Below are 55,514 nucleotides of genomic sequence, written 5' to 3'. Positions count from 1 at the left end.
ACAAGCCTTTCGGGACAATTAAGCAGAGGTGACAAGCGAGCCAGGGTAACTGAAATAGTATTGACAAGTGAAGTCGTTTAACTACCCAAAAAATGACAAGTGATTTTAGGAATAGACATCCTGTATTTCAGATGGATCTTAACCCATAGCTTTACGCCTCCTAACCCATAGCTTTACACCTTCTAAAGCTATGGGTTAGGAGGCATATTCCGCCTTATTGTCTATTCCTAAAATCACTTTGTCTTGGTCTTAATAAAATCGATTTTGATCATGCGATTACAGTTATGTTTTATACTTTTGCATCCGTAATCAAGATTGGCAATTAATTATGTCCTGTATATTAAGTATCGAAACATCGACTTCCGTTTGTTCTGTAGCGTTGTCTATGGACGGTGAAGTCCTTTTTGAGAAGGCCTCCTTCGACGGTCCTTCGCATGCAGCCTTGTTAGGCGTATTTATCGAAGAAGCTCTTTCCGTATTGAAAGGGAAGGGGAAAAAGTTGGATGCCGTAGCGGTCAGCAGCGGCCCCGGTTCCTATACCGGCTTGCGTATCGGAGTGTCAGTCGCTAAAGGTCTCTGCTTTGGTTTCGGTATTCCTCTGATCGGTATTCATACGTTGGATATCATGGCTGCTACTGCCATTAAAGAAAATAAGTCTGCTGCCGGTTGCCTTTATTGCGCCATGCTGGATGCCCGCCGGATGGAAGTCTACGCCGCAATTTATGACTCTTCTTTGAAACTTGTCCGTGAGACAACAGCCGATATAGTGGAAGTCGATACATATTCTCCTTATCTGGAAAAAGGCAAAATCTGTTTCTTCGGTAACGGTGCTGCCAAATGCAAGTCCGTCATCACTTCCCCGAATGCCATTTTTATAGAGGACATCCATCCGCTTGCCGTCAACATGATCCCGCTTGCCGAACAAGCATTTGCCGCCGGTCAATTCGAAGATACAGCCTACTTCGAACCGTTCTACCTGAAAGAGTTTCAGGCGACGATTGCGAAGAATAAGGTGTTGGGGAATTAAGGCAGATAGATGATGTGCCTCTTTTATGATGAGTTTTGCAAATGAAGACGGTCTCACTTGCAAAACTCATCATGTTTTTTGGAGCTCCGAAGAAAAATAACGGGAGAAGAAACCATCAACGTTCATAAGATCTGTTGAAGCATCTATAGGAATACCTTTCTTCGGTAAAGGTTTTATACTTGTTTTCGCATTTCAATTGTTCCAGTTTCTATAATAAGGATGGGAAAGAATGTATTATGCGGTTTGCCGGTGATGGGGGGCTAAAATATTTACTCAGCTAAATAAAGAGCAAAAGTAGCAGAAAGGTTAAACCAAAAAAGGGTTCGCCTTGTTTAATCTTCAAATAAACATTGAAGAATAGACATGAGACGAAAGAATACGAATGTACTGCTGGTCTTTGGGGTGGTGATCGCGATTATCCTGTTAATGATCTGGTTGTTTTTAGGGACAACGTTGGAGCAGGAGGCGAATCCGGAGACAGATCCGATGACCATCGAGCAGAATATCTGATAAAACCGGATATAAAAAAGCCTCCGTATCAAGGCGATACAGAGGCTTTTTTATGTAGAATAAATCGATTATCCTAAGAATCCCAACAGGATACCGGCTGCTACGGCAGAACCGATTACACCTGCTACGTTCGGACCCATGGCGTGCATCAACAGGTAGTTGGTCGGATCATATTCCAGACCTACATTCTGAGAGATACGGGCAGAGTCGGGTACGGCAGACACACCGGAGTTACCGATAAGCGGGTTGATCTTATTACCTTCTTTCAGGAACAGGTTGAAGAACTTGACGAACAGGATACCTGCGCAAGTTGCGATCACGAATGACAAAGCACCCAAACCGAAAATCTTGATGGAGTTCAGTGTCAGGAACTGGGTTGCCTGGGTAGAAGCACCTACCGTGATACCTAACAGGATCGTGATCGTATCGATCAGCGGACCACGGGCTGTTTCAGCCAAACGGCGCGTTACGCCACTTTCTTTCAACAGGTTACCGAAGAACAGCATACCCAACAGGGGCAGACCGGAAGGAACCAGGAAGCAAGTCAGCAACAGACCTACGATCGGGAACACGATCTTTTCCGTAGAAGAAACGGCTCTCGGCGGTTTCATACGGATCAGACGTTCTTTCTGAGTGGTCAGCAAACGCATGAACGGCGGCTGGATAATAGGAACCAACGCCATGTAAGAGTATGCTGACACCGCAATAGCACCCATCAGGTTCGGAGCCAGTTTGGAAGAAAGGAAGATAGCCGTCGGGCCGTCTGCACCACCGATAATACCGATAGCACCGGCCTGGTTCGGTTCGAATCCCATCTGAAGAGCGATTGTGTAAGCACCGAAGATACCGAACTGCGCAGCCGCACCGATCAACATCAGTTTCGGATTGGAGATCAGGGCGGAGAAGTCGGTCATGGCCCCGATACCGAGGAAGATCAACGGCGGATACCATCCGGAGGTTACACCCTGGTAGAGGATGTTCAGCACGGAACCTTGTTCGTAAATACCTACCTGCAATCCGGCATCTTTGAAAGGAATGTTACCGATCAGGATACCGAACCCGATAGGGATAAGGAGCATAGGCTCGAATTCATATTTGATAGCCAGGAAGATAAACAACAGACCGATAAGGATCATGATAAGATGACCCGGTGTCGCGTTGTAGACTCCTGTATAAGTGAGGAACAACTCAAGATTCTTTCCCAGGAACTGGAGAAAACTTTCATGAGTCGCACCTGCTGCCTGTAATAATACTGATCCTAACATAATATTATCCTATTACGACGAGGTCGGCACCTTCCAGTACAGAATCCCCTTTGTTTACTTTTATTTCAATGATCTTACCGTCGCGGTCGGCGTTGATGTTATTTTCCATCTTCATGGCTTCGAGGACGAGCAGATTCTGGCCTCTCTTGACAGCATCACCGACTTTACAGTTGACCTGCAGGATTACACCTGGCAGCGGAGATTTGACAGCTCCCTTGGTAGTCGAGGCTGCCGGACGGGAAATAACCGGTTCGCCGCTTGCCGTTGTAGGAGCCTGAGCCGGACGTTTCAGTGTAACCATCTGTTTTTTTGCCGGTTTCTCCATTTTTACCTGGTAGGGAGTACCGTTTACTTCTACTTCAGCGATATCATCTACTACCGAGTTGATATGTACTTTATATACGTTACCGTTAATAGTATATTTAAAACTTTTCATTCTTGTTTGTTTTTAGAGATAATTACTTTTTGGGAACTTCACGCAGACCATAAATCTTGGAGCTCCACGGAGAATAAGATCTTTGAACTTTACGGATCGTGAGAACCGTATGTTCGATGTCGTGGTTATCGTCGCTCATTTCATACAGAGCCGCACCGATAGCCGCAAAGATTTCTCCGGATTCCTGACCTGCATTGTCTGCAACGACAGCAGCACCGGCTGCTTTCCGTGCATTGCGTTTGCTGGCAGCGATCGAGAATTTACCGATTTGTTTAAAGATAATGAATAACAGGAATAAGCCTGAGAACACAACTGCCATAGCAGTCAGTGTCATACCTATACCCCAAGAGTCATTTTCTTTAAAGTTTTCAATCTTCTCGTTAGAGTCCAATGTCACGTTGTTGGTGCTGGGGGTAACCTTTGCCAAGGTTGACCATTCGCCTTGCCCGTCTAACGTTCTGCCATAGCTGATATCCGCTTTTTGTGAAGCCGGAATAACAATCTCATCGATCAGGGTTTTACCGTCTGCATCATACAATGCGATGTAATTCTCTTTTGATGGGTCAAGAGTGAAATTAACATGGAATGTACCGCGATTAGGTTCTCCGTCCGCCCAGAACAAGGTATGCTGGCGAGGAGGGATGATTGTCAGGACGTCTCCCTTCGGAATCGGATATTTTTTCGGATCGTTCTTGTCGTTAGTCAAGAAACAACCGGCGATATTTACCGAACCGGCCGAGCCGTTAAACAACTCGATCCAGGCATGGCGTTTACCGTAATCATCAACGAAGTTATCTTCATTGACGACCAGCACTTCATTTATTCGCATGGAGGTTGCACGCTGTGCTTTTGCCCCGAATGAAACGAGCAAGGCAAACAGCAGCAATACCCCTATTTTCTTATTAATCATATTCATTTCCTGTTTTAAGAATTATAGAGGCAGATTGTCATGTTTCTTAGCAGGATTGCTTAGCTTTTTAGTCTGCAACTGTTGTAAAGCACGAATGATACGGAAACGAGTGTTACGCGGTTCGATAACATCGTCGATATAACCATATTGGGCGGCATTGTACGGGTTTGCAAATGCTTTCTTGTATTCGGCTTCTTTTTCTGCTGCGCAGGCTTTCGGGTCTTCAGAGGCGGCCACTTCTTTTGCGAAGATGACTTCTACTGCGCCGCTCGGGCCCATAACTGCGATTTCGGCTGTCGGCCATGCGTAGTTCATGTCGCCGCGCAGGTGTTTTGAACTCATCACACAGTATGCACCACCGTAAGACTTACGCAATGTTACAGTCACTTTAGGCACAGTTGCTTCGCCGTAAGCGTAAAGCAATTTGGCTCCGTGGAGGATTACACCGTTGTATTCCTGGCCAGTACCCGGCAAGAATCCCGGTACGTCTACCAATGTCACCAGAGGAATGTTGAAAGCGTCGCAGAAACGGACGAAACGGCCTGCCTTACGGGAAGCGTTGCTGTCCAGACAGCCTGCCATAACTTTCGGCTGGTTAGCTACGATACCGACAGTCTGGCCGTTGAAACGGGCGAAACCTACGATAATGTTCTTAGCATAGTCGGCATGTACTTCCAGGAATTCACCGTTGTCGATGATTGTTCCGATCACGTCGTACATGTCATAAGCCTGGTTAGGATTGTCAGGGATGATGTCGTTCAGGTTGTCGTCCAGGCGGTCGATCGGATCTTTACATTCGATCAGCGGAGTTTCTTCCAGGTTGTTCTGCGGCAGGAAGCCGATCAATTTGCGGATCAACTGCAAACCGTCTTCTTCCGTATCTACTGCGAAATGAGCCACACCCGATTTTGTCGTGTGTACGCTTGCGCCACCTAACTGTTCCTGTGTAACGTCTTCACCCGTAACTGTCTTTACTACTTTCGGACCGGTCAGGAACATATAGCTTGTTCCGCGGGTCATGATGTTAAAGTCTGTCAGGGCGGGAGAATAAACCGCACCACCGGCACACGGGCCGAAGATACCGGAAATCTGAGGAATAACGCCGGAAGCCAGGATATTACGCTGGAAGATTTCTGCATAACCGGCCAAAGCGTTAACGCCTTCCTGGATACGTGCGCCACCCGAATCGTTCAGACCGATAACAGGAGCGCCCATCTTCATTGCCTGATCCATCACTTTACAGATCTTCATGGCCAATGCTTCAGACAAAGCGCCGCCGAATACGGTGAAATCCTGGGCATAAATATATACCAGGCGTCCGTCGATCGTACCGTAACCTGTTACGATACCGTCGCCCAGAAACTTCGTTTTTTCAATGCCGAAGTTTGTACAACGGTGCTGTACGAACATATCGAATTCTTCAAAACTTCCTTCATCCAGCAACATGGCAATACGTTCGCGTGCCGTGTATTTACCTTTTTTGTGCTGAGATTCAATTCTTTTTTCTCCACCACCTAAACGAGCTGTTTCGCGAAGGGCGATAAGCTCCTTTACTTTTTCAAGTTGGTTACTCATTGTATTTTTGATTTGTTGTTAGAAATGAACTAATGTGTTTTTACTTTCCCGGCATGCAAAGTTCTGTCAGAACGCTGCAAGTAGATTTCGGGTGAAGGAATGCGATATTCAAGCCTTCGGCTCCTCCGCGGGGAGCTTTGTCGATCAGCTTGACACCTTTTGATTCTGCTTCGTCCAATGCTGCCTGTACGTCGGGAACTGCAAATGCGATGTGGTGGATACCTTCACCTTTCTTTTCGATAAATTTAGCGATTGTGCTGTCTTCGCTTGTCGGTTCCAGCAACTCGATCTTAGTCTGACCTACTTTGAAGAATGCTGTTTTTACCTTCTGGTCTGCAACTTCTTCGATGTTGTAGCATTTCAATCCTAAAACTTCTTCATAATACGGCAGACAAGCTTCGATACTCTTCACTGCGATACCCAAATGTTCGATATGTGTAAGTTCCATGTCAATAATAATTTAGTAATTTAATATTGTTTTTTGTTCTATGTGGGCAAAGGTACACTCTTTTTATGAATAGAGAAATAATTCGTTAATATTTATCAGCATGATCCGGATATGTTTAAAAAGCATATTTTTTACATCGTACACTTAAAAATCAACAATAAGGCGAACGTTCAACTGTCGTCCGGTCAGGTAGTTAGGGATTGCGTATTGGTGATTATCTATGTTTGTAATCCAATAATAGGAACTTGTATTCTTTATATCGAACAGGTTGAACAGGTCGAGTCCGAGCCAAATGTTCTTGAGATTGCGGAAGAATCCGCGGTCCATAATGGCATCCGTCCCTCCTGCAAGCTGGTAGGAAAAACCGAGGTCCACGCGTTTGTAGGCCGGTGTGCGGAAATAACCTTCTTCATAGCCTGTACGCGGAGCCGTCACGGGAAGTCCGCCGGACAAGACGCCTTTCAGGTTCAGCTTGACACGTTTGTAACCGGGGAAATAATCCTGGAAAAAGAGCGAAACGTTATACCCCTGGCTGTTTGGCATCGGTACATATTCGCTACCCCGGATGCTTTGCTCCGCTTTCATCAGGGAGAAGCTGATCCAGGAGTCCGTACCCGGAACAAATTCGCCGAAGAATTTGACGTCGACGCCCATTGCATGGCCCTGCGCGCAGTTCTCGCCGTAATAACGGATCTTGACATTATCCACCGTGTAGGGGTTCAGGTCATCCAGTTTCTTGTAATACATGTCGGCACTGATTTTGAAGTTCCGGCCGGATGCCCGGAAGGTATAATCGCCGCCGGCAATGACATGGATGGAGCGTTGGGATTTCAGCTTATTATTCAGTTGGATGATGCTGTTGCCGTGTTCGTCCTGTACGGTCGTACGCAATTCCTTGTAGAAAGGCGATTGGTAATACAGTCCGGAAGCCAGGCGGAAGGTCAGATTCTGGTAGAAATTCGGAATGAAACCGAGTGAAGCACGCGGACTGAATATAAACTCTTTATTATAGCTCCAGTAGCTGCCGCGTACACCTCCGACCAGCGTGAACAAGCCTTGTTTGGTACGGAACTTGAATACATCCTGCAAATAACCGGAGATACGCGTGCTTTCCAGTTCATTATCAGAGAACAGGTTTGCGATCACGTTGACATTCCCGCCCCCTTGTGGAAGCGAATAGCCGGCAGAGTCGCGCTTTTCCCATTCGCTGATCTTATCGTTGATCTTCTCCATCTGGACGGTGGCTCCCCATTTCAAGGTGTTGTTTTTCAGGCGGGCGACTCCGTAATGTCCGACATTCATGATGTTTGAGTGCAAGCGGTTACGGGCGTGTTCGTTATAGCGGGCTATGGATAAATTCTGTATTTCCCCGCCGCCTTCTTCGGCTGCATCTCCCAGCCAGTAATCGCCGGCGATATCATATCCTTCTTCCTCCTTGCTGGTGAAAGCGGATGCCTGGAGGCCGAGTTCCGTATGGTCGTTCAGGTCATGCTTTAAAGTGAGGGCTCCGAATAGCGTTTCGAACTTGTCCCGTTCCTGCCCGCTCATGAACACTTTGAACTTCTTGGCATTTGCAGCCGTCCCGAAAGAGGTCTCGCGAGTGTGGGGAATGAATTTGTAATTGTTTATAGCCAGGTTTCCGAGGAAGTTGATCTCCCATTTCGGGGCAAACCGGTATGTCATATACGTCTGCAAGTCTATGAAATTCGGATCATATTCGGCATCCGTATCGGTTGTTTTCAAGAGAGAACGCCCTGTTTTGTAGCGGAAGCCGGTCACCTGCGTGAATTTGCCTGAAGAACTCCCGACGTATGCATTGGCTCCCAACAGGCTGGCGGAAGCCGAACCTTCGAATCCTTTCGGTTTTTTGTAGGTGATATCCAGCACGGAACTCATCTTGTCCCCGTAGCGCGCCTCAAATCCTCCGGCAGAAAAGTTGACGGCTTCCGTCATATCCGGGTTGATGAAACTCAGCCCTTCCTGTTGCCCGGAACGGATGAGCAGCGGGCGGAACACTTCCATGCCGTTGACATACACGATGTTCTCGTCATAGCTTCCGCCACGTACGGAGTATTGCGAACTTAATTCGTTATTGGAAGTAACGCCCGCAAAGGTGACGACCAGGCTTTCGATGCTTCCTCCCGCAGGGTCGGGTAGCAGCTTGACACGGTCGGCATCGAGGGTTTCGAGGGTGGTCGTTTGCCTGCGGATAGCGGTTGCCGTTACTTCGCCCAGTTCGATAGAGGTATAGTTCATCTGTACGTTGAGCCGCATGTCTTTGGTAACCTGCGGAATGATCCGTTCGGCCTTGTTGTAACCCAGGCATGAATAGATAAGCGTTACCGAGTCGCCGGTAGCAACCGACAGTGAGTAGTGGCCTTTTTCATTACTCATCGTCCCGTTCAACGTGTTCTTGACCCGGATATTGACCAGGTCCAGCGGATTGCCGTCCGCATCACGGATGTAACCGCTGATTTTAGCACGTCCCTGTCCGAAAGCAGGTATCGAAAATAATATCAATAGTAGCGTAGCTATCGCACGAATCTTCATAATCTATAATAGTTATAGCTTTACTAACGCGAGAAACAAGGATTTATTTTCTCTATGATTTGTTTACTTGGTAAAAATAAGAAAAACTAAACCTAAAATTGGTTCAAATCTGCTAAAATATGAGTCTGATAGACGCAAATATAATTTTGACGCGGATGACTCGAATAACGCGGATAAGAAAATATGTATCAGGTGTTTAATCCGCGTTATTCGCGCAATCCGCGTCAAGAAATCCTGTTTATTTATTTTAATCTGCGTCTATCAGACTCAAACCTCGTATGTGAAGTTGTCCCTATAGATGCCTGTCGCTTCCCGAAAAGGTCGGCATCGGTTGCCGGATAGATGCCTACCTTTTTGCTGCTACCCTATAGGTTTTCCCCGGACAGGCTAAAGGCTGTATTTTTTAGCCTATAACCTATATTTTATGGGACAGGAACCAATCAGATCCCTTATATGACAAAAACAGAAAACAGGGTTCACGGCGGTAAAAGGCTAGTGGCCAGCGATTTGCTGTGAAGGCTGTGAAACCGGATTACGATCAGCCAATCCTATCGATCAATCCCGCCTTTTTTTATCTTGCATTCACAGGGTTCACAGCAACATGCTGATCTATAGAGTCTCCCGGACAGTGTGAACCCTAATTAAATAAAACAACCAGGGGGTATTTAGAGGATAATCTAAGAAAAACCGAACCTATATTTTAGGCACGGATTTCACGGATTACACGGTTTAAATATGTTTTGAAAAAAACTTCTTGCCGTGTAATCCGTGTAATCCGTGCCTAAAATTGGTTCAAATCTGGTAAGATGCGAAACCAACCGATAAAGTAAGTGTCCAAGTGTTATCTCTATTCTTATAAAGATTTAAAAATCAAAGAAAATAAAATACATCATGATGCTGCTCTTCGCTTATCGGGCTGAATATCATGCTTGGAATAACAACGATCCAAAAGTAGAGCAATTTGTTTTTATGGTTTTAATTGTAACCGATCGTTAACGGTCGTAAATATATACAACCTTTTTAAGCAAGGGCACGTGATTTTTGTTCTTTATCTGTTAAATAATTATCTTTGTTTTCTCTTTTGCAATCTATAAAAATAAAATATAAATGGAAAGTTTCGCAACACTAATAACAAATAGAAGAAGCACCCGTAAGTTCACGGACCAGTTACTGAATCCCGATCAGGTGGAAATGATCTTGAAAGCCGCCCTGATGGCGCCTGCATCCAAGCGCAAAAATCCCTGGCAGTTCGTTGTCGTGGAGGATAAGGAGATGCTGGCGAAATTGTCGGCATGCAAACCGGCGGGAGCTGCGTTCCTGAAAGATTGCGCGCTGGCTGTCGTTGTGCTGGCGAACGTGATGGAAAGCGATGTTTGGGTGGAAGATGCTTCGATCGCCTCGATCTATATGCAATTGCAGGCCGAAGACCTGGGATTGGGAAGTTGCTGGTGTCAGATCCGTAACCGCCAGACGGAAGACGATGCGGATGCCGCCCAGTATGTGCGTGGTTTGCTTGACGTGCCTTACCAGATGGAAGTCCTGTCCATTATCGGCTTCGGGTATAAGGACCAGGAACGTAAGCCGTTCGACGAGTCGCACCTGCAATGGGAAAAGATCCACCTCGGAACTTTCCGCATGCCAACCGAAAACCAACAAGAGGAAGCATGAAAACCATCTTTTTAGGCTCCGGCAACCTGGCGACGCGCCTGTCTCTCGAAATGCACCGGAAAGGGATGCGGATCGGGCAGGTGTATAGCCATACGCCGGAAAATGCGCAGCGGCTTGCCGCCCGGTTGGGCTGTCCCTGGACAACCGACCCCGAAGCTGTCGGGACGGATGCCGACCTCTATGTCTTTTCCCTGAAAGATGCGGTCTTGGCGGATGTGATTGCCCGTATCCGGCCTAACAACGGCTTGTGGGTGCATACGGCAGGCAGCATGCCGATGGATGTTTTCAGCGGATATGCTTCCGACTACGGAGTCCTGTACCCGATGCAGACATTCAGCAAAACGCGCGAGGTGGATTTCAGCGTCATTCCTTTTTTCCTTGAAGCCAATACGCCCGAAAATGCCGGCAAGTTGCAACAAGTGGCGGAGATGCTTTCGGGGAATGTCCGTTTCCTGTCGTCCGCCAAACGCAAAAGTTTGCACTTGGCGGCTGTCTTTGCCTGCAATTTTACCAACCATATTTATGCGTTGGCTGTTAAATTATTGCAGGAACAGGATATACCGGCCGATGTCCTGCTGCCGCTTATCGACGAGACGGCGGCCAAGATACATGCGATGCCGCCGAGGGTGGCGCAGACCGGCCCGGCCATCCGGTACGATGAGAATGTGATCAATAAACATCTGGCTATGCTGGACGATCCCGATATGCGGTCGATCTACCGGCTGATCAGCCAAAGCATACATAAGGAGGCACAACATGAGTAGTATCAATTATGATCTGAGTAAGATAAAGGCTTTTGTCTTTGATGTAGACGGCGTTTTGTCCTGTGATGTAATCCCGTTGCATCCGAATGGCGACCCTATGCGTACCGTTAATATAAAAGACGGCTATGCCTTGCAGCTCGCCGTCAAGAAAGGCTATCACGTAGCCATCATTACCGGGGGCTATACGGAAGCGGTGCAGATCCGCTTTTCGCGTCTCGGCATTACCCATATATATATGAAGAGCGCCGTAAAAGTCCACGATTACCGGGATTTTCTGGAAAAGACCGGTCTGCAGCCCGAAGAGGTCATGTATGCCGGGGACGATATCCCCGACTACGAAGTGATGACAATGGTCGGCCTGCCGGTAGCACCCGCTGATGCGGCTCCTGAGATCAAGCGTATCGCCAAATACATCTCCCACAAGAACGGGGGAGCCGGCGTTGCCCGCGATGTAATCGAACAAACCATGAAAGCTCAGGGCCACTGGATGGGCGACGAGGCTTTCGGCTGGTAGAACTAAACTGATAAAATAAGACAATGAAAAGCATACTCCCTAACTTGAGTCAATATAAAATCGTATTAGGCTCCAATTCTCCCCGGCGGCGCGAGTTGTTGGCGGGGCTGGATATCGATTTTGAAGTACAGACGATCCCCGGCATAGACGAATCCTTTCCCGAAACGCTTCGTCCGGACGAAGTGCCGGTCTATATCGCCAAGAAAAAAGCGGAAGCCTACATCCCTTCCATGCCTGCCGACGAGCTGCTGATCACAGCCGATACGATCGTGTGGACTTTCGGTGAAATCTTAGGAAAACCGAAAGACCGCGAAGATGCCATCGCCATGCTTCGGAAACTGTCCGGACGTGTACATGAGGTGATTACCGGCGTTTGCATTACGACAAAGGAGAAGACGGTTTCTTTCTCCGCTTCGTCGGCTGTTTGCTTTGCCGGGTTGGACGAAGAGGAGATCATCTATTATGTCGATAAGTACCGCCCGTTCGACAAAGCCGGCAGCTATGGCATACAGGAATGGATCGGCTATGTGGCGGTCGAAGCCATCAACGGCAGTTTCTACAACGTGATGGGGTTGCCGGTCAGACTGCTTTACCAGGAGTTGAAGAAGTTCTGAAGATTGGACAAATTTTCATGTTTTAAGGTGATTTATTGAAGCTAAGGCAGATAGGAAGTCCATATTTTTGTGGTATTAACTTTTAAGTATCATGAAAAAGATCTACTATTTGCTTGTATGCCTGTTTTTCCTGCAATCCGTTTTTGCGGCAGGAGAGAAACAGTCCTTCGATGTCCGTTTGCAGAACGGGTTGAACATGAATGTGGAAGTCTGTACGGATGGGATATTCCGGATTCGGGTCACCCCCCGTCCGACCTTTTCCGAGTCGTTGATGCAACGCTACGGAATTATTAAAACGGATTGGGACCCGGTTCCGGTCTCCCCGAAAGACGACAAACAGCAGTTTGAAGTATCGACCGGCGGCTATCGGCTGAAAATCGATAAAAAGACCGGGGCTATGTCTGTCTCCGACCGGAAAGGCCGGGTGATTATCGAGAAAGCGGTTTTCCTCACCTCTGCCGATCCGCTGTGTACCGACTTGGGGAAAGTGATCAATGCCAAATACAAGGACATGAAAGTCCCGAACAACGGTACGATCATCGGCGACGACAAGAATCCGGGAAGCCTGAAAGACCAGGCGGAGACCGGCGACTACAAGAACACCAGCATCCTCTCGATCTCGCTGAAAGACGGCGAACGGTTCTATGGCGGCGGCAGTACCAGCCGCGACCATATCCAGCACCGGGGCGAACTCTTGCGTATGTGGACCACTTATCAGCACACCGAGATCCCGATGCCTTTTATGATCAGTTCCGAAAACTGGGGGATCTTCAACAACACGACACGAAAGAACTTCTTCGATATCGGCAGCTACCAGCCGGATGTCTTCTCTATTTACAATACGACGGACGAAGCGGATTTCTATCTGATGTTCGGCAACTCGATGCCCGATGTGATCAACGATTATACGGCTATCACAGGCCGGCCTTACCTGTTGCCGAAGTATGCATACGGGTTATGCTTCGGTCCGAATATGCTGGAAGACCAGTTCGACATCCTGAACGATGCCGTGCGCTTCCGCGAGACGGGCGTCCCTTGCGACCTGTTCTGGCTCGAACCGCAATGGATGGAGAAACGCTACGACTTTTCGACCAAGAAGAAATGGAACTACCAGAAGTTTTCGGCTGAAGCCTATTGGGATTCCACGCGCTATCCGAAGAAAGAGAACCACCGTCTGCTTATCGGCCGCCTGCATGGGATGGGCTATCACATGGGACTTTGGCTCTGCATCGAGTATGACCTGAGCGTTCCGGAGGAAGATGCGCTGGCAAAGGCGATGGGAAAACCCCTTTCCGGGCAGGAACACTGGATGGATCACCTGAAAAACTTCGTGGACAATGGCGTGGACGGTTTCAAGATGGACCCGGCACGCACGATAGACGAACATCCGAACTTCAAGTATTACAACGGGCATACCGACAAGGAGATGCACAACCTGAACCAGATCCTCCTGCCGAAGCAGATGTATAAGATGATGCGTGAACACACCGGGCTCCGTTCCTGGCATCATTATACCGCCGGTTGGGCGGGGACGCAGCATTGGAGCGCCTCCACCAGCGGCGACAACGGCGGAGGGCGTACGGCGTTGTTCGACCAGTTGAACCTGGGCATGAGCGGTTTCCTTAATACTTCCTGCGACGTGATGAATGTCAACAAGGACGAGGAGTTGCAGAGCCTTCATTTCGGCCTCTTCCTGCCGTGGGTACAGATCAATAGCTGGTATTCTCTGCATCAGCCGTTCTATTTTCCGGAGAAGGAAAAGAAGATGTACCGGGATTATGTGAAGTTGCGTTACGCGTTGATGCCCTATATCTATTCAGCGGCGTTGGAAGGGGCGCAGACCGGCATGCCGATCGTACGCTCCATGCCTTTGATGTTCCCGGACGACCGCAAGACGGATGACATGGTCTACCAGTATATGTTCGGCCAGAGCTTCCTGGTCGGTATCTTCAGCGATTCGATCTACTTGCCGGAAGGAAACTGGTATGACTTCTGGACAGGCGAAAAGTTGGCCGGCGGAAGGGAAATCAAACATGCGATACCCGATAACCGTGCCGGGCTGCTGTTCGTCCGCGAAGGGGCGATCATCCCGTTCCAGAAAGATATGCAATTCATAGGAGAGAAGCCGTTGGACACCCTGATGGTGAAAGTATTCCCCAAAGACGTCTCTTCCTATACGATGTATGAAGACGACGGTAAAACATATAATTACGAAAACGGGGCGATTGCCGCCACCCGTTTCGAGTGCAAGCAGAGCGGAAAGAAGGTCGAGTTTACCATCTTCCCGGTAGAAGGATCGTATGACGGCATGTGCAAAGCGCGGACTTACGAATTAGAGATCGACGCTCCGCATCGCCCGTCCGAAGTGCTGGTCAACAACGTCCCGGTAACGGACTGGCAGTATGGCGACGATCACAAAGTGCGCGTCAGCCTGCATCAGGAAAATAACGAGCTGCTGAAAGCCACGCTTCGTTAGTTCAGGACGTTTCTTATCCTGTTTAACCGATCAGGAATTATCCGGGCTTATCATTGTTTTCCGTTTAGGCAGATACGGGAGCATCCCTTTTGAGTATTCAATCCGGTGCTTCCCGTTCTCGTCGGCATATATCACATAATATTCGATCTCCGGTAAGGAATCAGCCATTTGCCGGGCTTTTTCCAGTCCCATCGCCATGAATGCGGTGGCATAGGCATCGGCAGTCATGCAGTCGTCTGCGACGATTGTGGCGCTCAACACGCTCTGTTCGGCAGGATAACCGGTACGGGGATCGATCGTATGGGCATATTTCTTGCCGTCTTTGATATAAAAGTTGCGGTAATTGCCGGAAGTGGCGATCGCTCCCTTTTTACATAGCTGGACGATTTCGTCATAATTGTTTTTTGTGCCCGTCGGATCTTCTTCGGGGAGGTTGATGCCGGTGCGCCAGCATTGGCCATTCTGGTTGACGCCCTTTACGACCACTTCGCCGCCTATCAGGATCATATAGTTTTCCACCCCTTCCTTTTCAAGCAGGCGTGCGATCACGTCGCAGGAGAATCCTTTTGCTATGGCGGAGCAGTTCAGTAGCAGGCGGGGATCGTCTTTCACGATTTTCTTGTCTTTTAGATGGACTTTCCGGTAGCCTACAAATGTTTTGAGGCTGTCGATCATGGCAGGTGTCACACTGTCTTTCTTGCTGAAGCCGAACCCCCAGAGATTGATCAGAGGGGCGCAGGTGATATCGAAAACACCGTCCGAATTGCGGGAGACTTCCATCGACTTGTTGAATACTTCCGTAAACCATTCGTCCACTTCCACCGGTTCGTTATTATTCACTTTCGCGATGATCGAATTGGGGTTGAAGGGATTGAGGGAGAGGTTGAACTTTTGCAGTTCGGCGTCGATTTTATCCGTTAAAATCCGGGGCGCTTCATATTTGATCGTGTATAGGGTATGAAATACAGTGCCGCTTTCTTCGTAATATTGTTTTTTGCCTTTGCAGGAAACGAAGGACAGAATTGCCAATATAGCCAGTAAATAAACTTTCTTATGCATCTTTTTGTCGTTTAGGCCACAAAGATAATGCAAATCGAATGCAGAGGCAAATTTATTTGACTCTGTCCTTTAGCGCGCACCCCGGACATCCGTGACAAGGATCGTTCGCCTTGGGGGGATGTGCCAGGAATTTGTATATTTTTCTTCCGATGTAGAAGACGACGATAAGGCCGATGATGAGAACTGCTATTTCCTGCCACATGATTAAAACAGATTTATAAAGAAATGCCCTGTTTGGTAGACCACGCATGAGACGATCCACGCAAGTACGCAAGTATAAATGATTACGAATATGCCCCATTTCCAGGAACCGGATTCATGGACAATGGCCGATATCGTGGCGATACAAGGGAAATAGATCAGAACAAAGAGCATGAAACTCAGTGCGATCAAAGGTGTAAAGACCGGTTCTCCCTCGGCATTCTTATCCTGTTTCAATCGTTCGGTCAGGACCTGGCTGTCGTCCGACTCCCCTGTATATAAGACGCTCAGCGTGCTGACAACGACTTCTTTGGCCGCCATGCCGGTCAACAGGCTGACACTCATCTTCCAGTCGAAGCCCAACGGATGGAGTATCGGTTGTATGGCCTGGCCGATGCGGCCGATATAGGATTCCTGTTGGTGGTCCATCGACTTCAGGCGTTCCAGTTCGGCGATGGTTTCCGCTTTGTCTTCCGGGTTCGTATCGGACTGTTCCACTTCGGCGATCTGTTTGTCAAAAACATCTCCGTTTTCCGAGTGGCGGGGGAAATACCCCAAGAACCAGATGATGATGGAAGCGACCAGGATGACGCCCCCCATCTTGTGGAGATATTGCTTGGTCTTCTCCCACATGTGAATCGTGATCGACTTTCCCGTCGGCATGCGGTAGGGGGGGAGTTCCATTACGAAAGGCACATCTTCGTCATTGAAAAGGAAGCGTTTGAACAGGCGTGCCATCAGGACGGCAAGCAGGATGCCCGAAGCATAGAGGATCAGCATGACCGTTCCGGCTGTCTGCGGGAAGAAAGCGCCTGTCAGCAGGACATACACCGGAAGGCGGGCGCTGCAACTCATCAACGGGTTGACCAGCATGGTGATCATCCGGCTGTTACGGCTTTCGATCGTGCGGGAAGCCATGATAGCCGGCACGTTGCACCCGAAGCCCATCACAAGCGGGATAAACGACTTGCCGTGCAGCCCCATCTTATGCATGATCTTATCCATGATGAAAGCGGCACGCGCCATGTAGCCGGAATCTTCCATAAAGGAGATGAAGGCATACAGGATCAGGATGTTGGGAAGGAACACGATAACGCCTCCCACGCCTCCGATAATACCATCGACCAGCAGGTCCTTCAACGGGCCTTCGCTCATGTTACCCCGTACGAACTCTCCGAGCCATCCCACGAACGATTCGATCCATTCCATCGGGTATTCTCCCAGCCGGAAGGTCGCTTCGAACATGATCCACATGAAAAGGATAAAGATCGGGAAGCCCAGCACTTTATGGGTTACGAACAGGTCGATGATCTGTGTGCTCGTCGCTTCTTTTATTTTGTTTTGCTCGTAGGTCTCACGCAGTGCACCGGAGATAAAACCGTAACGGGCGTTGGTGAAAGCTGTCTCGCAATCTTCTTTCAGGAGGGTTTCGATTTGGGCGACATTGCGATCGCGTTCCTGGATGACCGTTTCGGAACCGGGCATCGTCTTCACGAACGATTCCACCTCCGGGTCGCCTTCAAGCAGCTTGATCGCGAGGTAGCGTTTGGAAAGGCTTTTGGGTACGTTCCCGTTCAGCTTCAAAGCATGCCTTACCGGGTAGATGGCCTTTTCCAGTACATCGCCGTAGTTGATATGGATATGGCGGAGCACGGGATCTTCTTCTTCGTACACCTTTATGACGCGGTTGAAAAGGTCTTCGATACCGAAACCGGTCTTGCTGATGGTCGGGACGATCGGCGTACCGATCATCCTTGAGAGCGAGTTATGGTCGAACTTATTGCCGTGCCGTTCCAGTTCGTCGTACATGTTGAGGGCGATAACCATGCGCACGTCCATGTCGATCAGTTGGCAGGTCAGGTACAGGTTACGTTCCAGGTTGGAAGCGTCGACTACGTTGATCACGACGTCCGGCTGTTCTTCTTTCAGATGCTTGCGGACGTAGAGTTCTTCAGGGGTATAGGCCGACAGGGAATAGGTTCCCGGCAGGTCTACGATCTTGAAGGTGTAGCCGTTCTGATGGAATGTCCCGGCTTTGGCGTCGACAGTCACGCCGCTGTAGTTGCCGACATGCTCGTGTGCGCCGGATGCGAAATTGAATAAAGATGTTTTGCCGCAATTGGGATTTCCGACCAATGCGACATTGATGGTTTTGCCTTTGTGCATGGCCATAGCCTGCAAGCTCTTGCCGGATGTTTGGATATAGGAATCCACCGGGCGTTTTTCCGGTTGCCCGGTTCCGGCTTCTGCAAATTCAGCCGCACTGACAACTTCTATCATTTGTGCGTCGTTTCGTCTCAGCGAAACGTCGTAACCCATTACACGATAGTGTATAGGATCTTTAAGCGGTGCGTTCTGGATGACATCGACCTCTTTTCCCCTGATAAATCCCATTTCGATAATGCGCTTGCGGAAAGCTCCGCGTCCCATTACCTTTACTATAACCCCTTTTTCGCCTGTGCGAAGTTCTGATAGTCTCATCTTTTTTAAATCTTGCGCAAAGGTAGTACGAAATGGTAATATGGTCAATACCGTATTGTAGGTATTTTTTTGTTAGTTTTGCTGCCGTAAAAGCTTTAAAATACGACTATGCGTAACAACGTTATATTATGTTTGGGGTCCAATACGGATTGCGAGGCGAACCTGAAGTCGGCGGTTGGCCTGTTGCGTGGCTATTTCGGCACGATCCGGTTCTCCGAAGCGGCTTATACGGAGCCGGTAGGTTTGCCCGGTTCCGGCTTGTTCCTGAACCAGGTGGCTGTTGCCGGTACGGAGGCTTCGCAGGAAGAGGTGGAACGGGCTTTGAAGGACATGGAAAAACGATTGGGGCGCATGCCGGACAGCAAACAGAAAGGGCAGATCCCGATCGATATAGACCTGCTTTTTTGGAACGGGACAATCCTGAAACCTGCCGATTGGGAAAAGGAGTATGTGCAACTACTCTTCCGTTCTGTTGCGGATGGATGCCATGATGATGAAAGGGGCGATGCGTATTCCCCAAGTACCGGTGCTCATGATCAGTTTATTGGCGATTCTGGCACACCGGCTCTTTAGCTTGTTTTTTCCGAAGGGGTTGTAGAACCCCACTTGTATAAGGAACAATCCGTCTTTTTTATCTGACAGATAGAGACAATATTCCTCAAGCGGGAGGATGCGTTCCATATAATTGCCGGTTTCCGGGTCGCAGGTGTTGTGCTCGTCCTGATATCCGGTTAACGTTGCAGCACCGGTTCCGCTGTAGTTGTTCGATTTGATGAAATACCGGATGTCCTCATAGTTCATCCCGCGGGTGATAGCCGCATATTCATGGGCTTTGCTTTCCTCCATATCCGGATGGTTTTGCTTGATGAACTCCAGCCTTTTCGTGTAATAGTTGGGAGTGACGGCCTTTCCTTTTTCATAGGCATCCATTTCTTTCCTGAGTTTTCTGCATTTCCAGAAATTCATCGGGTTGGAGCCGGTCATAAAGACTAAGCCCAGATTTTGGCCGAGCGAGGAGATGTCGGCGAAGAAATGCCGGAGGTTGTAAATATGTTCGATCACATCGAGCCCGACGACAAGGTGCGGCTTTACATGGTTGTCCCTGCACCATGCGACCAGTTCGGGCGAATCACCGCAGATGATCACGTCCGGTCCGGTTCCGAATGCTTTGCTCACCTCTTCTACTGTCTTTACGGAGTTGGGGTTCCGGTCGATGTAAATGACCTTGTGGACTCCGAACATTTTCATCAGGATGCTGAAAAAACCACAGCCCCCTCCATAATCTACCATGACAAGTTCTTCCTCTTTCAATGGCGAGATCGAGTTCACAACGATTCGAACAAGGGCGTATATGTTTATGTAGTAGTTATTAGCTGATTTCAGGTCGGCTATATATTTTTTGTTATAGTCGCTGATCGGCAGTTTATCGAAATCGATCTTTATTATTTTCTGTTCAAAATCCGTTAGGATTTTCATTATATTATCTGTTCCCATAAATAAGATACTTTAGATGTTCGCCTTGATATTGATTGGAATAAGTCGGATAAAGCAAGTCGCGGCGTTGTTCGATCAGCTCCGGGGCCATATCGGTCTGCATCAATTCCCGGCAGATGCGGATCATTTCGTCCGGGGTGTCGGCGATATGGCAAAGCTGTTCCAGCCCGCTGCCCGCCACCATCAGCCGGTTGACCACCGTATGACGTCCGGCAAAGAGGCTGTTCAGCAGTTTCAGTTTCAACCCGGTCGCCTGGAAGGTGATCAGGGCGTGTATCTGTGCATCGTGTATCAACCGGTTCATCTGTTCTTCCGGCGGATTGGCTTCGATGCGGATATTCGGATAGGGAGCCGCCGCTTTCGACAACGAGGCGGGCGGGTCCATGCCGGCAATGATGCAACGGCAATCCAGTTTGCTGAACACGTTCCGGATGAGGAAGAGGGCAGCCTGCGTATTTTCGATCACGGACAATTTGCCATGATAGAGGATAAAACCGGACGAACCCGGCTCGACCGTGATTTGGTCGTTGGTGTGGAAGCAAGGCATGAACTCGACCGGCTTGCCGGGGAATTGGCGGCGCAGGTAATCGGCATCGGTGGTCGACACGGCGATAATCAGGTCCGCATGTTTCAGTGTTTTCTGATAGTGCCTGAATCGCCAAGCCTCTATCCGGAAGAAACTTTTCCGGACCGGATGCTTCTCCGCCTTTGCCAGGTGAAAATAGTAGTCGTGTTCGATGTTTGCTTCCCGGTAAATCTTTTTCCGGTCTTTCAGTCGCGGATCGTTTATGTAATAACAGCAATGGAGCCCTTCGAACAGGATCGGGTAATCGTTTTTCAGCAGATTGGCGATCAGGTCAGGATGTTTGCGGCTATATACGTTGTAGGGCAGCAGGGTTATGTTGGCGCGCAACCCCGTATGCCGCTTGTAGTAATATACCTTTTCGCAGATGGCTTCCAGTTCGGGCGAATGCGCACGTTCGTATTCGAAACAGTGCAGGACGATCTTTACGCCGCACCGGTGCAGGGCCTTCATCTTATAATATACATCGATGACCCCCCCGTAGTTGGGAGGCCAGGGGATATTGAAAGCTATAATGTTCAGATGCCTTTCCATGTCTGTCATTTGCTGTTTAGCCGGGTAAAGATACGCATAAATTGTTCAGCTTGTTTTTTACGGGAGAAACGTTCCACAATTTCTTTGTCCGTATCTACATGCGTGTATCCGTTATCCTGCCAGAACCGATAATGGTGCAGGATGAAGCGATAGGCCTCTTCGGCTGTCCGGGCTGCCAGTCCGGAACGGGTTTCCCGGATGGTGGCTTCGAGGCAACTTTCGTCGCTCTTTACGCAGAGTAAAGGTTTTCCGACAGCCATCGACTCGAAGAGCTTGGTAGTCATAAATCCTTTGGGCCCGTCGGATGCAAAGGTATTGGCGAGTTGCAGCAGGATGGAACTGCGGTTCAACACGCCGGGGATCTCGGAGGCGGGGACATAACCGAAAAAATCCACATAGCGGGCGACCGGGTAATCGGCTGCCGCCTGCCTGATGATCGCTTTTGACCCGTCGTCGACATACCATTGGATGCGGAACCGGTCCGGATCGATGAGCTTTTCGCGATCCAACCGGCTGACGGCTTCGAAAAGCAACCGGGGGTCGCGTGTCGCCAAGCTGATCAAACGCCCGGTATAGGTGATGACGAATCGGGAGGTCCGGTGTCGTTCGGGATAGAAAAGCTCCGGATCGTAACCGTTGTAGACCAACTCCGTATCAGGGTTGTATGCTTTGAGCTTTTCCACATGCCAGGGGGAAATGGTCGTGACCCGATCCGCCTTTCTCAACGCGTTGTTCCTGTCCCGTAACAGTTTGTGGCGGAATGCCGCCGTGATCTTTCTGTCCAGCCAGGGAAAGGTGCGGAAGTTGTGGGCGATATATTCGTTGGAGGCATATTGCTCGACTATATCCCGCAGGTCGATTACTAACGGCAGATGGTATTTTTCTGCCACATACCGGGCGGCAGGCAGCGGGAAAGCCCGGTACGAACTGCACAAGATGCCGGCATAGCCCCCTTCTTCCAGCAAACGGGAGGCGGCTTTTGCCATCTTTTTATCTTTATAGTGGAACAGGTAATCGAGTATGAATACGCATATCCATTCTGCCTTTTGCAGTATTTTCCCTTTGGAGCGAAAGAAATTCACATATGTGACAGGCGTTTCCCCCTTCAGGAAAGAAAAGGTGTTGTCATCGATTTGCTCGGTGACGACGACAGGCTCCCATCCGGCCCGCTTCATGTATTTGCATAAATAGCCCATTCGCGGTCCGAATGCAGGGGGAAACATATCACATAATATCAGTATCTTCATGATTTTATCAATTCTTCAATGATGGCGGCGAATAGTTTTCGTTGCCAGTCGACAGATACATTCGCCTTGATCCGGGTGGTGACGGAGTCGTTATGCCAGAGCAGCACCAGTTCGCCGTTGGCACGCGCCACCTGTTTGGCAAGCTGTATCGAGCAGGCAAGCGCATCCTCGTAGCCGAGGTTCATATAAACCGGCTCGTTCAGGCTGCATTCCATGATTGTCAGCGGGTGGAGGACGAGCGGCGAGATGCGTTTGTTCTCCGGGTTAATCCAATGCACCGGGCGGGAAGTGCCGAGGCGGAAACCGGCAACGTCCGGATAGCCCATCGTGAAATCGTCCGTTATTCCGGCCTTTTCCAGCCATGCCATATCTTCCGGTTCGCGTGATGCCAGGTAATGATGCCGGTTGTAAATGACAGGTTTCCCGGTTTGCCTCTCCAGCAGCTCTTTCTCCGTCGAGATGAGTGCCGGGTTTTTGCCGGCATCGTAACTGGTATGCAGCCCGATCCGTGCTTTTTCGGTTTTACAAAGGAGTAATAGCTCTTGCAAATCTTTCGAACACAGTTTATAGCGGGGCTTGTCATAGACGGATGATCCGCCGGACTTGATAAAGAACAGGGATTCGCACCGGCCTTTTCCGATAGCCGCCTTTAATTCGTTTCGTTGTTCCAAGAGCCAGGGGAATGTGTAGAACGGATCTTCCTGTAACGGGCCGTTGAACATTTTCCAGGCTTGTATCGGCCCCGTGCCTCTGACCGTTTCCCGTATCAGGTTGCGGAACGTACGGCAATAGAAAGGAGCGTCAACATCATGTGTCAGCCATACTTTTTGTATGCGCGGGGCCGGCTCGACGGCTGATTGTACGCGTGCCTGGCGTAACCAGCGGCGCAACAGCCTGCCGTATTCGTCGACTACCGGACGATGGATGAATCCGGCTTTGAAGGGCAGGGACTCTTTTCCGGGGAAACGGCCATGAATGTCCCGTACGTTTCGTCTCCGTATTTCTTCATACCGCGTCAGCAGGAAATAGGCGCTGGCGATGATGTCGGCATGCACCACCCAGGTATCGCCCTGCCATTCCACTTTGGAAGAACCGAAAAGCAGGGGTACGCCTTCTATTTCCTCCAACGGCAGTTTGGGCATGGACCCGTCTGTCCCGTAAACTTCGTCCCGGAAGAAAGGGGAGGGGATGATGACTACGCGGTAGCGGGAGAATTTGTTCGGGTCCGATGTGTAACCGACAAGGCTGCTCAGCGCACCGGCCTTTTCTCCTCCTATCAGGAATTTGACGATATAAGAAATAACGGTTTTCATACAGTCTTACAGCTTTACAGGAACAGACGGACCACCTCGAATGCTTCTGCATAAGGACAGCCTGCTTGTACGCCGCGTGTTTTTGCTAACGAAAAGATAAACGCTTCGGATAGATAGTCTCGTGCTCCTTGTGATTCGTATGCCTTCAATGCTTCGACTTTGGCCTGGATGTGCTCCCGGTTTAGTTCGACGAAACATTGCGTGTTGAATGTCAGGTTGTTCCAGATCAGCTCGTAGCCCAGCAGCGTCGTGTTTTTGAAAGCGCGTAGACCTTCCTGGGCGATGGTCGTATGGTCCTGGTGGATGTCGTGCAGGCTGGGGATGAAGACCAGGTCGAAGCTGTTCGCTTTTTTGAGGCGGATCAGTTCTTCCAATATCTCCTGCCGCACATATCCGAGTTTACGGACTTCGTAATTGTAGATGATGAGGTTTTCCGGCGATATCCCCAATTGGGCGGTCGCTTTCTTGACTTCCGTTTTCAAAATATCTTTCGGGAAACCTTCGGGCACGGACTGTTGGGCGGTCGAAAAAGCGACATAGGTCACTTTCTTTCCCAGTTCGATCAGTTTGCTTATGGTTCCCCCCAGCCCTAATTCCCCGTCGTCCGTATGGGGAGCCAAAACCAGTATATTATTATAACTGTTCAGTATCATAAATTATCTATCTGTTTATTATCCTTCCTATTTTTAAACAGGCTCTATTTAATAAACTTAATTTTCCTTTGGTTATTGTGAAGAAGGGGGTTTGAATTGCGCCGAATTCACGGAAAAAGCGTTCGACTCCCGGAATCATGGAACCTTCGAAGTCGAATACGTTCGTGAATTGCGAAACGTAACGGATACATTCCCACAATATCAGGCTGTGCGCCCCGGACTCCCGTAGAGCCGGATCTCCTCCGCCGGCCAGATACCAGGCGGAGCTTTCTTGCCAGACGACAAAAGCGGCAGCATGCAAACGCCCTTGTTCGTCGTAGCCGCCCCATAGATCGCCCTGGTTCCGTCTGCGGCAGATGTCGATCAGTTTGATCAGTATTTCCGTATCTTCTTTGTTTATGGCCTGCTGACGTTCGAATGTTCGGGCTTGCACCTGCAAGAATTCTTCGACAGGAATCCCTTTTTTTACCGTGATACGATATTTGTCCCTGGCTTTAGTGATGTTCCGGCGGATGTTGGAACTCATATTTTCCTGCATTGCTTCCGTGTTTCGGATATCCTTCAGCAGATAGGTGTAGCGTGTTGTTTGCCGGTAACCTTCCCAGTAGAAAGGGAGCCAGTCGGTGATTGCGTAATGGAAATTCTGAAGGAAATACGGATAGGGTTTAAGCGCGTTTAGCAGTCGTTTGCATAAAGTTTGCCGGCGGCCTAATGCTTTGGTGTATTTGGTATCTTCGGATTCGGGTGCGAACCAGGGGCCCATTGTTTGTGTGTAAGAGGGCATCGAGACGATTCCCTGCCGGGGGATGTAAAGGGGCATCGCTGCCGTAATCCTTTCTTTTTCTTCGACTAACAAGACCTCCCATTTATCTTTGCCACAAACCGCATCGAGCCACCAGTCACGGGAAAAGATGGGAATACTCGTTTCTGTATTACAAAGCAGATGGTATTTGTCTTTCATGTCGATTGATTTAAGTTTCGCCGGCAAATCCCCATTTACCGGCGAAAGAATGACTTTCCACTTTTATGTTCCGACTGTTGCTTACTCTTTTGACGAACCTTTCTTTGCCGGGAGATTGCCTGCTTTTAAAGATTCAAATATGAGAGCGGACAATTCGTCTGCCAGTTCGGGATTGTCGGCAATGCACTGTTTGGCAGCGTCTCGTCCCTGTCCCAACTTCGTGTCGTTATAGCTGTACCAGGAACCGCTTTTCTTGGCGATGTTGAGGTCCGTGGCCAGGTCGATGATTTCGCCGGCTTTGGAGATGCCTTCGCCGAACATGATGTCGAACTCTGCTTTCCGGAAAGGAGGGGCGACCTTGTTCTTGACCACTTTTACGCGCACCTGGTTGCCTTTGATATCGTCGCCGTCTTTCAGTTTGCCGATACTGCGGATATCCAGGCGGACAGAGGCATAAAACTTCAACGCGTTACCACCGGTAGTCGTTTCGGGATTGCCGAACATCACGCCGATCTTGTCGCGCAACTGGTTGATGAATATGCAAGTCGTGTTGGTCTTATTGATCGCAGCCGTCAGCTTGCGAAGCGCCTGTGACATCAATCGTGCCTGCAACCCCATTTTGCTTTCCCCCATATCGCCTTCGATTTCCGCTTTCGGAGTCAGGGCGGCAACCGAGTCGATCACGATAATGTCCACGGCGGACGAACGGATCAGTTGCTCGGCAATTTCCAAAGCCTGCTCGCCATTGTCCGGCTGAGAGATCCAGAGGTTTTCGACGTCTACCCCCAACTTCTCGGCATAAAAACGGTCGAAAGCATGTTCCGCATCGATAAATGCCGCGATGCCACCCAGTTTTTGGGCCTCCGCAATCGCATGGATCGCCAGCGTCGTCTTACCGGACGATTCCGGTCCGTAGATTTCGATCACACGTCCCTTGGGATAGCCGCCTACGCCCAATGCTGCGTTCAGGGCGATAGAGCCTGTCGGGATCACTTCGATATTTTCGACACTTTCGTCGCCCAACTTCATGATCGAACCTTTACCGTAGTTTTTCTCGATCTTGTCCATTGCTGCGCGAAGCGCTTTTAACTTGTCTGCGTTTACAGCCGGTTTCTCGGCTGCAGGCTGCTTGCCTTCTTCGAATAAATCTTCTTTTGCCATTTCCTTTTATAGATTAAGGATCTGATTTGCATGGTCTTTAGTCTTCACCTCTTTCGGGCCTATGATGTCGGTAACGATGCCGTCTTCATTGATAATAAAGGTGGTACGGAGAGTCCCCATGTATGAACGTCCGTACAGTTTTTTTTCTGCCCATACCCCGAACTGCTGTTGCAGGGCCGTATCCGTATCAGCGATGAGGCTGAAAGGAAGTTCCTGTTTTGCGATAAATCCCTGATGAGATTTGGCGCTGTCTTTGCTGACGCCCACTACTTCGTAGCCTGCAGCCTGCAATTCCTTGTAGCCGTCCCGCAGGCTGCATGCTTCCGCCGTACAACCGCTGGTATTGTCTTTCGGGTAGAAATAGAGCGCTAACTTCTTGCCTTTGAAATCGCTCAGCTTTATCTCTTTCCCGTTCTGGTCGAGGCCCAGAACTTCGGGAGCTTTATCTCCTATTTGTATTGCCATATATTTATATTACTTGATGTTATAGTTCATCTTGCGCGTTACATCCGTTTTCCGGCGGGCTTTCCGTCCGAATACTTTCCAGAGCAGTTTTCTTCCCATGCGATGGCTGGCGGCATACGACTCGAATGTTTCCGTCCGGTAGTCGAAATCATCTTGCCAGCATTCCTGGGGAGAGACATAGCAGTATGTAATCTTTTCGATACTGTTGTCATCCGCCTCGTTTTCCTCCAGTACGATGATGTTCTGCTTGCCGGGAGCCAGGCAGGTGATATGCCTGCGGCGGCATTCTTCGATTAGCGGAACCAGTACGGCGTCATACCTCGCATAGATATTAGTCAGGTCGAAATCCTGGTATTCGCTTTCTCCGATCTTCTGTATCGGACGGAGTTGCAGGATATCCAGTTCGTCGCCGACGACTTCCCATATCCGGCTTAGTTCTTCGAGGTTGTCGTTGTTGATCGTATAATTGATGCGTAACTTGAACTGCGGATGCTGTTTCTTCACTTCTGCGACGTTGGCGAGCAGCTTGCGGAACAAGTCGAATTTGCCGTTCGTCATCAGATGTTCGTATGTTTCGCGTGTAAAACCATGTGCCGAGAGCGTCAGTTCGTCCAGCCCGTTTTCTACGGCAGCGGCCAACAACTCTTTAGTCAACAGGTTCCCGTTTGTCGTGAGTGAGACGTAAGGGACATCGTGCCGTTTGCCCAGTGCGATGATCTTTACCAGGTCCTTGTGCAAAGTCGGTTCCGCCCCGCAGCCGACCTGAAGTTTCAGGGCGCGGTGGAACAGGCTTCCGGCAATGGCTTCTATCTCTTCATATCTGAGGGTTCCCCGCAGGCTTTTCCTTTTTTCCTCGTCGCTGAAATAACACATCTTGCAGCGGAAGTTACAGGCCAGCACCGGATCGAGAAAAACGCCGATATACCGTTTGCCTAACACATGAAACAACCAGAGGCCCAATAGTTTGAGCCTTCTGCTTTTGATTTGCGTACCGAGACGTAGTATGTTATAAATGTTACGCACGTTGTCAATTGTCCGTTGTCAATTGTCTGTCGATTACAGTTCCAGGTCTACATTGAACAGTTCGTGCCAGGGCAACCCCTGTTCGTTCAGTTCCTTCATGAACGGATCGGGATCGAACTCTTCCACGTTCCAAACCCCCGGCTTTTTCCAAACGCCCTGCATGAACAGTTTGGCTCCGATCATGGCCGGGACGCCGGTGGTGTAGCTTACGCCTTGTGCGCCTGTTTCCAGGTAGGCGGCATGGTGGCTACAGTTATTATAAACGTAGTAGGTCATCTCCTTGCCATCCTTGATACCGCGGATGCGGCAACCGATGGAGGTTTCGCCCGTATAGTTTTCACCCAAGTCACCCGGATTAGGGAGTACGGCTTTCAGGAACTGGATCGGGACGATCTCCTGTCCGTTATACATAATCGGATCGATGCGGGACATACCGATGTTCTGGATCACCCGCAGGTGAGTCAGGTATTCCTGTCCGAAGGTCATCCAGAAGCGTGCGCGTTTGATCGTCGGGAAGTTCTTGGTCAGGCTTTCCAACTCTTCGTGGTACATCAGGTAGGATTCCTTCGGACCTACGTTCGGGTAGTTCAACGGTTTGTGTACGGACAGCGGGTCTGTCTCCTTCCATTCCCCGTCTTCGAAGTATTTGCCCCGCTGGGTGATCTCGCGGATATTGATTTCCGGGTTGAAGTTGGTTGCAAATGCTTTATGATGGTCTCCGGCATTGCAATCCACGATATCCAGGTATTGGATTTCATCGAAATGATGTTTGGCCGCGTAAGCCGTATATACACCCGTTACGCCCGGATCGAACCCGCAGCCTAAGATAGCGGTCAGGCCGGCATCCTCGAAACGTTTCTTGTATGCCCACTGCCAGCTGTATTGGTATTTAGCTTCGTCCAGCGGTTCGTAGTTGGCCGTGTCGAGATAGCTGACACCGTATGCCAGGCAGGCGTCCATGATGTGGAGGTCCTGATAGGGCAAAGCCAAGTTTACGACTAAGTCCGGTTTGAAGGCGTTGAACAAGCGAGTGAGTTCTTCCACGTTGTCCGCGTCTACCTGTGCTGTTTGTACCTTCACATTTTTGATATCGGCGGCAATCCGGTCGCACTTGCTTTTCGTGCGGCTGGCAACCATGATATCGGTAAAGACATCCGCGTTCATCGCGATCTTCTTAACAGCAACGCAGCTAACGCCCCCTGCACCAATCACTAATACTCTTCCCATTTACTAATAGAATTAATCTTGTTAATATACAGTTTACAAGGTTCTGAACCTAACGGCAAATATACGATGAATCTTTGGATAATCGGACAAAGCCGGGATAAAACCTTTTATAAGGCCCGGATCACATCTTCGTCCAAGCCTGTACAGGCGACAATGTCTTCTATGTTCATGCCTCTCTGTTTCATGTTGGCAGCTACTTTTTTCATGCCTTTGACCTCTCCTTCTTTCATGCCTTCGGCCCTTCCTACCTCTATACCTTCCTCTCGACCTTTCCGTTCCCCACTGCTGTAGAGCGTTTTTTCGACGCTGATGATGTCCCAGAATTTTTCGTACTGGTAGAGTTCTTCGTCGGTGAAAGCTGATTCTTCCAGTACGGTCAGGGCTTTTTTGATTTCCGGTTCGGCTTGCAATTCTTCCGGTACGTAGCGCGTGTGTTCGTCTATCTCGGTCAGGAAACGGAGCCACAGCACCTGCATGCGTTTTTCGGCATAGGTGTGCGGGGTGAATTTGGGGAGTTCGACAAATATCAGTTGCAGCCCTTCGATGATGCGTTCCGTATGCTCCACGTGCACCATTGCATAATGATGGTAATAGCCCGGCAATTCCGGCTCGAACACTTCGTTGACCAAGTTCAATGAATAGACGGGTTGCAACAACTCGTACTTCTGGCCGGCTTCTAATTGGTGCACATAGGCCTTGGAGGCATTGAAGAGGACGCGCTGTCGGAACTCTGGGGACCAGAGCATTTGCATCTCGACTAAAAATTGGCGCCCTTGCTTGTCACGGCATCGTACGTCCACAATACTATATTTGCGCAACGGGTTGTCCGGCACGATCTCGGAAGGCAGGTATTCGATTTCTTCTATTTCCTCCTTCTCTTTCAGAGGCAGCAAAGCATTGAGCAAACTGATAACTAAATCGGGATGCTCGCCGAAGATACGTTTGAACGTCAGGTCGGCACGTGGATTAAGATACTTCATAGTTAATTCTATTTTATTGTTGCAAACAAAGATACGATAAAAAAGTGAGATGCGGGAAAATATGGTAATATATTTCATTTACAGAGCATTCAGGCTTTCTTTTGCCGTCTGCTTCAGCAGACGGTTTAAAGGATTTAGAGGCAAAGCCGGGAACAATCACCTATCCGTCTGCTGAAGCAGACGGCAAAAGAGAGGTTGCGCCACAAGGCTTACCTTCTTTATAAAGACCGGATTATTTCTTCGCTTAAGCCGGTGCACTTTGCAATGGTAGCGATGTCTACACCTGTATCTTTCATTCTGGCAGCGACCTGGCGCATACCTTCGGCAATGCCTTCTGCTTTCCCTTTCGCCTCACCTTCAGCAAGGCCTATGGCTTTTCCTTCGGCGATTCCTTCCGCTTTCCCCTCCGCTTTTCCTTCCGCTTTTCCCTCGGCTTTGCCTTCTATTCTCCCTTCCCATTTGGCGGTGTCGATCACGTCGTTTTGGATCATGATGGCGTCGAGGTGGCGGTCGTAGATGAGGCGTTCCTGGGGCGACATCGAGTAGTATTTTAACTTCTCGCGGGCTTCTTTCAGGCCCGGTGCGGTCGTGTCCGGACGGATCGTGCCGTCTTTCAGGTATTCGATCCATTCGTCCAAAGGGGTGAGAGCCACTTTGTCGAACTCGTTTACACGGACCAGGATATATTCGGGGAAGATTTCGGCGGGAAGGCGAGAGACGAGGACATCGCGTTCGCGCGTGTTGACACGCAGGTGGTCGCCCGTATGCACGCCGATGAAATGGTTCTGGCCGTGATAGATATAATCTGTCCCGATGCCGATGTCGAAATAAAGGATGCTGATGGAGTAGACTTTCTTGATTTTCTCGTAGCCTTCACCTATGGAGATATGTTCGGTGATGGCTTTGGCCACGCCGTAGAGGATGCGTTCCAAGTAATGCAGTTCGCGTGTGTTCTGGATTTCTACGAGGATGATTTCGCCTTTGCTGTTCAAGGCTTTGATGTCGACGCGGTTGAACTTGTCGTCGGCGCTTTCCTGGTTGCCTTCGCTTTCGAGGATTTCGACGATCTTGATTTCTTCGTTCAACATGACGGTCAGGAAACCGTCGAGCACATCGAAGTTTGCCTTCTGGCGCAACAAACGCTTGATGGCCCAGTCGAAGCGAATATACCTGTCCTGCAACTTTTTTCTTTCCATCTCTTACATGATTTTCAGATCTGACTCTTTCTCTTTCATAGTTACTGTTTTAATTAGTTATTACTTAATCTACTTATTCCACAAATATACATATTATTTATGTACGGGCAACGGATCGGGGAGAATATTTCGGATACTGGCAGATTTGAACCAATTTTAGGCACGGATTTCACGGATTACACGGCAAGAAGTTTTTTTCAAAACATATTAAAACCGTGTAATCCGTGAAATCCGTGCCTAAAATATAGGTTCAGTTTTTCTTAGATTATCCTCTAAATACCCCCTGGTTATTTTATTTAATTAGGGTTCACACTATTCGGGGGACTCTGTAGATCAGCATGTTGCTGTGAACCCTGTGAATGCAAGATAAAAAAAGTCGGGATCGATCGATAGGATTGGCTGATCGTAATCCGGTTTCACAGCCTTCACAGCCTTCACAACAAATCGCTGGCCATTAGTCTTTTACCGCCGTGAACCCTGTTTTTTAGTTTTGTCATATAAGGGATCGGATTGGTTCCTGTCCCATAAAATATAGGTTATAGGCTAAAAAATACAGCCTTTAGCCTGTCCGGGGAAAACCTATAGGGTAGCAGCAAAAAGGCAGGCATCTATCCGGCAACCGATGCCGACCTTTTCGGGAAGCGACAGGCATCTATAGGAACAACTTCACATACGAGGTTTGAGTCTGATAGACGCAGATTAAAATAAATAAACAGGATTTCTTGACGCGGATTTCGCGAATAACGCGGATTAAACACCTGATACATATTTTCTTATCCGCGTTATTCGAGTCATCCGCGTCAAAATTATATTTGCGTCTATCAGACTCATATTTTAGCAGATATGAAACATAAATAATGATTTATGGGTGAGCAAACAGACAAGGCAGCGTCTTGTGCCGCAGGTTTTCTTTTGCCGGCGGATAGGTGATTAATGCAATCTATGAAAGGGGTTAAAACCCACAGAGGAAGAGGCTTTGCCTCTGAATCTTTTAACCGTCTGCTGAAGCAGACGGCAAAAGAGGGGGGCACTTTTATAAGTATTTTTGGGCTGGGGGGTTATGCTTTTTTCGGTTCATAACTATGGGATGGGGGGACTATAACTATGAGGGGAGGGAAGCATAACTATGAGGGGAGGGGACTATAACTATGAGGTGGAGGAAACTATAATTATGGGGTGGGAGCTGTAATTATGGGGGAAGGGGGGGGGTGGGGGTGGAACTATGGGGAAGTCGTTTTTGTTGCTTATATTTAGTTTTTAATGGTTATGATATGGCAGTAAAGACGGTAACATTGTTTTTTTATTTCGGGCGTCATATAGAATGGTTGTGCAGTAGCGGTAAAGGGACTACGGCATCGAACTATCAGAGTACGTGGCGCATGGTGAGTAAATATCTGGACCGGCAGGCGGAGAAGTTCTGCTTGTCGGCAATCACGGAGGAATGGGTGCAGGGGTTTGTGGAATGGCTTTCGGGCCGGGGCAACCTGAAAGCAAGCAGTGTGAATTACTATTTGCGCTATCTGCGTGCGCTGTATGGACTTGCCAGGAAGGAGAAGCTCATTGCTTTTAGTGATAAGGACCCGTTCAGAGGGCTTGCTCCTTCAGTCCCGCCTACTTCTAAACGGTCGCTCTCGGAGGGGGATCTGGATAAGTTGGTCGGCTATGGGGAACGTCCGGGCGTCAAAGCCGGGCGGATATGGGCGCGTGATGTTTTCCTGTTCCTTTTCTATACCAGGGGCATGTGCTTCGTGGATGTGTATAACCTGAAGAAGTCGGATATCCACGGCGATTACATCTATTACAGACGTAGCAAAACGGGGGCGGCGTTGCAGGTGAAGATTGTCTCTGAAGTAAAGCGCTTGATCGAAAAGCACGGCAATCCCGAAAGCGAATATGTTTTTCCTTTCCTCCGGGAGAACAAGCGGGGGGAAGGGGAGCTTGACGAGAAAAGCTCTTTGCGACGGTTGAACCGGCATTTGAAGCTGATAGGCAAAGAATTGGGTATCACGCAGCCGTTGACGACTTACGTGGCACGCCATACATGGGCGTCGCTGACGGAAGCCTGCGGGATGAATACATCTATCATCAGCCAGGGACTCGGACATAGCTCGGAACGCGTAACCCGCATTTATATGAAAGGGATGCCTTCGCATGTCATTGATAATGCCAATGAGGAGATGTTGAACCGCCTGGTCCGCCGGAAAAAGAAAAAAAAGAAAGGGAAAAATAAAAAATGTCCCTTTCTTGGTAAGAAAGAGACAAGGCATAGAATTAACTTCCGGCAGCGTTGACCGTCAACGCTTATGTTTCTGCAAATGTACAGGTTATTATGATATAAACAAAAAAATCATAACAAAATAAAGCAAACTCTAATCCGCATCAAGGGCGAAAATACTTTCCAAGAGCTTTAATTTTTCCAGAAGTTCCTTTTTAATTTTTTGAAATTCAGAAAGTTCCGCTTGTCTAATTTCTTTTGTCTCTTTCTTACCAAGAAAGGGACAAAAAGTATAGGGGAAATGATATGAATACAAAAGAAATCGGAAGGAATATCCTGAAAAAATTCACATTGCTTGGTTTGCTGCTCTGCTTGTCGTCTGTGAGCTACGGACAACAAGTGGCGGCCCGGACGAATGCGCTCTATTGGTTGACAACGACGCCCAACTTAGGGGTGGAGGTTGCGCTTGCCCGTAAGTGGTCGTTGGAAGTGTCGGGCAACTACAATGCCTGGACATTTTTCCCCGACGGCATGAGCCTGCGTCACTGGTTGGTGCAACCCGAACTGCGCTATTGGCCCTGTAAAAGTTTCGAAGGGCATTTTTTCGGCCTGCATGGCCATTTCAGCCGCTATAATATCGGGCAGATCCCTTTTTTGCCGGGTCTGGACACCTATACCTACCGGGGCGAGCTTTACGGCGGGGGCGTTTCCTACGGCTATCATTTTGCGATAGGGCGACGTTGGGGGTTGGAGCTGATGCTTGGGGTGGGGCACACCTACCTGGAGTACGATAAATACGTATGTGCCGAATGCGCCGAACTGATGGGACGCTACAAACGGCATTTCATCGGCCCTACGCGGTTAGGGATCTCTTTTATCTATATAATACATTGATTGCCATGAAACAGGAAGATAACACGAATAGGGTCGGGTCGGATGCGATCCTGCGTCGAGCGCGGGAACGGGGGCTGACGCGTGTGTTAGGCTTGATTGGCATCCTCCTGTTCATGCTAAGCAATGCATCTCCCGCCCTGTCCCAGGACGCGATCCGCTTCGTCCCGCGCAGCCTGACGGTGAGCGACGACAGCGTGCGCATAGACCTGACGATCCGCGCCCAGGGGATTTCGATCCCTTCGGGCGAATCCTTGATACTAACCCCTTCACTCAGGCGCGGAAAGAAGCGGGTTGCGCTGCCTCCGGTGGTGTTTTCCGGCAGCAGGCGCGCCCGTTTCGATCGCCGCGAGGAGGCGGTCGATCCGGACCGCAACCGCCCTGTCCCTTATCATGTCTGGATATGCGGAAGGAAGAGGAACGATTATACGCTGCGCTACCTTGTCAGCCTCCCCTACGCTTCGTGGATGGAGCATGCTTCGCTCGTCCTGAGGCAGGCGGGTCGCGATTGCTGCACGGAGTGGCTGTTGGCCGACGAGGTCCTGACGGCCGATATCGACCTGCCGTCTCCCTGCGAGCTGTTGGCGGAGGCGCAGCCAGAAAAGACGGGACAGGCGCCAAAGCCGCCAAAGCCCGCCGTCGCGGTCGATACCCTCCGGCGCGAACCTGCCCGGATGGCGCCCGTCGCCGTGCCGGAGCCTTATAAACAAGCTGTCGCCGTCGTCCCTGTCGAGCGGCACGCCTCGGCTACGCTCTACATCGATTACCCGCGCGGCGGCTCCGCTGTCGACCCGCTCTTTGGCAACAACAACGCCGAGCTTCGCAAGGTCGACAAGCTGCTCGCCCCGCTGCTGGGCAACCCGCATGTGCAGATCAAGGAGATACGCATCACCGGCTATGCTTCGCCCGACGGGCCTTACTATAACAACGAGACGCTTGCCAAAGCGCGTTCGACAGGTTTCAAGTCCTACCTGACGCGTTCGTACGGCTTGCAGGACTATCCCTTGCGGTTGGCTTGGGTGGCGGAAGACTGGGAAGGGCTGCGGCCCCTGCTCCGGGGGAAGCCTTACGAAAAGGCCGCCCTTTTCATCATCGACAACTACGGTGTCTTCGAAGGGCGCGAACGCTTCCTGATGGAGTTAGACGGGGGCAGGCCCTACAAAGAGATGCTCCATGAGCTTTTCCCCCGGCTGAGACGCTTGGAGATACATATATTGTATAATGAACAAATAAAAAACGATGAAACAGAAGTCCCGGCATAATCCCGATCGCCCGTGCGCCTTGCGGCTGTGCGTCGCTTCGCTGTTGTGGCTTCTTTTGGCGCCCGTGGCGTGCGACATCGACGGCGACCTGGCGGAATGCCCCTACAACGCGCGGCTCGAATACTGGTACACGGGCACAGGCCAGGCGAATGTCTTGCCGGACTATGTGTACCGCATGGACGAGTTCATGTTCGACTCTCTCGGCATACTCTGCCACAGGCGTGAGATCTCTTCTAAAAAGAACGTGGCGGCGGAGTTGGGACTCCCACCGGGCCGCTACACGCTGGTGGCGTGGGGCAACCTCGACAGTTGCAGCCGGATAAGCGAGACGAAGATAGGGGAGACGCGGCTCGAAGACGTCTGCCTCTATGCCGACCGTCCGTTTGGCGGCAAAGGCGCGCGCGCCGGCGGCGGGGCGGTGTTGGCATCGACTGAAAAGCTCTATTACGGCTATGCCGATTTCCGGATCGCCGAACGGGGCGTCAGCCGGGGGCGTGTGGACATGGTGCATGCGCACCTGAAACTCGACGTCACGGTGAAATGGAAAGGGCGTGCTCCTGCCGATACGGGCGACTGGTATATGACGCTCGCCGGCATATACCCGGAGTACCGCTTCCAGCCCGAATTCGAGGTGAAAGGTTCCGCCTATTCGACCTATGCCTCTGACGATGGCAGCGGAGGGCTGACGCGGTCGGGCGTTTGGTATTACATCCCCGGACGTCCGGCAGGCTGCCTCCCTGCGACCTGCAAAGTCGCGGCGAAGATGGATATCACGCGCACCGTCAGCGTGCAGTTCGTGACCTACCGCCTCGCCTCGGCCGATCACCCGGTGTTGCAGCTTTATGGCGGCGGCGTGCCCCTGCTTCGCGAGATCGACCTGGAGAAGTATTTCCGCACGATGCAGATCGACCTCGACCGCAACCTCCGCCAGGAATTCAGCTTGGTGGTGGAGGTGGATGCCGATGGCGGCATCATCGTGATGTCAGCCAAGGTGAGCGATTGGAACGACGGAGGAACGATAGGGGGGATGATTTGAGAATCGGGAAAAAATGACAACATAGCAACATAACGAAATGAAGGCGGCAAAACAGAGCTGCCATAGTATAAACAACTTAATTTTATAATTTATGAAAAAAAAGTATTATTTGATGGCGCTTGCAGGGCTGATGATGGCATCCTGTAGCGAAGACAATGATCCTTTTCCAGGAGGCGGGGGCGACCATCTCGCTGTGTCCCGGCAGTTGACATTCGTGTTTCCGGGAACGGCGCAAGGCGTGGTTCCCTATTCGGCAACTGCCTCGGAAGCTGAAAACGAATTGAAGACGCTCGACATCTATGTGTTCGGAGAGGACAGCTTGAGTGCTGCTTCTCCTAAGCCGATGGTGCTGGAAGAAATCTTCCGCAGCGGCGAAGGGTATGAACTGATTCCGAACGCTTCGAAGTACACGGCTAATATCTCCGTCCCGGCCGGTAACAACAAGGCTTTCTTCTTCGTGGCCAACGGCCGCGAACATCTTTCGCTCGACAGCCTCGTGCTGCATGAAACCGACACGACGCTGTTCAAAGCGAAGATGTCAAACACGCTGAAAGGACATATCGCCTGCCCGATGCTGATGAGCGGGCAGAAGAATTTACCGGATGTGGCAAGTGCCATTACCGATGCCGCCGGCAACGGTATCGACGTGGATCTGGAGCGCCGTATGGCCCGTTTCGACATCCGGAACAACAGCGAGACTTCCCGTTTCGTGATCCAGACTGTCGTCTTGGACAATGTGCCTGCCAACGTGCCTTTGTTCCCGATCGACGGCTATGAGGCTCCCCTGCTCGAGGGCAAGATGCCTGTGATCGACTTTACGGCGCTTGCAAACTCGAACGCCGGCGAGACCAACAGCGTCTTCTACCTCTATCCGACCGCGAAAACGGATGGCACGGGCCTCTCCTTGTCGCTTGCAGGAAAAGACCTGGTGACGAATGCCGCACAGGTGTTGCCCGTGACGTTCAAGAACTACACCGCCGCTGCTGAGGGCGACCCCTTCATCTCTATCGAAGCGAACAATCGCTACCTCGTGATGGTGGAAGACATGGGCTTCGGCGAGTTGACCGCGACGCTGACGGTGAAGGAATGGGTGTCGGGCGATACGGTTAACGTGAATACCGGCGACGGCACGATCAAGCTGAGCGCAGACGAAGACTTTGCTACGATTTTTGCCGATAACACCTTGTCTGTCGATGCCGAACCGACCTTGACGGATTCGGTAACGATCAACGTGGCTGCCGATGGCGAATGGAAACTGGTTGTTGACGAGGCTGCCAAAGACTGGATCGGCGTGAGTGAAATCCCGTCGGGCGAAGTGCAGAAGGCATTCAAAGTGACGACCTTGCTTCCCAACCCGAGCAGCAAAGAAGCGCGCCAGGGAGTGGTGATGGTACAGAACGTGCGCCGTCCTTCCATCCGCCAGCCGCTTATCGTCAAACAAGCAGCACAGGATGAGGCAACAGGCCGCTACCTCGACCTTTCGGGCGCAGCCGTAGCCGGTAACCTGTTGAGCTTCTCCGGCGAAAAGACCGATTCTATTAATGTCAGCGTTGCTGCTCCTGAAGGTACTACATGGACGGCTACAAAGACCGCTTCCGCCGATTGGTTCACTTTCGGAAAAGAAGCTACCGGACTGAGAGACGCCGCCGGGGATGGTTCCAATTTTGAAGGAAGGAATTCTGCCGTATTCTCGATCGTTCCGGAGGCGAATGCCACGGAAAACGAACGTGTCGACACAGTGACGATTACGATTGCACAGGGAGGAGCGTTCGAAACCGACCTCGTCCAGAAACTGGTCGTTCGCCAGGCAGCGCGCAACCTCGGTTCGATCCAGGTGGCTTGTATCGGCCTGAGCAAAGGCAACGTGAATATTCCGGCAGACGGTTTCGCGGATAAAACTATTGCCGAGCATGACGGAGAACGTCAGGTGAAAGTAAAGGCTACGACAGCGTGGGAAGTCAAAATTGAAGATGGTGATACATGGCTGTCGCTGGTACAGGTAGATGGCAGTGATTACACCTACGACGACAAAGGCGTTTTCAACGGCTATTTCATGCTGAAAGCCGAAGCGCAGACAGCAGGAGCCGGAGTCCGCTCGGCAAAAGTCACGATCGTGAACACGATCGATGAAAAGATCTTCCAGACAATCACCTTCTCGCAGGCAGAGGGACCTGCCAATGAGTAGAATAAAAAGAAATAAAAGAATAAACAAAAAATAGTATAAATCATGAACTATAAAATAGCATTACTCCCTTTGTTGGTGGCAGGCATGCTTGCCTCCTGCAACAGTGACGAGGAGATTATCCGGACAAACCCGGATTATGTGGAAGCGGGTTACGGCGCGTTGACCGTCACGCTGACGAATCCCGGCAAAAGTCTCACCAAAGCCGGTGAAAAGCTTACCGATGTGGCTACCGCTGAGGAAATGACGATCAAAAGCGTCGCCTTCTTTGTGCAGACCGGGATGGAAACGGTCGATAGCGAAGAGATGGCCGGCAAGTTCGGCGCCTATTTCAGCACCGAAGAGCCTTTGAGCGCCAACGGATTGCAGGAAGAACTGGACGAAGTCTCGGCTGGCAACTATACGGCTAAAATCCGCCATCAGAGCGATGGTTGGGCGGACCCGAAGGTGATCGTGATCGCCAACTATGCCGAAAACGGCCTGACGGAGACGTTGAAAAATATCCAACGTTGGGATGATTTGGCAAATGTCCGGACACTTGCCCTCGCTGCCAACCCGCAGACGCCGCTTTTGATGTATGCGACGCAAAAAATAGGCGCCTGGGAGAGAAACGGAGGCAATGGAGGCGGAACCGCCGAGGCTACTTTCGAACTGGAGCGTCTTGTTTCCCGCATCGACATCCATAACAACGCCTATGTCAATGGGGATGAAAGCAAGGGGTTCGTCCTGACATCCGCCCGCTTGGTGCGTTCGAAGCTGCACTCTTACCTGTTGCCTGAAAACGCTTCTATCGGTTCGATAGATGTTGCAACGGAGGCGTTCCCGACAAGCGGTAGTGTCGTGCTTGATAACGGCATCCAGAAGCTCGACACGCTGTATGCCTACGAGAATCCCAACGATGAAGCATCGAAGGCTACCGCTGTTCAGATCGACGGTACATACCGCGGCGGTAACATCTCGAAGATCATCGCGCTCAAGAAAGCGGACGGTGTCGGTATGACCGGCGATCCGATCGCGTTGGCACGCAACACGCGCTACGTGATCAATATCAACCCCGCTCCCGATTCAACGGATATCGTATGGAACATCCAGGTGAAAGAGTGGGCTGAATCCGACACGATCAAGGTGAAACCGGTCTTCCCGGTTCCGGCTATAGAAGAGGTAGATGCCAGTGGAATTACCGGTTCCTTGTCGTGGGATGCGGCAAGCAAAACGATTAGTACGGATGGTTCAGCGACCGGTACGTTGAGTTTCCATACGGAGGGTACGACCGCTTCCGTATATAAGGTAACTTACGAGTATGACACGAAGGGCGCTTCCATCGAAACCGATCTGGTTGCGACTCCGATTGTCGAGGCAGGCACTCCGGTCATCACATACGCAGCGAAGGTGGTAACCCCGTTTACGATCAATGTTCCGAAACAGAAGGATAATCAAAGAGTCCCGATGAATATCTACGTGATCATCCAGAACGGTGGCAACGAGGAGGCTTGTGATACGATCACGATCGAGAGCCGTCCGAATTATTTCGGTACGGAATTGAAACCTGTCCTGATGAAGAACAGCACGACGGGCAAGAATTTCTTCTGGGCTCCGGTCAATGTTGGCGCAACGTCCATGCCGACGTCAGTGGCTTCAACCGGCGATATTACTGAGACTTGCGGGAAACTCTTCCAGTGGGGGCGTAAGGTTGGTTTCGCGGCATCAACTGATGCGGTAACGACAACGGCTACGTTGGTTAGCGATACTACGGATTTCGAATCGCAGGATACTTGGAAGGCGAAATTTGTAACAAGTGGCTCAGATTGGCTTTCTGATAAAATTGATGATTTATGGAATGGGGGATCGGAAGCTACACCGACTAAAACGGCTTATGATCCTTGTCCTGCCGGTTGGCGTGTTCCGACTTTCTCCGAATGGAAGGCTATCGGTGCGGGCAATAAAGATATCACTAAGGAATGGGATAGTTTAGCTAAATTATTGAAGATCACCGGCGTGGACGGCAGTACACTCGTCTTGCCTGCTGCGGGCTACCGCAATCGTAATAGCGGTGCTTCCGTCAGTCAGGGCATCAACGGCAGCTACTGGTCGTCGTCTCCGTCAGTCGCCAGCGCAGGCGCCGTGGGCTTCAATAGTGAAGCTGCGTTGCATACGAGCTCGAACGAACGCGCGAACGGTTACTCGGTGCGTTGTGTCCAAGAATAAGGGAGGCGAATTGCCGACCGCATTCGATTAATTCGATTCTTTTCGAGGAGATGTGTCAAAGCTGCCCGGTTCCCGCGCTTGACGCGGGGACAAGGGTATTTTGGCACACCCTCGATTCAGGCATATTTGTAATGAGATGGCAATCCGTGATCTTACACTAATTTATCCAGCGGTTACTTTTTCTTGCCTGTGGCAGGCAACCTCAATCGTAGTAGCGGAATAATGAGATCTTTGACATATTGGGGAGGGAAATAATTAGGAAAGTAAAGAAAAAATGTATATCTTTGCCGTACAACATATAAATAGAATTAACTATGAAATATCTGAATCCAAAGGCAGACCTGCCGTTCAAACGTATCTTCGGCGAACATCCGGACCTGGTCATCAGTTTGCTCAACGCCTTGTTGCCTCTGAGCGAAGATGAGGAAATCAAAGAAATCGAGTATTTGCCATCCGATCTGGTTCCGGACAACCCGTTGCGCAAATACAGCATTGTCGATGTACGTTGCCGTGACAAACATGGACGTCAATTCCTGGTCGAGATGCAGATGCTTTGGTCTCCCGAATTTCGCCAGCGCGTCTTGTTCAATGCTTCGAAGGCCTACGTCCGTCAGTTGGATGCGGGTTGCGAGTATGAACTGTTGCAACCGGTCTATTCGCTGAACTTAGTCAACGAAGTGTTCGAACCTGAGCTTCCGGGCTATTACCATTATTATTCTTTGGTCCATCAGGAACATTCGGACCGTGTCATCGAAGGGCTCAAGCTGATCTTCGTCGAACTGCCCAAATTCACGGCGCATACCTATGCCGAGAAACGCATGCAGGTCTTGTGGCTCCGCTTCCTGACGGAGATAGACGAAAAGACGCGCGAAGTACCGGAAGAATTGCGCTCCGAACCGGATATAAATAAAGCCCTGACCGTATTGGAAGAGTCGGCCTTTAACGATGCGGAGCTTTACCAGTATGAAAAGTTCTGGGACATCATCCGTGTCGAAAAAGCCATCTACCGCAAAGGCGAAACCGTCGGCATGAAGAGAGGCATGGAAAAAGGCATAGAGAAAGGCATAGAGAAAGGCATAGAGAAAGGTTTGGAGCAAGGCATAGAGAAAGGCATACGACAAACGGCTGCCAATATGAAGCGTATGGGCCTGGACATAGAGTCTATTGTGAAATGTACCGGCCTGACCGAAGAAGAAATCCTTTCTTTATAGAAAAGAAAACCGTACAGGGATAAAATTTTTATCTTATTTTTTTATAGCCCCGAATATCTTCATTGATTTTTGGGGCTTTTTTTGTCTCCTTCCCTAATGATGATTCAAAACAATCCAATATATGTATTAGATGATGAAAAAAGAAATGAATAAACAAATCTGTTTGCTGTCCTTCTTCCTGCTGGCGGCAGTGTCGTGCAGCAGTGAAGCGGAACTGGCCGACGGGGCTGCGCCCTGCCGTACGGTGCTGGTCTACCTGGCTGGCGACAACAGCCTCTCGGACGAGGTCGGGGCGAAGACGGATGCGTTGGTTGCGGGTTGGCGTAACAGGCGGGACAACCTGCTGATATACCGGGACAGCCGTGATGCGGGCGGGACGCCTTCGCTTCTGAAAGCGGAGGGCGATGCGGAGCATCCGTATGCCAAGGTGGTGAAGGAATATCCGGAGTCGAACAGCGCTTCGCCTGAAATTTTTTCGGAGGTGCTGCGCGACGTCACGACGGGCTATCCGGCTCCTTCGTACGGCCTGCTTGTTTTCAGCCACGGCACGGGATGGCTACCGGAGGGCAGTTATACGAATCCGCGTTCCGGCGCCCCTTCTTTGCGCAGCATCATGGAGGATAACGGCCGCGAAATGGCAATAGCCGGTTTCGCAGCCGCTATCCCCGACGGGCAGTTCGATTTTATCGTGTTGGAAGCCTGTTTGATGGCGAGCGTGGAGGTGGCATGGGAGTTGCGGGGCAAGGCGGACTATCTGTTGGCTTCGTCGGCCGAGATACTGAGTCCGGGCTTCACGCCGGTCTATCCGGCTGTGCTCGAAGCCTTGTTCAGGCAGCCCGAAGCGGATTTGCAGGCGGTGGCGGATAGCTATTACGGCCATTGCAACAGCCTCGAAGCTCCTTACCGGAGCGCGACGGTGAGCGTGGTGCGGCTGGACAGGATGGACGAGTTGGCGGAGGCCATGCGCGGGGTGTATGCCTGCATGGCGGATATACCGGAAGAATGGGCGGGCGAGGTGCAGTGTTTCGACCGTTCGGAAGACCGGTTGTTTTTCGATCTGGGCTGCCTGCTCGAACGGATAAAGGAGGAGGGCGGCCCCGAAGCGAGAAGGGCTGCAACGGTTGCGGGAAACGTCTTGACCGGGACAGTCGCCGGCAAAGCAGCCACCCCTTTCTTCGTCGATATCCCGGTTTTCGCCCATAGCGGCCTGACTACTTATATCGAACAGGGGGGGTATCCTTGGCTTAATACTGCTTGGCGTAGGACTTCATGGGGGAGGGGAGTTACTTTTGGCTTGATCCAAAAGTAACCAAAAGATCAAGGCCGAACCTGCTTCGCTACTCCGTTCCCTCCGTTCGCTGTCGCGTCTGAAACTCGCTTCGCTCAGACAGCAGACGCTCCGGGCGCTCACTTCGGTCTCTGCGCTTAACGCTCACCAGCTTAGGCCGGAGATAGAGCCTGACGGCTCTTTGGGGATGGCCGATACTGTCTGCTTTTTTGCGATTGCGCATCAAGGGGGGCAAGCCTTGTGGCGCAGGTTTCTTTTGCCGTCTGCTTCTTGTGGCGCAGGCTTTCTTTTGCCGTCTGCTTCAGCAGACGGTTTAAAAGGATTTAGAGGCAAAGCCTCTTCCTCTGTGGGTTTTAACCCCTTTAAATGCAATCAATAAAAGGGGTTAAAACCCACAGAGGAACCTGCAAAGCCGGGAGCAATCATCTATCCGTCTGCTGAAGCAGACGGCAAAAGAAAGCCTGCGGCACAAGAAGCAGACGGCAAAAGAAGGATGCGGCACAAGGCTTGTTTCGCTTGATGCGCAAAGAAGCAGCCCCAAAAAGAGAGGCTGAGGGGGTTTGAGGATTGCTGATACTTATATAACAGGCGGTATCGGCCATCCTAAGAGAAAGCGGAGCTTTCTTGGAAAGGCCTAAGCGGACGGGCGTGAAGCGGAGGGTAAAGACGAAGCGGCAGGAGCCTGCGCTGTTTGAGCGAAGCGAGTTTCGCAGGCGACAGCGTAGTCTTTGACCGGAGTAGCCTGGACGGTTAAGCCTTGATCTTTTGGTTACTTTTGGATCAAGCCAAAAGTAACAGACAAAATAATATAAATACAAAATTAAATACGAGATTAAATACAAAATTAAATACAAAATTAAATACAAGATTATGAACAAAACAGATTTAGCAAAAGACATGGCGACCCGCATGTCTATCCCGAAGCAGGATGTATTATTATTTATCAACACCTTTCAGGCATCGCTCACGGCGTTGCTGAAAGAGGGCGATTCGCTTTGCCTGAAGGGATTCGGGACTTTTAACCTGTGGCAACAACAGGAGCGTGCGGGGCGTAACCCGAAAACGGGCGTCGGTTGCATGATACAGCCACGGACGAGTGTGAAATTCAGACCGGGAAAGGACTTGTTGGATAATCTGAATGACGGGAAGGAGTGAATGACAGTCTTATTTTATATGTATTGGCCGGATGCGGCACGGCAATCATCGGCGGCCTGATTTTCTTTTTTGCGGAACAGTACCGCCGGAAGCGCGCCGACTACCGCAAAGACCTCGAAAAGGTCAGGCATGTGTCCGCCCCGGTCCGGAACCCGGCCTCCGTGCCGTCTCCCCTTCGTCTGGGCCGTACGGAGGTGCATACGGATTGCATGGCCAAGACTTTGGTCGTGAGTGTCGACGGAAATCCCGGATGGAGGGCCGAAGCGGAGGGCGAAGTCACGTGGTTGCGGGTCGTTAAAGTCTCGGAATGCCGGCTTATGCTCCATCTGCTGACAAACTTCGCCTTAGCGGCGCGCGAGGCCGGGGTCCTTGTGTTTTATCCCGACCAGGAAACAGCCGGCGCCGGCGAGACTGCCCGTATCGCCGTGTCGCAGTGCGAGTCGGGCTATTACCCCGAATTGACCCTTTCGGAAACTTTTTATATCCGTCCGGGCGACTCGATGTCTTTGGAAAGCCCGCTTGTAAGCCCCGGCCCGCGTTGCGACGAGTGGTATGTGAAAAGCCTGCGGACGAACGACGAGGGCGGCTGGTGCGAAGTGGAACCCGCCGTGGGCGAGAGATGCAGAGGCGCGCGGAACCTGTTGGTGCGCACCTATCCGAAGCCGGCCCACGTGGCGGTACGGAATGCGCTGGTGACCGTCGGTTGCGGCACATATCCTTTCCAGACCTTGCGGACGCTTGTCGTGAGCCAGGGCATCGTCTTTGACTATTATATCGAATATCCGGCCTTCGATGCCTGCGGGCGCAGGCAGGAGGTGATCGAGGTCCCGCCCGCTTGCGCCGGTGATGACAAAGAGCGGATTTATAAGGTCTATGTCCGTTCTAACCTGCCCTGGCGGCTGGTGGATGGCCTGCCCGGTTGGGTTTCTGCCGGCCCTCTGGTGATGGACAAGGAGGAACGCTATAACGGCTATTTCACGGTTACCGTCCGGCCCAACGACGAGCGGACGCGGGTCAAGGGGGTCTGTGCGGCGCGGTACGCGACGCTCCGGGTGGTGACCGAACTGGGGCAGGTGCATGACATCCGGATCTATCAGGGGGGATATGTGGTGATAAGGGGACGGCGCTGGTTGGACCGTAATTTGCTCGAGTCGCGTTGTCTGACGGACAATGCAGTGCCTTGCGGCCTGGATATGGAGCAGGCGGATGCGGATTCCCGCATCTACGGAGGGCTTTTCCAGTTCGGGCAGTCCGAACCCGGTTGGGACAGTTCGTCCGAAACGACGGAAGACGCCTGGAACCTGAACACGGACGAGCATCCGGTCTGCCACGAGGAAGCCGACCCTTCGCCTGCCGGATGGCGGGTCCCCTCGTCTTTGGAGCTTGAAAGCCTGTTCCAGGCTCGCAACAGCGTACCCACGTATGCGGGGAAAGGATGGGTCGAACTGGTTTCAGACGACGGGGTCCCGGTCTTTTTCCCCTTGTCGGGCTATTTGTGCCATATCAACGGCTACCGGATGGCGCGTGGCGTGGAAGCCGGATATTGGAGCAGCTCGGAACGTACGCGTATCTATGCCGATGCCGTGATCCTCATGCGGGGCAGGTTGTGGCATTTCCCGCGCCAACTGAAGAAACAGGGTTTTTCGATCCGATCTATAGAGGACGTCACGTCCTGACGAACCAGTCATGTCCGGTCCGGCCCGGCCTTTTTTTAAAGACCGGCTATGAGGGGTATCGGGCGGCGGACCTATCCGCCCGGTCCCTGTTTTATGAAAAAACTGTTGAAAGAGATGCGTACGCTTTTCGGTGACGCTCCTACTTGCGACTCGTTTGACGAGAAGTTGTTAACCCTCGATGCCGCTACGCGCGAAAAATACCGCCTGGGCCTTTGCCGCCTTGCTTTCGGCTATTACGACAAGCTGCCGCCCGCCTACCGCCGTTTTACGGACAAGTACCTGAAGCACGACCGCTACCTGTACACCGACTACCTGGCCTGCCATACGGCCATGTCCCGCCTGCGCTATCCGCTCCATGACCCGGATATGTTGATCGCCGTCCTTCATGTCCTTGAAAATGCCGACCGCCGGGGACGTGTCTTTTATCATCATCTGGCTTCCTGCCTGTTGATTGTTTTCGGATATCCTTATAAGTTGAATACGCTGGGCGAAAAGATCGCCCGCGCCGTACCCGATGCCGAAACCGTCCGCGATTTCCTGGAACTGGTGGCAATCGTCAGGCTCGACGGGAAAGATTAAGAAAAGATAAAGAATGCCGTTTCCGGATATCCGTATATTCCCGTCGGGATGATAGCTTTCGGGTGTAATGGTCTGCTGTTCACTTGTTTACGATTTGATCTGCGGATGTTTCGGACGTTGGGGAGGCTCTACCTTTGCATTGTGTTCGATAACGGACATGTAATCTTTAAAATATTCAAATGTTATGGCACAAGGATTTAAATTAGTGTTGCGACCCTGCCAGCCGGGCGTGAAAGATTCGGAGAAGAAGTATTACGCAGTATCTAAAAACACAGGGTTCTCGGACCTGAAGCATCTCTGCAAGATGATCGCTGCAAGAAGCACTGTTTCGAGCGCGGATGTGAAAGCGGTTCTGGACAACCTGAATTTTGTTTTGGACATGGAATTGCAGGCCGGGCGTATCGTACAGTTGGGTGAATTCGGGAATTTCCGCATTTCGGTCAGCAGCGAAGGCGTGGCGGATGAAAAGGACTTTGACAACAGCATGCTCCGTGCGCCTAAAATCATCTTTACGCCGGGAAGCGAACTGCGCGAAACGAAGAAGACGTTGGGTTTTACAAAGATCACGCCGGAAACGGTGACGGGCGGTTCCGGTGGTGAGGAGGAGAGACCGGGGGAGCTTTGAGAGTTGAGAGTTGAAAGTTGAAAGTTGAAAAATGATGAAGGGGGTGATGGTTCAGTTGGTGATGGCAATCCTGCTTGTTGTGGGCGGGATTGTCCTGATCTTCTCCGGATTCTGGGTGGCGCCGGAAGGAGAGATACATAACAGTGTGCTGGTCGCGTTCGGGGAGGTGAGCACTTTTGCGGGAGCCTTGTTCGGGGTGGACTATTCGTATAAATTGAAAATCAGAAGTTGAACATTGAAAATGAATGACAAAAATGGAAAAATTGTTGACTGCAAAGGAGCGCGCCTGGCGTGCCAAGCATCCGGATTGGATAAGCGACCATTTTTATATGGGGGAATTTGAATATAGCGCGGTCGCCGTGGCGAACGGCTTGGATAACAAACCTGTGCCGGGCGCACAAAAGGCGATCCGCCATCTGGTGAAGAACCTGCTGGAACCGTTGCGCAAGAAATCGGGATTGTCGCTTTACATATCGAGCGGCTATCGTTGCCCCGAACTGAACGCGCTTGTCGGCGGTGTGCTCGACTCGCAGCACCTGACGGGAGAGGCCGTCGATGTTTTTACGGGAGGGAGCGCCCGCTTGCTGGAAATACTGGAAGAAGAGCATCTGAACTTTGACCAGGCTATCTTTTACAGACGTAAGAAGTTTATGCATCTGTCATTGAAGTTGAAAGGTAAAAACCGTCGTCAAATAATCATTATATGAAATATCCGGTATCTCAGAAAATAAAGAATGCGTGGGCTTTTATCCAAGCTGTCGTACGTGCATTGTATTATATCTTGCACGGGAAATAACCCCTATGGCGTACGCCGGGCTGGCCTTTGGCAAGGTCAGCTTCGCGTACGCCTGTAGTTCATCGGGGAGATGCCGGTGTGTTTCTTGAAATACCGGCCGAAGAACGACTGGTCGGGGAATTGCAAACGGTTGGCTATCTCCTGTATGCTCAGCTCCGTCGATTCCAACAATACTTTTATTTCCAGTATGACATGTTTGTCGATGATGTTTTTTGCTGTCTCGCCGGAGACGGCCTGCACGATGGTCGACAGATAGCGGGGGGTGATGAACATCTTTTGGGCGTAGAACGAGACTTCGCGCTCGCTGAGGCAGTGTTTGTGTATCAACTGGATGAATCGTTTGAACAACTCTTCCTGCCGGCTGATCCCTTCCGGGCGGTTCTGCTCGAAGATGCGACGCGTTTTGTCGTAAATGTCCAAAAGGAAACTTTGTATGTAGTTGCGGAGGATTTGCTGGCGGAAACAGTTCTCTTTGTCCTTATAGAGGTCTTCCAATGCGATGATAAGCCCGTTGATGGTGCGTGTACGTCCGGCAGGTAGCGTGAAGGCCGGATTCTCTTTCAGGAAATGGAAGAAAGAAGGGTCGAGCCGGGCCGTCGCTTCCTGGAAAAACACATTGGAGAATGTTATGTAAGAGATCGAGAAGTCCGGGCTGGCATATGAATAATTGACAATGCTGTTAGGCAGGAATATGACCTGCGTATTAGGGACGATGTCGTATTCCAACAAATCGATTTCGATCCGTGCCTCCCCGCTATGGCAGAAAAGGATGCAGGCATCTTCCTGTTTGAAAAGATGGCGGGCCATATCGGAACAATTGTCTGTCCCGACGAAAAAAGGCTCTTCGGCGGTTGTGCGTAAAATTTCCATTTTATTCTTGTTTTGGTTACAAATATACCGGTTTTTTCTTGAAATTAAGAAGATGTGTTCCTGTTTTGAACAATATGGGCTAACTCTTGAACTCTGTTGCTTGACAAATCACCTCTACCTTTGCCGCGAATTAAAGATTGGAAAATGAGAATGATGAACAAAAGATGGATGCAACTTTTAGGTATTATCAGTTGCGCAACGTTAATGGTGTCTTGCAAGCAAGCGCCATCGGTACAAATGGAAGCGGAGTATGCAGTCTTGCAGGTACAACCTTCCGACAAGGTGATCTCCACTACTTATTCGGCGACAATCCGCGGGCGGCAGGATATCGACATCTATCCGCAAGTATCAGGCTTTATAACTAAACTATGTGTCGAGGAAGGGCAGGCGGTCCGTCGCGGGCAAGTGCTGTTCGTGATCGACCAGGTCCCTTACCAGGCGGCTTTGCAGACGGCGGAGGCAAATGTGGAGGCCGCTACGGCTTCGCTGGCGACGGCCAAACTGACTTACGACAGCAAAAAGGAACTTCGTGCCCGTAACGTCGTTTCCGATTTCGACCTGAAAACCGCCGAGAACAGTTGGCTGAGCGCCAAAGCGCAATTGGCCCAGATGAAGGCACAGGAGCTGAGCGCCCGTAACAACCTCTCTTATACGGAAGTGAAAAGCCCGTGCGACGGAGTGGTCGGGACGTTGCCGTACAGGGCCGGTGCATTGGTCAGCGCGAACCTGCCGCAGCCCTTGACTACGGTTTCGGACAATTCGGATATGTATGTGTATTTCTCGATGACGGAAAACCAGTTGCTTGCCCTGACACGGCAGTATGGTTCGAAGGCCGGAGCCTTGAAAGAGATGCCGGAGGTGGAATTGGTGTTGAACGACCGGTCGGCGTATGAGGAAAAAGGAAAGATCGAGACGATCAGCGGCGTAGTCGACCGGAATACCGGGACAGCCAGCCTACGGGCCGTGTTCCCGAACGGGAAAGGCTTGCTGTATAGCGGGACTTCGGGTAACGTCGTCCTGCCGGTTTCCAAGAAGGGAAGCCTGGTCATTCCGCAATCCGTCACATTCGAAATACAGGATCAGGTGTATGTGTATAAGGTGGTGGACGGCAAGGCGCAGTCCGTACCCGTCAGCGTGACCCGTGTGAACGGCGGCCGGGAGTATATCGTCGACAACGGATTGCAAGCCGGCGATGTGATTGTGGCGGAAGGCGTCGGCCTGTTGCGTGAAGGAACTCCTGTTAAAGTAAAACAAAACTAAGAGAAGAAAATGAATTTAAGAACCTTTATAGAACGCCCCATCCTGTCGGCTGTCATCTCTATCTCGATAGTCGTGGTGGGCATTATCGGGCTTTTCACATTGCCCGTAGAACAATATCCCGACATTGCGCCGCCTACGATCCAGGTGAGTACGACCTATTTCGGGGCGAGTGCGGAAACCTTGCTGAAGAGTGTCGTCGCCCCGTTGGAAGAGGCGATAAACGGGGTGGAGGATATGACATATATGACCTCGTCGGCCTCTAATGCGGGTACGGTCAGCATCACCGTTTACTTCAAGCAGGGGACAGACCCGGATATGGCAGCCGTCAACGTGCAGAACCGCGTGTCGAAGGCCACGGGGCAGTTGCCGGCTGAGGTGACGCAGGTCGGCATCACGACCTCCAAGCGGCAAACCAGCATCTTGCAGATGTTTTCACTGCACAGCCCGGACGACTCGTACGACGAGAAGTTCCTCTCCAATTATATCAGCATCAACCTGAAACCGTCCATCCTCCGTATACAGGGGGTCGGCGACATGATGATCATGGGGGGCGACTACAGCATGCGTATCTGGATGAAGCCGGATGTGATGGCTCAGTACAAACTGATCCCTTCGGACGTGACGCAGGTGCTTGCCGAGCAGAACATCGAGTCGGCAACCGGATCGTTTGGCGAGAATTCGGACGAAACCTACCAGTACACCATGAAGTATAAAGGCCGTCTGATCACTCCCGAAGAGTTCGGCGAGATCGTGATCCGTTCGACCGAAGACGGTGAGGTTCTGAAGCTGAAGACTATCGCCGATATCGAGATGGGCGAAGAGACCTACGCCTACCACGGCGGTATGGACGGCCACCCCGGTATTTCCTGCATGATCTTCCAGACAGCCGGATCAAACGCTACGGAGGTGAACCAGCATATCGACGCGTTCCTGGAGGAGGCGCGGAAAGATTTGCCTAAGGGCATGGAGCTGACCCAGGTGATGAGTTCCAACGACTTCCTGTTCGCCTCCATCCACGAGGTGGTAAAGACCTTGTTCGAGGCGATCCTGTTGGTGATCTTAGTGGTGTATGTGTTCTTGCAGGATATCCGTTCGACGGTTATCCCGTTGGTGGGAATCGTGGTTTCGCTGGTCGGTACGTTTGCGTTTATGTCGATTGCCGGGTTCAGCATCAACCTGATTACCCTGTTTGCATTGGTGTTGGTGATCGGGACCGTGGTGGACGATGCGATTGTCGTCGTCGAGGCGGTGCAGGCGCGGTTCGATGTCGGGTATCGCTCTTCCTATATGGCCAGTATCGACGCGATGAAGGGGATCAGTAATGCCGTTATCACCTCTTCGCTGGTGTTTATGGCGGTGTTTATCCCGGTTTCGTTTATGAGCGGGACTTCGGGAACGTTCTATACGCAGTTCGGTCTGACGATGGCGGTGGCGGTCGGTATATCGGCGGTCAACGCGCTGACGTTGAGTCCGGCGCTCTGCGCCCTTTTCCTGAAACCTTATATCAACGAGGACGGCACGCAGAACAATAACTTTGCCGCCCGTTTCCGTAAGGCTTTCAACGCTGCATTCGATTCGATGGTCGAAAAGTATAAGAAGGGCGTGCTGTTCTTTATCAAGCGGAAGTGGATGGTCTGGTCGCTGCTTGCCTGCTCGGTCGTGCTGCTGGCATTCCTGATGAACACGACGAAAACGAGTTTAGTGCCCGATGAAGACCAGGGCGTCGTCTTTGTAAATGTCAGTACGGCGGCCGGTAGCTCGCTGAAGACGACTGACGATGTGATGAGACGCATCGAACAGCGCTTGGAAGGCATCCCGCAGGTATTGCACGTCCAGAAAGTCTCCGGCTACGGTCTGCTGGCCGGACAGGGGAACTCTTTCGGCATGTTGATCCTGAAGCTCAAACCGTGGGACGAACGCACGGGCAAGGGGGAAGATGTGCAGGCGGTTATCGGGCAAGTCTATGGCATGACGGCGGACATAAAGGACGCCAGCGTCTTCGCCATCTCTCCGGGGATGATACCCGGTTATGGTATGGGTAACGCGTTGGAACTGCATATGCAGGATAAGCAAGGCGGCGATATCGGTACGTTCTTCACGACGACACAGCAATACTTGGGGGCATTGAACCAGCGTCCCGAAATCTCGATGGCTTACTCCACTTTCGATGTCCGTTACCCGCAATGGACCGTAGAAATCGACGCCTCGAAGTGCAAGCGTGCCGGGATAACGCCGGATGCAGTGCTCGGCACGTTGTCGGGTTACTACGGAGGACAGTATGTCTCTAACTTCAACCGTTTCTCCAAAGTGTACAAAGTGATGATACAAGCCGATCCGAAATACCGTGCCGACGAGGCTTCGCTGGATAACATCTTCGTGCGCATGTCCAACGGGGAGATGTCGCCGCTCAGCCAGTTCGTGACGCTGACGCGCAGTTACGGCGCGGAATCCCTGAGCCGTTTCAATATGTACAACTCCATAGCCGTGAATGCGATGCCGGCAGAAGGCTACAGTACCGGCGACGCGATCCGTGCCGTAGAGGAGACGGCGGGGCAGGCCCTTCCGAAAGGTTACGGCTATGACTTCGGGGGGATCACCCGCGAAGAGAACACGCAGAGCAATACGACCATCGTCATTTTCGGTATTTGCTTCCTCATGATCTATCTGATCCTGAGCGCGCTTTACGAAAGTTTCCTGATCCCGTTCGCGGTGTTGCTGGCTGTCCCGTTCGGCCTGACCGGATCTTTCCTTTTTGCCAAGATGATGGGGTTGGAGAACAATATATACTTGCAGACAGGTCTGATCATGCTGATCGGTTTGCTCGCCAAGACTGCCATCCTGCTGACTGAGTACGCTACCGAGCGTCGTAAAGCCGGTATGAGCCTGACCTCTGCCGCTCTTTCAGCCGCCAAAGCCCGTTTGCGCCCGATCCTGATGACAGCCGGAACGATGGTGTTCGGATTGTTGCCCCTGATGGTGGCGACGGGGGTAGGGGCCAACGGTAACAGTTCCTTGGGTACGGGTACGGTAGGAGGTATGCTGATCGGTACGCTGGCGTTGCTGTTTGTCGTGCCTTCTTTGTTCATCGTGTTCCAATATTTGCAGGAGAAGGTGCGTCCCATCCAGTTTCAGCCGGCGTCCGACTGGCAGATACAGGAAGAGTATGTGGAGGCCAAGGAGGAAAGAGAACGTCACATAGAAAGTAAAAAAGCAGAGAAGAAATGAAAAAAGAGATCATTCTATTTACTGTCGCGGCACTCACACTGAGTAGCTGCGGCATCTATACGAAATATAAACCTGCTGCCGAGGTCCCGGAAGATTTGTATGGCGAGGAGGTAGCGGTGAGCGGCAGCACGGACAACCTCGGTAACCTCGGCTGGCGGGAAGTCTTCACCGACCCGCATCTACGGGTGCTGATCGAGCAGGGCTTGCAGAGCAACACCGACCTCCGCTCCGCACAGTGGCGCGTCGAGGAAGCCGAAGCCACGCTGATGTCCGCCCGCCTGTCTTTCCTGCCTTCGTTCGCCCTCGCCCCGCAAGGGACGGTGAGCAGCTTCGACGGGGGCAAGGCGACGCAGACCTATTCCGTGCCCGTCACGGCAAGCTGGGAACTGGATATTTTCGGCCGCATGCGCAACGCCAAGCAGCAGGCGAAGGCGTTGCTCGAACAAAGCCATGACTACAGGCAGGCGGTCCGGACGCAGCTTGTTTCCAGTATCGCCAATGTCTACTACACCTTGCTGATGCTGGACGAGCAGCTTGCGATCTCGGAGCGTACGCAGCAATCGTGGAAGGAAACCGTCGACGCCACGCGCGCCTTGATGGATGCGGGTTTGGCAAACGAAGCCGCCGTGTCGCAGATGGAGGCTACCTATTATAGCATCTCCACCTCGATACTCGACCTGAAAGAACAGATCAACCAGACGGAAAACAGCCTGTCGCTTCTGTTGGCGGAAAGCCCCCGCAGTGTCGAACGTGGCAAGCTGGAAGGACAAACATTGCCGGATCATCTTGCCGTAGGCATCCCGGTGCAGATGCTTGCCAACCGACCGGATGTGCGCAGTGCGGAGCATTCGCTCGAAAGCGCTTTCTACGCCACCAACCAGGCGCGTTCCGCGTTCTATCCGTCTATCGTTTTGAGCGGTAGTGCCGGATGGACAAACTCGGCCGGAAGCATGATCGTCAATCCGGGGAAATTCCTCGCGACGGCTATCGGGTCGCTCACCCAGCCTTTGTTCGACCGGGGAGCGAATATCGCCCGGTTGAAGATTGCCAAAGCACAGCAGGAGGAAGCCAAGCTGAGTTTCCGGCAGGCCCTTCTCAATGCCGGGTCGGAAGTAAACGATGCGTTGGTGAAGTACCAGACTGCCCGCAATAAAGCCGGACTTTTCGAGAAGCAGATCGCTTCGCTCGAAAAAGCATACGAAAGCACCTCTTTGACAATGCAGTACGGGAATACGACATACCTGGAAGTCCTGACGGCACAGCAAAGCCTCCTGAATGCACAACTGACACAGGTGGCAAACCGCTTTACGGAAATACAGGGTGTGATTAATCTGTATCAGGCATTGGGAGGCGGGAGAGAGTAGCGTTTTATCAGTGAGCTGACAAACGAGGCTGCGTCTTGTGTCGCAGGCTCTCTTTTGCCGTCTGCTTCAGCAGACGGATAGATGATTGCTCCGGCTTTGCCGGTTCCTCTGTGGGTTTTAACCCCCTTTCATAGATTGCATTAAAAGGGGTTAAAACCCACAGAGGAGGAGGCTTTGCCTCCAGGCCTTTTAAAGAAGGTGTCTGAAAAGGATGCCTTCTTTTTTTGTTATGCCGCCCGTTTATTATCCATTTTTATTTTTAAAACATCTTTGGTCTTCTCAATTGTCTCTCTTCGGGAAGTAATCCTACAGAAATAAGTAAAAAATAAAAGAGAACTG

46 protein-coding genes are annotated in these 55,514 nt (G+C 51.0%); 25 read left to right on the top strand and 21 right to left on the bottom strand.

Annotated elements, in window-relative coordinates; all coding sequences use genetic code 11:
- Positions 1 to 328 precede the first annotated feature (328 nt).
- Both tsaB and H8S65_RS17140 read left to right on the top strand, forming a co-directional pair.
- The gene (tsaB, locus tag H8S65_RS17145) at positions 329 to 1,027 is read left to right on the top strand and encodes a tRNA (adenosine(37)-N6)-threonylcarbamoyltransferase complex dimerization subunit type 1 TsaB (RefSeq protein ID WP_186931081.1); all 699 of its coding nucleotides are present in this window, start codon (positions 329 to 331) and stop codon (positions 1,025 to 1,027) included.
- Positions 1,028 to 1,390: 363 nt separating this feature from the next.
- Entirely contained in the window at positions 1,391 to 1,537 is a 147-nt protein-coding gene (locus tag H8S65_RS17140) for a hypothetical protein (RefSeq protein ID WP_186931080.1), read from the top strand.
- A 68-nt stretch (positions 1,538 to 1,605) separates the two neighbouring features.
- On the opposite strand, the gene H8S65_RS17135 is transcribed toward H8S65_RS17140, so the two are convergent.
- The 6 genes from H8S65_RS17135 to H8S65_RS17110 all read right to left on the bottom strand — a co-directional run bounded on the left by H8S65_RS17135 (position 1,606) and on the right by H8S65_RS17110 (position 8,721).
- Positions 1,606 to 2,802, bottom strand: a complete 1,197-nt coding sequence (locus H8S65_RS17135; RefSeq protein ID WP_186931079.1) for a sodium ion-translocating decarboxylase subunit beta — start codon at positions 2,800 to 2,802, stop codon at positions 1,606 to 1,608.
- 4 nt (positions 2,803 to 2,806) lie between these two features.
- Entirely contained in the window at positions 2,807 to 3,238 is a 432-nt protein-coding gene (locus tag H8S65_RS17130) for a biotin/lipoyl-containing protein (protein ID WP_075967569.1), read from the bottom strand.
- 22 nt (positions 3,239 to 3,260) lie between these two features.
- Positions 3,261 to 4,148, bottom strand: coding sequence for an OadG family transporter subunit (locus H8S65_RS17125; RefSeq protein ID WP_186931078.1), 888 nt, complete (start codon positions 4,146 to 4,148; stop codon positions 3,261 to 3,263).
- A 21-nt stretch (positions 4,149 to 4,169) separates the two neighbouring features.
- Positions 4,170 to 5,723, bottom strand: coding sequence for an acyl-CoA carboxylase subunit beta (locus tag H8S65_RS17120; protein WP_186931077.1), 1,554 nt, complete (start codon positions 5,721 to 5,723; stop codon positions 4,170 to 4,172).
- 40 nt (positions 5,724 to 5,763) lie between these two features.
- The gene (gene mce, locus H8S65_RS17115) at positions 5,764 to 6,171 is read right to left on the bottom strand and encodes a methylmalonyl-CoA epimerase (RefSeq protein ID WP_022322820.1); all 408 of its coding nucleotides are present in this window, start codon (positions 6,169 to 6,171) and stop codon (positions 5,764 to 5,766) included.
- 144 nt (positions 6,172 to 6,315) lie between these two features.
- Complete coding sequence (locus H8S65_RS17110) at positions 6,316 to 8,721, bottom strand: TonB-dependent receptor (protein WP_186931076.1); 2,406 nt, start codon at positions 8,719 to 8,721, stop codon at positions 6,316 to 6,318.
- Between the two features lie 1,107 nt (positions 8,722 to 9,828).
- Between H8S65_RS17110 and H8S65_RS17105 the strand changes: the two genes are divergently transcribed.
- The 5 genes from H8S65_RS17105 (at position 9,829) to H8S65_RS17085 (ending at position 14,757) form a co-directional block, all read left to right on the top strand.
- Positions 9,829 to 10,389: a nitroreductase family protein gene (locus H8S65_RS17105; RefSeq protein ID WP_186931075.1), complete on the top strand. Its 561-nt coding sequence runs from the start codon at positions 9,829 to 9,831 to the stop codon at positions 10,387 to 10,389.
- Positions 10,386 to 11,153: a Rossmann-like and DUF2520 domain-containing protein gene (locus tag H8S65_RS17100; protein WP_186931074.1), complete on the top strand. Its 768-nt coding sequence runs from the start codon at positions 10,386 to 10,388 to the stop codon at positions 11,151 to 11,153. Before H8S65_RS17105 ends, H8S65_RS17100 begins: the two co-directional genes overlap by 4 nt.
- The gene (locus H8S65_RS17095) at positions 11,146 to 11,667 is read left to right on the top strand and encodes a KdsC family phosphatase (protein WP_186931073.1); all 522 of its coding nucleotides are present in this window, start codon (positions 11,146 to 11,148) and stop codon (positions 11,665 to 11,667) included. Before H8S65_RS17100 ends, H8S65_RS17095 begins: the two co-directional genes overlap by 8 nt.
- 23 nt (positions 11,668 to 11,690) lie before the next feature.
- Positions 11,691 to 12,281 (top strand): Maf-like protein, encoded by a 591-nt coding sequence (locus H8S65_RS17090; protein WP_186931072.1) that lies wholly within the window; start codon positions 11,691 to 11,693, stop codon positions 12,279 to 12,281.
- 91 nt (positions 12,282 to 12,372) lie between these two features.
- On the top strand, positions 12,373 to 14,757 hold the full coding sequence (locus H8S65_RS17085) for a glycoside hydrolase family 31 protein (protein WP_186931071.1): 2,385 nt from the start codon (positions 12,373 to 12,375) through the stop codon (positions 14,755 to 14,757).
- Between the two features lie 30 nt (positions 14,758 to 14,787).
- On the opposite strand, the gene H8S65_RS17080 is transcribed toward H8S65_RS17085, so the two are convergent.
- Positions 14,788 to 15,816: an FAD:protein FMN transferase gene (locus H8S65_RS17080; protein WP_186931070.1), complete on the bottom strand. Its 1,029-nt coding sequence runs from the start codon at positions 15,814 to 15,816 to the stop codon at positions 14,788 to 14,790.
- Positions 15,817 to 16,020: 204 nt separating this feature from the next.
- Positions 16,021 to 18,498, bottom strand: coding sequence for a ferrous iron transport protein B (gene feoB / locus H8S65_RS17075; protein ID WP_186931069.1), 2,478 nt, complete (start codon positions 18,496 to 18,498; stop codon positions 16,021 to 16,023).
- A gap of 108 nt (positions 18,499 to 18,606) precedes the next feature.
- On the opposite strand from feoB, the gene H8S65_RS17070 reads away from it, so the two are divergent.
- Complete coding sequence (locus H8S65_RS17070; protein ID WP_186931068.1) at positions 18,607 to 19,071, top strand: 2-amino-4-hydroxy-6-hydroxymethyldihydropteridine diphosphokinase; 465 nt, start codon at positions 18,607 to 18,609, stop codon at positions 19,069 to 19,071.
- On the opposite strand, the gene H8S65_RS17065 is transcribed toward H8S65_RS17070, so the two are convergent.
- The 12 genes from H8S65_RS17065 to H8S65_RS17010 all read right to left on the bottom strand — a co-directional run bounded on the left by H8S65_RS17065 (position 18,955) and on the right by H8S65_RS17010 (position 31,335).
- Positions 18,955 to 19,992, bottom strand: a complete 1,038-nt coding sequence (locus H8S65_RS17065) for a class I SAM-dependent methyltransferase (protein WP_186931067.1) — start codon at positions 19,990 to 19,992, stop codon at positions 18,955 to 18,957. The two genes, H8S65_RS17070 and H8S65_RS17065, sit on opposite strands and share 117 nt — an antisense overlap.
- Positions 19,979 to 21,109 (bottom strand): glycosyltransferase family protein, encoded by a 1,131-nt coding sequence (locus tag H8S65_RS17060; protein WP_186931084.1) that lies wholly within the window; start codon positions 21,107 to 21,109, stop codon positions 19,979 to 19,981. The genes H8S65_RS17065 and H8S65_RS17060 overlap by 14 nt, the downstream gene beginning before the upstream one ends.
- Positions 21,110 to 21,114: 5 nt before the next feature.
- Positions 21,115 to 22,356 carry a glycosyltransferase gene (locus H8S65_RS17055; protein WP_186931066.1) on the bottom strand — a complete coding sequence of 414 codons (1,242 nt, stop codon included), beginning with the start codon at positions 22,354 to 22,356 and terminating at the stop codon, positions 21,115 to 21,117.
- Positions 22,353 to 23,669, bottom strand: coding sequence for a UDP-2,3-diacetamido-2,3-dideoxy-alpha-D-glucuronate deacetylase VimE (gene vimE / locus H8S65_RS17050; RefSeq protein ID WP_186931065.1), 1,317 nt, complete (start codon positions 23,667 to 23,669; stop codon positions 22,353 to 22,355). The genes H8S65_RS17055 and vimE overlap by 4 nt, the downstream gene beginning before the upstream one ends.
- A 14-nt stretch (positions 23,670 to 23,683) precedes the next feature.
- Positions 23,684 to 24,322, bottom strand: coding sequence for a PIG-L deacetylase family protein (locus tag H8S65_RS17045; RefSeq protein WP_186931064.1), 639 nt, complete (start codon positions 24,320 to 24,322; stop codon positions 23,684 to 23,686).
- Positions 24,323 to 24,329: 7 nt separating this feature from the next.
- Positions 24,330 to 25,289, bottom strand: a complete 960-nt coding sequence (locus H8S65_RS17040; RefSeq protein WP_186931083.1) for a GNAT family N-acetyltransferase — start codon at positions 25,287 to 25,289, stop codon at positions 24,330 to 24,332.
- Between the two features lie 75 nt (positions 25,290 to 25,364).
- Positions 25,365 to 26,444: a recombinase RecA gene (recA, locus tag H8S65_RS17035; protein ID WP_186931063.1), complete on the bottom strand. Its 1,080-nt coding sequence runs from the start codon at positions 26,442 to 26,444 to the stop codon at positions 25,365 to 25,367.
- A 6-nt stretch (positions 26,445 to 26,450) separates the two neighbouring features.
- Positions 26,451 to 26,909: a thioredoxin-dependent thiol peroxidase gene (gene bcp / locus H8S65_RS17030; protein ID WP_186931062.1), complete on the bottom strand. Its 459-nt coding sequence runs from the start codon at positions 26,907 to 26,909 to the stop codon at positions 26,451 to 26,453.
- 9 nt (positions 26,910 to 26,918) lie between these two features.
- On the bottom strand, positions 26,919 to 27,932 hold the full coding sequence (locus tag H8S65_RS17025) for a radical SAM protein (RefSeq protein WP_186931061.1): 1,014 nt from the start codon (positions 27,930 to 27,932) through the stop codon (positions 26,919 to 26,921).
- A gap of 33 nt (positions 27,933 to 27,965) precedes the next feature.
- Entirely contained in the window at positions 27,966 to 29,159 is a 1,194-nt protein-coding gene (locus tag H8S65_RS17020) for a saccharopine dehydrogenase family protein (RefSeq protein ID WP_186931060.1), read from the bottom strand.
- A gap of 107 nt (positions 29,160 to 29,266) precedes the next feature.
- A complete protein-coding gene (locus H8S65_RS17015; protein ID WP_186931059.1) occupies positions 29,267 to 30,139 on the bottom strand; it encodes an Rpn family recombination-promoting nuclease/putative transposase in 873 nt (290 codons plus the stop codon).
- Positions 30,140 to 30,357: 218 nt separating this feature from the next.
- A complete protein-coding gene (locus H8S65_RS17010; protein ID WP_186931058.1) occupies positions 30,358 to 31,335 on the bottom strand; it encodes an Rpn family recombination-promoting nuclease/putative transposase in 978 nt (325 codons plus the stop codon).
- A gap of 1,271 nt (positions 31,336 to 32,606) precedes the next feature.
- Between H8S65_RS17010 and H8S65_RS17005 the strand changes: the two genes are divergently transcribed.
- The 14 genes from H8S65_RS17005 to H8S65_RS16940 all read left to right on the top strand — a co-directional run bounded on the left by H8S65_RS17005 (position 32,607) and on the right by H8S65_RS16940 (position 48,367).
- Positions 32,607 to 33,626 carry a tyrosine-type recombinase/integrase gene (locus tag H8S65_RS17005; protein ID WP_186931057.1) on the top strand — a complete coding sequence of 340 codons (1,020 nt, stop codon included), beginning with the start codon at positions 32,607 to 32,609 and terminating at the stop codon, positions 33,624 to 33,626.
- Positions 33,627 to 33,856: 230 nt separating this feature from the next.
- The gene (locus tag H8S65_RS17000) at positions 33,857 to 34,444 is read left to right on the top strand and encodes a DUF3575 domain-containing protein (RefSeq protein ID WP_186931056.1); all 588 of its coding nucleotides are present in this window, start codon (positions 33,857 to 33,859) and stop codon (positions 34,442 to 34,444) included.
- A 671-nt stretch (positions 34,445 to 35,115) separates the two neighbouring features.
- Positions 35,116 to 35,703, top strand: coding sequence for an OmpA family protein (locus tag H8S65_RS21145; RefSeq protein ID WP_255489298.1), 588 nt, complete (start codon positions 35,116 to 35,118; stop codon positions 35,701 to 35,703).
- A complete protein-coding gene (locus H8S65_RS16990) occupies positions 35,681 to 36,739 on the top strand; it encodes a FimB/Mfa2 family fimbrial subunit (RefSeq protein ID WP_186931054.1) in 1,059 nt (352 codons plus the stop codon). Before H8S65_RS21145 ends, H8S65_RS16990 begins: the two co-directional genes overlap by 23 nt.
- A 91-nt stretch (positions 36,740 to 36,830) precedes the next feature.
- Entirely contained in the window at positions 36,831 to 38,924 is a 2,094-nt protein-coding gene (locus H8S65_RS16985) for a BACON domain-containing protein (protein ID WP_186931053.1), read from the top strand.
- A gap of 42 nt (positions 38,925 to 38,966) precedes the next feature.
- Positions 38,967 to 41,126: a fibrobacter succinogenes major paralogous domain-containing protein gene (locus H8S65_RS16980; RefSeq protein WP_186931052.1), complete on the top strand. Its 2,160-nt coding sequence runs from the start codon at positions 38,967 to 38,969 to the stop codon at positions 41,124 to 41,126.
- 314 nt (positions 41,127 to 41,440) lie between these two features.
- On the top strand, positions 41,441 to 42,337 hold the full coding sequence (locus H8S65_RS16975; RefSeq protein ID WP_186931051.1) for an Rpn family recombination-promoting nuclease/putative transposase: 897 nt from the start codon (positions 41,441 to 41,443) through the stop codon (positions 42,335 to 42,337).
- A 130-nt stretch (positions 42,338 to 42,467) separates the two neighbouring features.
- Positions 42,468 to 43,646, top strand: a complete 1,179-nt coding sequence (locus tag H8S65_RS16970) for a clostripain-related cysteine peptidase (RefSeq protein WP_186931050.1) — start codon at positions 42,468 to 42,470, stop codon at positions 43,644 to 43,646.
- Between the two features lie 849 nt (positions 43,647 to 44,495).
- A complete protein-coding gene (locus H8S65_RS16965; protein WP_186931049.1) occupies positions 44,496 to 44,780 on the top strand; it encodes an HU family DNA-binding protein in 285 nt (94 codons plus the stop codon).
- Positions 44,777 to 46,456, top strand: a complete 1,680-nt coding sequence (locus tag H8S65_RS16960) for a fibrobacter succinogenes major paralogous domain-containing protein (RefSeq protein ID WP_186931048.1) — start codon at positions 44,777 to 44,779, stop codon at positions 46,454 to 46,456. The genes H8S65_RS16965 and H8S65_RS16960 overlap by 4 nt, the downstream gene beginning before the upstream one ends.
- 48 nt (positions 46,457 to 46,504) lie before the next feature.
- The gene (locus H8S65_RS16955; RefSeq protein WP_186931047.1) at positions 46,505 to 47,035 is read left to right on the top strand and encodes a hypothetical protein; all 531 of its coding nucleotides are present in this window, start codon (positions 46,505 to 46,507) and stop codon (positions 47,033 to 47,035) included.
- A gap of 184 nt (positions 47,036 to 47,219) precedes the next feature.
- On the top strand, positions 47,220 to 47,660 hold the full coding sequence (locus H8S65_RS16950) for an HU family DNA-binding protein (RefSeq protein WP_186931046.1): 441 nt from the start codon (positions 47,220 to 47,222) through the stop codon (positions 47,658 to 47,660).
- Between the two features lie 34 nt (positions 47,661 to 47,694).
- The gene (locus H8S65_RS16945; RefSeq protein ID WP_186931082.1) at positions 47,695 to 47,892 is read left to right on the top strand and encodes a hypothetical protein; all 198 of its coding nucleotides are present in this window, start codon (positions 47,695 to 47,697) and stop codon (positions 47,890 to 47,892) included.
- Positions 47,893 to 47,914: 22 nt separating this feature from the next.
- Positions 47,915 to 48,367 (top strand): D-Ala-D-Ala carboxypeptidase family metallohydrolase, encoded by a 453-nt coding sequence (locus tag H8S65_RS16940; RefSeq protein WP_186931045.1) that lies wholly within the window; start codon positions 47,915 to 47,917, stop codon positions 48,365 to 48,367.
- Between the two features lie 125 nt (positions 48,368 to 48,492).
- Here H8S65_RS16940 and H8S65_RS16935 read toward each other — a convergent pair whose 3' ends face one another.
- Positions 48,493 to 49,326: an AraC family transcriptional regulator gene (locus H8S65_RS16935; protein ID WP_186931044.1), complete on the bottom strand. Its 834-nt coding sequence runs from the start codon at positions 49,324 to 49,326 to the stop codon at positions 48,493 to 48,495.
- A 144-nt stretch (positions 49,327 to 49,470) separates the two neighbouring features.
- Here H8S65_RS16935 and H8S65_RS16930 point away from each other — a divergent pair, with 144 nt between their 5' ends.
- The 3 genes from H8S65_RS16930 to H8S65_RS16920 are packed head-to-tail and all read left to right on the top strand — an operon-like array spanning position 49,471 to position 55,175.
- Entirely contained in the window at positions 49,471 to 50,586 is a 1,116-nt protein-coding gene (locus H8S65_RS16930; RefSeq protein WP_186931043.1) for an efflux RND transporter periplasmic adaptor subunit, read from the top strand.
- Positions 50,587 to 50,595: 9 nt separating this feature from the next.
- Positions 50,596 to 53,811 (top strand): efflux RND transporter permease subunit, encoded by a 3,216-nt coding sequence (locus H8S65_RS16925; RefSeq protein ID WP_186931042.1) that lies wholly within the window; start codon positions 50,596 to 50,598, stop codon positions 53,809 to 53,811.
- On the top strand, positions 53,808 to 55,175 hold the full coding sequence (locus H8S65_RS16920) for a TolC family protein (protein WP_186931041.1): 1,368 nt from the start codon (positions 53,808 to 53,810) through the stop codon (positions 55,173 to 55,175). Before H8S65_RS16925 ends, H8S65_RS16920 begins: the two co-directional genes overlap by 4 nt.
- Positions 55,176 to 55,514: the final 339 nt, after the last annotated feature.

The sequence above is a fragment of the Parabacteroides hominis genome, assembly GCF_014287585.1.
Classification (GTDB): Bacteria; Bacteroidota; Bacteroidia; order Bacteroidales; family Tannerellaceae; genus Parabacteroides; species Parabacteroides hominis.
The sequence above is the reverse complement of the archived record's forward strand: the minus strand, read 5'-3'. Positions and strand labels throughout refer to the sequence as shown.

What these genes read in the sequence shown, in the direction of transcription:
- tsaB (WP_186931081.1), top strand. Translation starts at nt 329, where the DNA reads ATGTCCTGTATATTAAGTATCGAAACATCGACTTCCGTTTGTTCTGTA.
- H8S65_RS17140 (WP_186931080.1), top strand. Translation starts at nt 1,391, where the DNA reads ATGAGACGAAAGAATACGAATGTACTGCTGGTCTTTGGGGTGGTGATC.
- H8S65_RS17135 (WP_186931079.1), bottom strand. Translation starts at nt 2,802, where the DNA reads ATGTTAGGATCAGTATTATTACAGGCAGCAGGTGCGACTCATGAAAGT.
- H8S65_RS17130 (WP_075967569.1), bottom strand. Translation starts at nt 3,238, where the DNA reads ATGAAAAGTTTTAAATATACTATTAACGGTAACGTATATAAAGTACAT.
- H8S65_RS17125 (WP_186931078.1), bottom strand. Translation starts at nt 4,148, where the DNA reads ATGATTAATAAGAAAATAGGGGTATTGCTGCTGTTTGCCTTGCTCGTT.
- H8S65_RS17120 (WP_186931077.1), bottom strand. Translation starts at nt 5,723, where the DNA reads ATGAGTAACCAACTTGAAAAAGTAAAGGAGCTTATCGCCCTTCGCGAA.
- mce (WP_022322820.1), bottom strand. Translation starts at nt 6,171, where the DNA reads ATGGAACTTACACATATCGAACATTTGGGTATCGCAGTGAAGAGTATC.
- H8S65_RS17110 (WP_186931076.1), bottom strand. Translation starts at nt 8,721, where the DNA reads ATGAAGATTCGTGCGATAGCTACGCTACTATTGATATTATTTTCGATA.
- H8S65_RS17105 (WP_186931075.1), top strand. Translation starts at nt 9,829, where the DNA reads ATGGAAAGTTTCGCAACACTAATAACAAATAGAAGAAGCACCCGTAAG.
- H8S65_RS17100 (WP_186931074.1), top strand. Translation starts at nt 10,386, where the DNA reads ATGAAAACCATCTTTTTAGGCTCCGGCAACCTGGCGACGCGCCTGTCT.
- H8S65_RS17095 (WP_186931073.1), top strand. Translation starts at nt 11,146, where the DNA reads ATGAGTAGTATCAATTATGATCTGAGTAAGATAAAGGCTTTTGTCTTT.
- H8S65_RS17090 (WP_186931072.1), top strand. Translation starts at nt 11,691, where the DNA reads ATGAAAAGCATACTCCCTAACTTGAGTCAATATAAAATCGTATTAGGC.
- H8S65_RS17085 (WP_186931071.1), top strand. Translation starts at nt 12,373, where the DNA reads ATGAAAAAGATCTACTATTTGCTTGTATGCCTGTTTTTCCTGCAATCC.
- H8S65_RS17080 (WP_186931070.1), bottom strand. Translation starts at nt 15,816, where the DNA reads ATGCATAAGAAAGTTTATTTACTGGCTATATTGGCAATTCTGTCCTTC.
- feoB (WP_186931069.1), bottom strand. Translation starts at nt 18,498, where the DNA reads ATGAGACTATCAGAACTTCGCACAGGCGAAAAAGGGGTTATAGTAAAG.
- H8S65_RS17070 (WP_186931068.1), top strand. Translation starts at nt 18,607, where the DNA reads ATGCGTAACAACGTTATATTATGTTTGGGGTCCAATACGGATTGCGAG.
- H8S65_RS17065 (WP_186931067.1), bottom strand. Translation starts at nt 19,992, where the DNA reads ATGGGAACAGATAATATAATGAAAATCCTAACGGATTTTGAACAGAAA.
- H8S65_RS17060 (WP_186931084.1), bottom strand. Translation starts at nt 21,109, where the DNA reads ATGGAAAGGCATCTGAACATTATAGCTTTCAATATCCCCTGGCCTCCC.
- H8S65_RS17055 (WP_186931066.1), bottom strand. Translation starts at nt 22,356, where the DNA reads ATGAAGATACTGATATTATGTGATATGTTTCCCCCTGCATTCGGACCG.
- vimE (WP_186931065.1), bottom strand. Translation starts at nt 23,669, where the DNA reads ATGAAAACCGTTATTTCTTATATCGTCAAATTCCTGATAGGAGGAGAA.
- H8S65_RS17045 (WP_186931064.1), bottom strand. Translation starts at nt 24,322, where the DNA reads ATGATACTGAACAGTTATAATAATATACTGGTTTTGGCTCCCCATACG.
- recA (WP_186931063.1), bottom strand. Translation starts at nt 26,444, where the DNA reads ATGGCAAAAGAAGATTTATTCGAAGAAGGCAAGCAGCCTGCAGCCGAG.
- bcp (WP_186931062.1), bottom strand. Translation starts at nt 26,909, where the DNA reads ATGGCAATACAAATAGGAGATAAAGCTCCCGAAGTTCTGGGCCTCGAC.
- H8S65_RS17020 (WP_186931060.1), bottom strand. Translation starts at nt 29,159, where the DNA reads ATGGGAAGAGTATTAGTGATTGGTGCAGGGGGCGTTAGCTGCGTTGCT.
- H8S65_RS17015 (WP_186931059.1), bottom strand. Translation starts at nt 30,139, where the DNA reads ATGAAGTATCTTAATCCACGTGCCGACCTGACGTTCAAACGTATCTTC.
- H8S65_RS17010 (WP_186931058.1), bottom strand. Translation starts at nt 31,335, where the DNA reads ATGGAAAGAAAAAAGTTGCAGGACAGGTATATTCGCTTCGACTGGGCC.
- H8S65_RS17005 (WP_186931057.1), top strand. Translation starts at nt 32,607, where the DNA reads ATGGCAGTAAAGACGGTAACATTGTTTTTTTATTTCGGGCGTCATATA.
- H8S65_RS17000 (WP_186931056.1), top strand. Translation starts at nt 33,857, where the DNA reads ATGAATACAAAAGAAATCGGAAGGAATATCCTGAAAAAATTCACATTG.
- H8S65_RS21145 (WP_255489298.1), top strand. Translation starts at nt 35,116, where the DNA reads ATGGCGCCCGTCGCCGTGCCGGAGCCTTATAAACAAGCTGTCGCCGTC.
- H8S65_RS16990 (WP_186931054.1), top strand. Translation starts at nt 35,681, where the DNA reads ATGAAACAGAAGTCCCGGCATAATCCCGATCGCCCGTGCGCCTTGCGG.
- H8S65_RS16985 (WP_186931053.1), top strand. Translation starts at nt 36,831, where the DNA reads ATGAAAAAAAAGTATTATTTGATGGCGCTTGCAGGGCTGATGATGGCA.
- H8S65_RS16980 (WP_186931052.1), top strand. Translation starts at nt 38,967, where the DNA reads ATGAACTATAAAATAGCATTACTCCCTTTGTTGGTGGCAGGCATGCTT.
- H8S65_RS16975 (WP_186931051.1), top strand. Translation starts at nt 41,441, where the DNA reads ATGAAATATCTGAATCCAAAGGCAGACCTGCCGTTCAAACGTATCTTC.
- H8S65_RS16970 (WP_186931050.1), top strand. Translation starts at nt 42,468, where the DNA reads ATGATGAAAAAAGAAATGAATAAACAAATCTGTTTGCTGTCCTTCTTC.
- H8S65_RS16965 (WP_186931049.1), top strand. Translation starts at nt 44,496, where the DNA reads ATGAACAAAACAGATTTAGCAAAAGACATGGCGACCCGCATGTCTATC.
- H8S65_RS16955 (WP_186931047.1), top strand. Translation starts at nt 46,505, where the DNA reads ATGAGGGGTATCGGGCGGCGGACCTATCCGCCCGGTCCCTGTTTTATG.
- H8S65_RS16950 (WP_186931046.1), top strand. Translation starts at nt 47,220, where the DNA reads ATGGCACAAGGATTTAAATTAGTGTTGCGACCCTGCCAGCCGGGCGTG.
- H8S65_RS16945 (WP_186931082.1), top strand. Translation starts at nt 47,695, where the DNA reads ATGAAGGGGGTGATGGTTCAGTTGGTGATGGCAATCCTGCTTGTTGTG.
- H8S65_RS16940 (WP_186931045.1), top strand. Translation starts at nt 47,915, where the DNA reads ATGGAAAAATTGTTGACTGCAAAGGAGCGCGCCTGGCGTGCCAAGCAT.
- H8S65_RS16935 (WP_186931044.1), bottom strand. Translation starts at nt 49,326, where the DNA reads ATGGAAATTTTACGCACAACCGCCGAAGAGCCTTTTTTCGTCGGGACA.
- H8S65_RS16930 (WP_186931043.1), top strand. Translation starts at nt 49,471, where the DNA reads ATGAGAATGATGAACAAAAGATGGATGCAACTTTTAGGTATTATCAGT.
- H8S65_RS16925 (WP_186931042.1), top strand. Translation starts at nt 50,596, where the DNA reads ATGAATTTAAGAACCTTTATAGAACGCCCCATCCTGTCGGCTGTCATC.
- H8S65_RS16920 (WP_186931041.1), top strand. Translation starts at nt 53,808, where the DNA reads ATGAAAAAAGAGATCATTCTATTTACTGTCGCGGCACTCACACTGAGT.